Below are 56105 nucleotides of genomic sequence, written 5' to 3'. Positions count from 1 at the left end.
GGTCCGATCCGAAAGGAATCGCCGGTGTCGACCTCGGTCAGCGGGTCGATGCCCAACACGGCCATTCCGAGTCCGGCGACCGTCAGGCACACCACCTGCACCGACAACTGGCCTTCGCGCGACCAGTACACATCTTCGAGGCGAAGGATGAGCGCGAACTCGTCGAGCACCAGCGATGTCCCGATCCCGATGGCCACGGCACTGATCTCCGCACCCGGGGATGCGCCGTCGGCGGCGACGGACGCGAACGCACCCACGACGGTGAGGATGATCCCCGGCACCGCGTGGTGGATGTGGACTCCACCGCGCACGTTGTTGCGGAACGGGCCACGGCCGGCGCGGATCAGCCGGGTGATGGTCCGGGTGACGAGGAAGGTCAGCGAGAACGCCAGGAACAGCAAGAACAGCGGAAGGTGACTACCGCTGGCCGCGCCCGCGATATCGAGATGCACGATGGTCGGCGCGGGCGATCAGGAAGTCGCGGGTACCAGACCGGTACGGCGCTGTTCGATGATGAGGCAGCGGTCCTCGACGTAGAGCAGTCCGGCGTGTTCGGCGATGGCACGTGCTTCTGCGGACGCGATACCGAGTTGCAGCCAGAGGGCGGTGGCGCCGGCCGCGACTGCCTGGCGGGCGACCTCGGGGGCGTCCTGCGACGGCCGGAACACATCGACCAGACCCACCTGTTCCGGGACATCGGCGAGAGTGCGGTACACCTTCTCGCCCACGATCTCGTCCGCGTGCGGATTCACCGGGATGATGCGCCAGCCGTGTTGCTGCATGTACGCCGGCACCTCGTTGGCGGCCTTCGCCGGATTGGCGCTGGCGCCGACCACGGTGATGGTGTCGTAGCGACTCAGAATCTGTTCGACTACCTCATCGGTTGTGCTCATACGTCGAGCTTAGTGGTGCCCAGGACCCGCGCAGGGCGATCGTGCGGGTATCGGGCAGGCTCGAGGTGTGACGACATGGGAACTGCTCGCCGTGCTGCTCGCCGGTGTCGGCGCGGGCGCCATCAACGCGGTGGTCGGCAGCGGCACGCTGATCACCTTCCCCACCCTCGTCGCTTTCGGCGTGCCACCGGTCACCGCCACGATGTCCAATGCGGTCGGACTCGTCGCCGGCGGGGTGTCCGGGACGTGGGGGTATCGCCGGGAGCTGGAGGGCCAGTGGAGCCAGTTGCGGTGGCAGATCCCGGCATCGTTCACCGGCGCGATTCTGGGCTGTTGGCTGCTGCTGCACTTGCCCGAGACGGTCTTCGAGTCGGTCGTCCCCGTGCTTCTCGTCGCCGCCCTGATCCTCGTGGTGGCCCAGCCATGGATTCAGAAGTGGGTCGGTCGACGTTCGGTCGGCCCCGCCGATCATCCGGCCCCGTTGAGTGGCCCACGCATCGCGACCATGGCGATCGCCACCTTCGCCGTCGGTGTGTATGGCGGCTACTTCACTGCAGCGCAAGGCATTCTGCTGATGGGCGTGCTGGGTGTGGTGGTTCCCGACCACCTACAGCGGATGAACGCCGCCAAGAACCTGCTGTCACTGGTGGTGAATATCGTTGCCGGCGTGGTCTACAGTCTCGTCGCGTTCGATCGAATCAATTGGGCGGCAGCCGCTGTCATCGCCATCGGATCGCTGATCGGTGGATTCATCGGCGCCCGTTACGGTCGACGCCTGTCCCCGCCCGTGCTGCGCGGCGTGATCGTCGTCGTCGGCCTCGTCGGCCTCTGGAGACTGCTCGCGTGAGCCGCAGGTGCCCCTGTGCGCACCTACCCCTAGCCCCTGAGGAGTGACCGAGCTTGCGAGGCCGCGTCACGAAGGGTCCACCCACGCAACCACACTCACCCACGAAAAGTTGTCACACCCCACCGCTATCCTGAACCCAACACCTCACCGAACAAGTCCATCCACACCCCACTTGCAGCGCCGCAAAGTTGTCAGACCCACCCGATAGTCTGTTAGCAGTTCGATTCCCCACCAGCGCTTCCCGAACACTAGAGAATCGGAGAGGACGCACTAGCCATGAATCACGAAGAGTGCAGCGACGAACAAGCGATGCCCCCTGATCCCTGAGGAGCGTCCGAGCCTGCGAGGCCGCGTCACGAAGGGTCCACCCACGCAACCACACTCATCCACGAAAAGCTGTCACACCCCACCGCTATCCTGAACCCAACACGTCGCCGAACAAGTCCATCCACAGCCCACTTGCAGCGCACCAAAGTTGTCAGACCCACCCGATAGTCTGATAGCAGTTCGATCCCCCGCCAACCCATCCCGACCTCAGAGACTGTCTTCGCTGGAAAGGAGCGTCTTGTGTTCACCTTCACCGACCGTGCCGCCGACGACGCTCTGCTGGCCTCCAGTAGTCTCGATGAGTTGGCGCAGCATGGTCGCGATTTGTTGCGGTTGAGTAATCAAGCTCAAGCCATCGCGATGCAGATCGCCCGCCAGATCGGGCAATCCACCTACAACGAGCGCCTGGCCGGGTACAACGATTTCGTTCCGAACCGAGTGCGCAACGCCGCCGACAAGGCCGCGAAAGGCGAAATCTCGCTGCAGTTGGGTATTTCTCGACGTCAAGCCGGCGAATGGGTCGGTCTCGACGAATTACTCGACGAACACCCCAAGATCCGTGACGCCTTCCGCGCCGGCGATTTGAGACCTCACCGGCTGGGTGTGGCCATCCGCGGCGCCGCCACCGGCCCCACCGGCGACCTGCGAGCACGACTCGGCGAACTCGCCGACAACGCCGAAACCACCGACGAACCCGACACCGAGAGCAAGGATGTCGACGAGGAACTCACCCTCGACCTCGACGACCCCGAATCTGACCTCGACGCCGGCACCGATGGTGAGCGCACCGACGGCGACGGCACTGATGATGGCGGCTCCGATGATGCTGCGTCCGAGACCGACCCTGCCGCCACCGACGATCCCGCCGCCGACGATGCCGACGAGGATGAGCCGTGGGATTTCGATGATGTGGTGCTCGATCTGGCCAGCCGACCCACCACCGACACCGCCCTGCGAGATGATCTCGACGCCATCATCATCAGCCTCGACCCCGATCGAGCCGCCCAGACGCGCGATGACATCACCGACTTGTTTGGGAATGTGACGATCGGTAACGAAGCGTTCGGGCACATGACCGTCGATGCCTGCATCCCCGCCGAACACGGCGTACACCTGCGCGACCGCATCAGCGCCCTCATCGGACGACGGGTGTGTCGCCGTGATGGGCGCAGCATCAAAGCCCAACGCGTCGCCGCGTTCGCCGAAATCATCAAAGCCCCCGGCGCGAAACTACGCTGCCACTGCGGCGACGACACCTGCCCCGCCCGCCAGACTCGTACCAGCAGCCGGGGGCAGGCCACGGATTCCACCTCGAGTTCGGTCACCGACAGTGAGCGCACCGACAGTGAGCGCGACTCGTCGGTCGACACCAGCACGGCTGACGAGGCCAGCGCATCCGGCCAGACCGCCGACGAACCCGAGACGGGTGGGCCTGACGCGGCAGAAGAACAGCCGATCACCCTCGCCGACCTCGACGACGACACTGCCGTCGACAGCGACAGCGACTCGAACATCGACAACAACGGCGAGAGTAGCCAATCCGGCACCGGAACCCATGCCGATGACACCACTCAGGATGCCGCGCCCTCCCCGAAACCGCGACGAGAGTTCATCACCGCACCACCAGCCGAACACGACACCGACGTCGCCGATGCGGAACCGGCCGACGACTCCGCCGAAACCGACAGCGACTCCGACTCGGACGCGGACGCCGATCCCGGCCTCGTCGTCCCTGGCCTGACCCTGCTCCATGACCCGACCGGTCTCGACCCGACCCGCCTGATGGGCTACGGCGCCATCGACCCCGCCCATGCCGCACGAATCGCACCACACGCCACCACCATCACCGCCCGACCGAGTGAAACCCGTACCGCCAGCGGACTGATCATCTTCGGCAACCGCACACCAGCCCCACCGATCGACCCGACCGGGCACGGCGGATTCGCCACCCCACCACCGGGGGCACTGACCTACAGGCCGTCAGCCGCGTTGCGGGCGGAGATCATCCAACTCGACCGGCGCTGCCGCTACCCGTACTGCGGCCGACCATCCGAGGAGTGCGAACTCGACCACCTGCACAAGTTCTGCCATGCCGACCCGTTGGCCGGTGGCTGGACCGTGGCGTTCAACCTCGCACCCCTATGCCGGCCCGACCACGACCGCAAACATGACGGGCCGTGGATACCGACCATGCACACCGACCGCACCATCACCTGGCGCAACGCCCGCACCGGCCAGATCATCGTCACCTACCCGCGCTGACCGGGCAGGGGCCCATCAAGCCTCAGCCTCCCGGTGGCCGCCCGAGCAGCGACCACCAGAATTCCTCGGAGATCTCCTCTCCCGCGCGGAGAACTTTCGCGAGTCCGTATGCCATCAGAATCCCCAACAGACCCAGCCATAGACCGGCCGATGAGATGAGCACCCAGGCGACCATCACCGCGCCGGGCCACGCGTCGAGGATCAGCAATGCCGGCGCGAACAAGAAGCCGACAGCGATGTACCAGTACGAACCCCAACGGTCACAACGCATCACGATCGTCAGCCAGCGCGGGCTCGACGGTGTCGGCGCGTGGGCGGGAACAGGAACCGACCTCTGGGACATCGCGGGAACCTCCTAGCTACCGGATGCCTCCATCCTCCGCTCACCGAGGGCTGAAAACCACTACCTCAGAGGTAATCGCCGAGCAGCACCTCACCGATAGGGCTGCCGAGCGGTCTCCGGGTCCCCGAACGTGATCGCCCGTTCCCGACGCGAGTCGGTCAACAGCGTCGCACTCCAACTCATCACTGTGCCAAGGCGGTTGCGCATCCCGGCGAGGAACGCGATGTGGATGACGCCCCAGGCCACCCAACCCAGATAGCCGTACAGGTTCAGCTTCCCGGTCTCCACCACCGCATGTCTGCGGGCGATATACGCTGCACTGCCGAAATCGCGGTACTTGAACGGCTCCCGTTCGGTACCTCCCGCCGCCACATGCGCTATCACGGCCCCCGCATGACGTCCACCCTGCATCGCGACCTCCGCCACCCCGGGTAGCTTGTCGCGAGAACTCATGTCCCCCACCACGAATACCTCCGGATGACCGGCGACGGACAGATCGGCCTGGACCGGGATACGCCCGCCACGGTCCTGCTCGACGTCGAGGGCTCGAGCTACCACACCGGCGAACGGAACCGCCTCGACGCCGGCGGTCCACAGCGTCGTGCGAGTCGGGTAGCGCACCACCTCGTGGGGTTCGGCCTTGCTGGTGGTCTCGACGTCCTCGGCGGTCACGTCGGTCACGTGCACGCCCAGAACCGTCTCCACCCCGAGTTCATCCAGAGTGCGCTGGGCACGCTCCGACAGCTTCGGACTGAACGACGGCAACACGCGATCACCCCCGTGCAGCAACAACACTCGCGCCTCGGTGGGATCGATGGTCCGAAACTCGTCCTCCAACGCCAGGGTGGCCAGCTCACGGATCTGGCCGGCGATCTCGACACCGGTCGGCCCGCCACCGGCAACCGCGAACGTGAGCCACGGCCGGCGTTGCGCTGCGTCGGGCAACGTCTCGGCGACCTCGAACGCACCGATGATCCGCCGCCGGATCGCCAGCGCGTCATCAAGAGTCTTCATCCCCGGCGCGAACTGCGCGAACGAGTCATTGCCGTGATAGGCCGTGCGCATACCCACCGCGACCACGAGGTAGTCGTAGTCGATCGTCATCGTCGACTCATCCGGTCGACACACCGAAATCGTGCGAGCCTGCGCATCGACGGCATCGGCTTCGCCCAGGACGACGCTCGCGTTTCGTTGCCGCCGCAGCAGATGCCGGATCGGACTCGATATCGCACCCTCGGACAGCAGACCGGTGGCGCACTGATACAGCAACGGCTGGAACAGATGACTGGTGCCGCGGTCCACCACGGTGACCTGGACATCGGCCCGTTTGAGCCGGCGCGCCGCCTGCAGGCCGCCCAGCCCCGCACCGACAATCACCACATGAGGCTTACTGGTCGCGTTCGTCTGCCGAGACACGCTTACCGATTGTTCCAGACAGCACGCGACGATATCGCCCAACCGGGCCGCCAGTGCGTGTCACCAGCGCAGCCGACCCGGTCCAATCACGACTCCCGGGTCGCGACGTAGGCGACTCCGGCAGTCGCGGCAGCCACCGCCACCACAGACGGCCATGCCCCGATCTTCTTCGCCAGCGGATGCGAGGCGCCGAACGCGCCCAGGTACGTGCCCAGCAGGCCTGCCGTCACCACCGGCCCCTGCTGGCTCCACTCCCGCGCGCACCATGCGCCCGTAGCGGCGAGGACGACGCCGCCGAGCTCACGCCGTCCGGTGAATCGAGCGGCCGCATAGCCGCCGATCAAACCGAGGGAAGAGACCGGAACTGTGGGGTTGAGGCGCATGACGGCCACAATAGGCTCACAATTGGCACATGAGCTCTACGGGTACCGCCGATCCGATCGATGACGACGACCTCACCAACCCCAAACGTATCGCCACGATGTACCTCAAGGAACGGGTCTACGCCAGCTTCACCGGACTGGCCATCGTGCTGGTTCTCTACAACGGCGCCGGGCACCACAGCGCCGCATACGCCTTCGAGATCCTGGCGCTGGGCGTCCTGGCTGTGGTGCTGGCCGGTTTCGCCTCCGACGGCATCGCCCACCTCGCCGTGCACCGGCAATTCCCGCACGGCAGGGACTTCCGCACCCTGGTCCGGATCTCGACGAACGCGCTGGGCACACTGACGATCCCTCTCGGGCTCATCGTGGCCGCCTGGATCGGGATTCTGGAACTCGACACCGCACTGCTCATCGCGGGCTTCGTCTACATCGGTGTACTCGGCCTGGTCGGCTGGCTGGCGGTACGCCGGGCCCAGATCACCTGGCTACAGAAGCTCGCCGCCCTGATCACCCTCGTCCTGATCGGTCTCATCGTGCTCGGCATCCAGGTACTCGCACACAGTCACTGAGCCGTCGGTGCGTCAGACACCGGCGGCCACGCCAGCCCGATCGGTCGCCTTCGCGAACCGCAGATTGTCGTCGGCCACATCACCACGCAACAGCCGACGATCGGCGTAGTAGCTCATCGACATCACCCACGGCGCCTGTGGCCCCTGCTTCGGCAGCGTGTCCAGAGCGCGCTGCACGTAGCCGGCGCCGAAATCGAGCAGCGGGCGCGTCGGCAGATCAGGATCGGCGACGGCCCAGACGCTGTCGTGGCCGTGCGCATCCATGTATCCGAGGAGCTTGCAGAAGTACTCACACAGCAAGCCGATCTTGAGAGTCCACGAGGCATTCGTGTAGCCGATCGCGAGCGCGAAATTGGGTACCCCCGACAGCATCATGCCGCGGTAGACCACCGTGTCCGGCAGCGCCACCGGCCTGCCGTCGACGCTGAGGTCGATCCCACCGATCACCTTGATGTTCAAGCCGGTCGCGGTCACGATGATGTCGGCCTCGAGCTCCTCACCACTCTCGAGCAGGATGCCGTTCTCGGTGAACGTGTCGATCCGGTCGGTGACGATCGACGCTTTGCCCTTGCGGATGGTGCGGAACAGATCGGCATCGGGCACCACGCACAGCCGCTGATCCCACGGGTTGTACGGCGGATTGAAGTGCTTGTCGACGTCGAAACCGTCAGGCAGCTGCGACTCGTTGATCCTTCGGATGACACGCCGGGCGGCCTTCGGAAATCGTTGACACAGTTCAAATATCAACCGCTGCTGGGCGACGTTCTTCTGCCGGGTCAGGGCGTAGCCGCGTTCGTCACCGAGCACCTTCTTGAGCGTGTTGGCCAGCGCATCCTCCCGCGGCAACGGGATGATGTAGGTCGGCGTGCGCTGCAGCATCGTGATGTGCTCGGCGTCGTCGGCCATGGCGGGTAGCAGGGTCACCGCAGTCGCCCCGCTGCCGATCACCACCACCCGCTTACCCGCGTAGTCGAGGTCCTCCGGCCAATGCTGCGGATGCACGATCTGGCCGGTGAAGCGTTCCCGCCCGGCGAAGTCCGGGCTGAACCCGTCGTCGTAGTCGTAATAGCCGGAACCGCAGAAGATCCAGCGCGCACTGATCTGTACCCGCTCGCCGGTGTCGGTGCGGTCGATGTCGACCAGCCAGCGCGCATCGGCCGACGACCATGCCGCGGCTATTACCTTGTGCCGGTACCGGATGAGGTCGGTGAGACCGTTCTCGTCGATGGTCTCGTGCAGGTAGTCCAGGATGTGCGGCGCATCGGCGATCGACTGTTTGTCACGCCACGGCTTGAACTCGTAGCCGAAGGTGTACAGATCGGAATCCGACCGGATACCCGGGTAACGGAACAGATCCCAGGTACCACCGGCGACATCCCGCGCCTCCACGATCGCGAAGGACTTCGCGGGATGCTCGGTGGTGAGGTAGCGCGCGGCGCCGACACCGGATATCCCGGCTCCGATGATGAGGACGTCGACGGTGTCGACGGCGGCGGCACCGTCGACGGGGCTCGATGTGGTCACCTGATGCTCCTGTACTCGTAGGCGTTGCTACCAGCATGCTCAGTCGACGACCACACCGCCAGGGTCAATCTGCAACTCCACAGGTCATTCAGTGGTGCAAAATGTTGCCATGTCCGAGTGGCCACACATATCGCCCCGCGTGCGTGAGTTGCTGCGCCGCGGCGCGGAGATCGCGTTGAACCCACCCGACTCGTGGGTTCGCGAGATGCACGACGCCGCACTTGGCGGCGTGCGGATGACCGCTGTCGCCGACGACCCGGTGCTCGCCGAAGCCACCCGCCGCACCAACATCGCCAACATGCTGCACTGGGCGGCGGCCAACGTGCGTGATCCCGGGCTACGGGTACCGGTCAATCTCGGTGGCGAGGTCCTCGACACTGCCCGCGACCTGGTGCGACGCGGTCTCGGCGAGTCATCGCTGGACTCCTACCGCACGGCGCAGAGCGTCGCGTGGCGACGCTGGATGGAGATCTGCTTCGACCTCACCGACGATCCCGCCGACCTCCGCGCGCTCCTCGACGTGTCGTCGTTGTCGATCTCGACATTCATCGACGACACTGTCGGCGCCATGTCGCAGCGGATGGCCGCCGAACGCGCCGACCTCACACGCGGCACCCACGCCGAGCGCCGACAGACCGTCGCGCTGCTGCTGGAGGGAGCGCCGATCCCACTGACCCGCGCCGAATCCCAGCTCGGGCACCGACTCGACGGACCGCAGGTGGCCGCGGTCATCTGGAGCGACCCGGGGGCCGCGGCCGCTCGTGACCTGGAAGCGGCGGCCGCCGCACTGACCAAGTCGAACCACAGCCGCGACCGCCTCACCGTCATGGCGAGCGCCTCGACCCTGTGGGTGTGGCTACCGCAATCGCGGACACCTGACCTGCGCGAACTGCCCGAGCACCCGGGAGTGCGGATCGCCGTCGGACTGCCGGGTCATTCCCTCGACGGCTTCCGCCGCAGCCACTTCCAGGCGCTGGCCACCCAACGCCTGATGGCCCGGTACCCCGACGGTCACCAGGTGGCGAACTACGACGACCTGCGGCTCGTGTCCTTGCTCACCACCGACGACGTCGCCACCGACGAGTTCCTTGCCGACACACTCGGCGAACTCGGCTCCGCCGACCGCGATACGGTCGATACGGTCCGCACCTGGATCGCCGAGCAATGCAACACCTCACGGACCGCGGCTCGTCTCTACACCCACCGCAACACGGTGATCCGCCGTATCGCACGGGCCGACACGCTGCTGCCTCGCCCGCTGGCGGAGAACCTGGTCGATGTGGCGGCAGCCCTGGAGATCCTACGGTGGCGCCCGGTCGAACATCGGTGATGTCACCGATGGACGAAGCGGGAGGTCGGCCTCAACCCGCGGCACCGAGAAGCTGATCGGGCCTGAAGTCGTGCGGTACCGCTGCGTTGATCACCGTCTGGGTGAGCGCTTCGCCGATGACCGGCGCGTGTTTGAACAGGTTGTGCCCGGCCATCACGACGACCGGACCGTCCCGCCAGATCGCCATCCCGTCATCGCCCCACGGCAACGTGGTCACCCAGCAGTGCACGATCTCACGCGGCGTGGGGTCCAACCCCGGCAACGCCGAACCTACGTACTCGACTGCCGCGTCCGCCAACTCACCGAGACGTGCACCGTCGACGATGGCGCCGTCGTCATTAGCGTCGACGTGATCGGACAATCCGAGACCGTATCCCGAACGGTCAGGATAGGCGGCCGCGTATACGCCGGTGGCTCCGAAGTGGCCGCTGCCGTCCTGCAGCGTCGGCAGTCGTGATGTCTCGCCTGGCACCGAGAACGACACGCGCACATGAGCTCCCAGACGTACGGGCACGGCGATCCCTGCTCCGCGCGCCAAGGCGGCGGTGCCGCGTCCCGCGCAGATCACCACAGACCCGTGACCACCCCGCGTCGTCGGCGTTCGCACGACAATCCCGTCGCCGTCTCGATGTGTCGCGATCACCTGCTCGCCGACGATGCTGTCGGCAACCCGGCTGGCCAACGCGGAGATGACGGCCCGAGTGTCGATCGAACCGCCACCCGGGTCGAACACCGCGGTGCCCTCGTACGCACCAAGCATCGGCAGCAGCTCGGCCACAGCATCGGCATCGATCGCCTCCGCCGCCACGCCGGCCTCACGGAGCAACGGCAGCCGACGTCCCGCCGTCTCGCCCAACGCCAACGCACCGTCGTCGGACACCGTGGTCACACCGAGGTCGTCGGACCACCCGTGCCACTGATCACGCGCCCGCACCGCTAGGCGGATCAACCGCGGATCGTCGTGGGCGTGGCGGAAGATGCGCGATTGCCCGGCGGATTGTCCGTATCCGGGCCTACCCGCCTCATACACCGTGACCGAATACCCCTGGCGGGACAGCTGATAGGCCGTCGACAGGCCGATGATCCCGGCCCCGATGACGGCAACGTCGGACGTGACGGACATGACCTGAGGCTACCCGCGCCACCCCGCCTGCGTGGTTTGCGCGCTCGTCCACCCGGGTACCCGATGCCGCAGACCATTTCGACCATCGTCGAGAAAGGAACCGACATGCCCGAGGAACTCGCCGGTACCACCATCGCCTTCCTGGTCGCACCCGAGGGTGCCGAGCAGGTGGAGCTGACCGAGCCGTGGAAGACGGTCGAGGCGGTGAGCGGCAACCCCACACTGGTGTCGACCTCCGACGGCGAGGTGCAGGCGTTCAATCACCTCGACCGTGGCGACACCTTCACCGTCGACGCCACCACCGACACCGCCCGCGTCGACGATTTCGACGCGCTCGTCTTGCCCGGCGGCGTGGCCAATCCCGATTTCCTGCGTACCGATGCGAGCGCGGTCGCGTTCGTGAAAGCGTTCTTCGACGCCGGGAAACCCGTGGCGGCGATCTGCCACGCCCCATGGACCCTCATCGAGGCCGGTGTGGTGAGCGGTCGCACGATGACCTCCTATCCCAGCCTGCAGACCGATCTCCGCAATGCCGGAGCCACCTGGCAGGACGAGGAAGTTGTGGTGTGCCGATCGGGGCCGAACACGCTGATCACCAGCCGCAATCCCGACGACCTCCCGGCGTTCAACGCAAAACTCACCATCGAGTTCGCCAAGACACCTGCCTGAGGTTCAGCCGTCCTGGGCGTCGAGACGCTCGGCGACATCGGCCGGGAAGCCGCCGGTGGCGATCGGCCCCCAGCGGGTCGGCCGGATCCGGATCAGCGACTTGCCCTGGGTCCGCATCGCGGCCCGATACTCGTCCCAATCCGGATGCTCTCCGGAGATGCATCGGAAGTAGTCGACGAGGCCGTCTTCGGCATCAGGCATGTCGAGTACCTCGGCGTGCCCGTCCACCTGTACCCACGCCCCGTTGAACTCGTCGGACAGCACGCACACACTGGCCACCGGGTTGTTACGGATATTGACCGCCTTCGCCCGGCCCGGGTAGGTGGAGATGACGATGCGACCGTCCTGGTCGACGCCGCCGGTGACCGGCGAGAGTTGCGGGGTCCCGTCGGCACGAACGGTGCTCAGGATCATCTGGTGACGTGACCGCAGAAACTCCAGGAGTTCGGTGCGGTCGACGGCATCGGCTTTCGCAACTGTTCTGGCCATGGCGTCAACCATACGCGCGAGTTCAGCGCTTGAACCGACCCGCGAAGCCCCGCAACGGCAAATCGGCGCTGGTGAGGATGCCCGGCCGGGCCGCTACCACCGAGCTGATGGCGTTCAGCGCAGGCATACCCGTCACCGTCATGCCGATCGATGCGAATGACGACGGGTCCGACAGGTCCACACCGGCTTTCGGGAAGATCATGTGCTTGGAGTAGACCGACGGATCGCCGGCGATGTGGGTGATGTAGCAGCCCTTGATGTCCCACGCCGGATCGGTGAAGGGCGTCATCTGCCATTCGAGGTGGGTCTCCACGCGCGCCACGCCGTCGACCATGCCCTGATACTTGATGTAGTTGGCTCCCAGCGATCCCGCCGGCAGGAAGTACCACCCCAGATCGACATCCTTGGTGCAGGCGCCGAGCTCGTAGCTGAAGGCGACCTCGTCGAGTTCGAGGTCGAAACAGTCCGCCATCAGGTACACCGAGTCGGCGAACACCTCGGTGTAGCGGCGCAAAGAGTCCGGGATGGTGGGGTCGTCGACCCGACGGCCGTAGCCGACCGCCTGCCAGGTCTCCGCCGAGTGGTGACACGACACGTCCACCGACTCGGTGACCGTGACATTCTCGATATCGGCGACATCCATTGATTGCGCCACCGCGATCACCTGCGCGGCACCCGGATTCATACCGGTGCCGTAGAAGGTGGAACCACCTTTCTCGCAGGCCTCCGCGAGGATCTCGGTGGTCTTGCGGCCGCTCGGATGCGGGTGATTGGTGTTGCGGTGGAAGCCGGTGATCCAGTCCGCGGTGGTCACGATGTTGATGCCGGCCTCCAGCACCTGCACATACAGCTCCTCGTCGGGGAAGACGCCGTGGAAGGTCAGCACGTCGGGCGCCGCCGCGATGATCTCGGCCACGGTTCCCGTCGCGATGACGCCGATCGGGTCGGCGCCCACGATCTCACCGGCATCGCGTCCGATCTTGTCCGGTGAATAACAGTGCAGGCCCACCAATTCCAGGTCAGGGTGGCCGGCGATCCGGCCGATCATCTCGGTACCGACGTTGCCGGTGGCCACCTGGAACACGCGGATTCTCGGTGCGGGAGCCGTCATCACATCGCCTTTCGGTCATCGGAGCCGACGGGTGCCGTCGGACCGTCCGGATAGAACTGGGTAGCCCAGGCGCGCAGTGCCGTGAAGCCCTGATATTCCTTGCGAGACAACGCTGGCGGGTCGGAATACCGCTGATGCGCCCAGATCTCGATGTCGGCCTCGAACTGCTCAATGACAAAGTCGGCCATCGTCTTGCCGTAGTCGGTGATGGGACCGGATTCCTCACCAGGCTTGCGTCCGATCCACACCGTGAACCGCACATCGGAGGTGTGGTCGTCGACGGGGGTGACCGCGGGCATCGTCCGGTTGTCGACCATTCCCCAACTCTTGGTGACCGAACAGCCTAGGCCGGCATTGATGGATTCGACCCCGCTGGTGGCATTTTCGAGGGTTGCTCCCTCATCGAAGGCGATCGTGAAGTCGACATAGGACACCGGACCGCTGAAGTCGTGCCGGGTGAATTCCGGCATGAACGGCGTCTTGTGCACGAACTTGAAGTGCGCGAAATCGACGCCGTTCTCCATGATGTACTGCGGATGGATCTCGAGGCCCTCGCGAAAGAGCGTGGCCGCCGCGATCGGCGGATAGTAATCATCAGCCGTTCGGTCGTCGTCGAAGTCGCCGAAGATGTCCGGGACGTCGAACGTCGGCGGTCGCCCCTCGACGTCGTACCAGATCCAGACCGCCTCGTTGCGTTCGACAACCGGATAGCTGCGGATGCGACGCCCCTTGTTGGGATGCTTCTCGTACGGGATGCAGACGTTGCGACCATCACGGTTCCACTCCCACCCGTGGAACGGGCAGACGAGGTTCTCCCCGTCCACCGTAACCGAGATGCGCGCCGAGATGTTCACAGTAAGCATCAAATACGGCCACAACTCCCGACGCCGAGCGCCACGCGACCATCTCCCGGCCGAAGTACTTCATCTTGCGCACCGCGCCGACCCGGATCTCGGCCGACCACGCGACCTGAAACCACCCGGTCGGCTCCATCGACAACGGGGTCCTGGCCATCGGTTCTCCTTCCGGACGCGCACCCTCCGAGAAAGAACCATAGTGGGTTCTACGTAACTATGATAGGGGGTTCTGCGAAACCGGCGCCGACGCCGTGATCACCTGCCTGCGTGCGAGCAGCAGACCCAGACCGCCATACCCGAGGATGGTCTGCACGACGGCACCCCACAGCCCGACACCGGGGATGGCGCCGAGCGGCAACGCCCACACCAGCCAGCTCTGCGCGAACAGCGTCTGCCAGCGAAGCGCACCGGTCCATCGGTCCGCGATCGCGACCCGAATGCCGATGATCAGCATCCCGAGCATCGACAACGGCCAGCAGATGTCGAAGATCATCCAGACGACCGACCCATGGACCAGCCAGAACATGTCGAGGATCGTCGACACCAGCGCACCACCGAGCACCACCACCTCGACGCGGTAGCCCACGCGGGCCACCCGGCCCGCGCCCATCGCGTGGCTACGCTGCTGCACCGACAGCAGCGCGAGCACAGATAGCTGGAAGGCGAGGGCGGCGAGACCGCCGAACACCGAGGCTGCGCCGAAGCCTTCGTGGTCGCCGACTGCGGCGACGCTGATCGCCCAGATCGGGGCGCTGCAGGCGAGCGCGATACCGGCAGCCGTGGTCGGCACTCGACGGGCGGGAACGGGAATGGTGGACGGGTCGGCGACAGTCATGGGTTCTCCTCGGTGGTGTGTGCCGAGAAACATCGCGCACCCCACTTGGAGTTGACTTGATACCGAAGTGGGCCGGTGCCCAGTCGCTCAGTCCTGCTGGTGCGGCCAGTTTCCCTGGGTTGTCAGCTCTTCGAAGTGCCGGATGAGGTTGGGGTTGAGCTCCTCCTCGACCGCCTTCTGAAAGTTGCTGTCCCACTTCGCGAGCCACGCTTCGTCGCGATCACGCAGGTAGATCGGCCAGCCGTGGGTGATGTCGAGTTCGTCGGAGTACAGATCGGTGGACCCGTCCTCGCGCATGTACCAGTGCTTGCGGCCCGATTCCCAGAACGCCTTCAGCTCGTCGGCCGTGACGTAGTATTCGCCGTCAGATTCCCTCATACCCTTGATCGTACGGACCAAGACCGCGACGGTATCCCCGTTAGGATCAGGCGTCATGACCACCGACGCCGACACCTCCGGACGGCGTACCAACCGTCGGGGACGATCCACCCGCGAGGCGATGCTCGACGCGGCGGTGACCGCGCTGGCCTCGGGCGAGCCGGGTTCGGTGTCGGCCAATCGGATCGCCAAGGAGATCGGCGCCACCTGGGGCACGGTGAAGTATCAGTTCGGTGACGTCGACGGCCTGTGGGCAGCAGTGTTGCGCCGTACCGCCGAGCATCGCGGAGAGCTGCCCTACCGCGAGAACAACACCGCGCCGCTGCCCGACCGGGTGGCCGAGATCGTCGACACCCTGTTCGCGGGGCTGACCTCCACCGAAGCCCGGGCCATCGAGGCGCTGCGTGCCGCGTTGCCGCGGGATCCCGCCGAACTCGAACGACTCTTTCCGCACACCGCAGCCGAACTCGCCTCGTGGAAGGACAGCTGGGCCCGCGCCTGCCAGAAGGCATTCGCCGACCTCGAGGTCGATCCGGCACGGGTGCGCGAAGTCGCCGCATTCATCCCGGGCGCCATGCGTGGGCTCGTGTCGGAGGCGCAGTTGGGCACCTATTCCGACCTGGACGAGGCGCGCCGCGGCCTGACCAATGCCATCGTCGCCTATCTCGGGTCCTGACAGAAGCGGTAGCGCCGATTCCATCGAAGCCCGCCACGCCGCGCCACACGTGCCCTAACGTCAGCGGAGATCGTTTCGTCCCTCAACTTTCAGGAGCCAGACAGCCATGTCGCCCGTTATCGTCGTCGCCACCATCTCCCCCAAGCCCGGCGAGGAAGCTGCCGTCAAGGAGGCCGTCCTCACCGCCATCCCGAAGGTGCATGCCGAACCGGGCTGCCTCAAGTACGCACTGCACGAGGCCACCGGCGACTCGACCGACCTGGTGATGATCGAGAAGTGGGAATCGATGGAAGCGCTCGGCACGCATGGCCAGGCCGAGGCGCTCGCCGAACTCGGCAAGGCCATCGGCAATCTGCTTGCCGGCCCGCTCGACGTCAAGACCTTCACCGCGACGCCTGCCGGCGAAGCGGACCAGGGCGCCATCTAGCAACGTTCGCCCCCGAACCCGCCGATCTGTTGATCCGGCGGGTTCCGGCGTGCTAGACAGGTAGAACGAGCGTTAGATCGGGGTGCACTCAGGCAATGTCACCTGCCGATTCGACTCACCATCACACCTGGGAGGACCCACATGCCCGAAGCCGTCATCGTCGACGTCGCCCGTCTCGCCTCCGGTAAGGGCAAGCCCGGCGGCGCGCTGTCGGAAACCCAGCCCGTCGAGCTTCTCGCGCATGTGCTGCGCACCCTGGTCGAGCGCAATGACATCGACCCCGCCCTCGTCGACGACGTCATCGGCGGCTGCGTCGGCCAGGCCGGCGAGCAGGCACTCAACATCTCCCGCACCGCGCTGCTGTCGGCCGGATTCCCCGAGTCCGTGCCCGCCACCACCGTCGACCGGCAGTGTGGATCGAGCCAGCAGGCCGCCCACTTCGCCGCGCAGGGTGTGATCGCCGGCGCTTACGACGTGGTCATCGCCGCCGGTGTGGAATCTATGAGCCGTGTGCCGATGGGGTTCACCACGGTGGGTCGCAGTCCGTACGGACCGAGTATCGCTGCCCGCTATCCCGACGGACTCGTCGGTCAGGGCATCTCGGCCGAACTGATCTCCGCCAAATGGAAATTCGACCGTGAGACCCTCGACAACTTCGCCGCCGAGTCGCATCGCCGAGCCACGCAGGCCGCGGCCGAGGGCTTCTTCGACCGCGAGATCATCCCGATCGACGTCACCAACGCCGACGGCCAGACGATCACGCACTCCGTCGACGAAACGGTGCGGGCCTCGACCACCGCCGAGGGGCTATCCGGCCTGAAGCCGTCGTTCTACTCCGAGGAGTACTCGAAGCGTTACCCGGAGATCAACTGGCACATCACCCCCGGCAACTCCTCGCCGCTCACCGACGGTGCGTCGGGTGCGCTGATCATGAGCGACACCATGGCCGCCAAGCTCGGCCTCACCCCGCGCGCCCGGTTCCATTCGTTCTCGCTGGCGGGCGACGATCCGGTGTTCATGCTCACCGCTCCGATCCCGGCGACCCGCAAGATCCTCGAACGCTCAGGTCTGACCATCGACGACATCGACGCCTACGAGGTCAACGAGGCCTTCGCGCCCGTTCCGTTGGCCTGGGCCCACGAGTTCGGTGCCGACCCGGCCAAGCTGAACCCGCGCGGTGGTGCCATCGCACTGGGCCACGCGCTCGGTTCGTCGGGCACCCGTCTGCTGAGCACGCTGGTCACCCACCTCGAAGCGACCGGTGGCCGTTACGGCCTGCAGACGATGTGTGAGGGCGCCGGCATGGCGAATGCCACGATCATCGAGCGTGTCTGAGACCGTGTCGACGGCGGCGACCGGTGAGCCCGGTGCGGCGACCTCCGCACCGGGTGACTGGCGCAAGCTGGAACCCCTGCATCTGCCGATCACCCTCGTCGCCGCCAAGGACGCGTTCCACGAACGCGGCTTCCACGGCACGTCGATCCGTGACATCGCCTCGCGTGCAGGCGTTTCCCTCCCCACGCTGTACTACCACCACGACAACAAGCAAGGCATCCTGGTCGCGCTGCTCGAGGCGGGCATGTCGTCGGTCCTCACCCGGGTGCACGCGGCCATCGCCGACGGCGACACGCCGTCCGAACAGCTGTCCAACGCGATCGAGACCATCGTGCTGCACATGACGGCCGATCTTCAGCTCGCCAGTGTCGGACGCGAATTGCGCTATCTCGACACCGACAACCCGCATCGTCAGCACTACGTGGGGATGCGCACCGAGATGGAGGACTTGCTGGCGGATGTTTTGGAGCGCGGCATCGCCTCCGGTGATTTCCAGATACCGGGCGATGCTCGGGAAGTGTTGCGTTATCTGCTCGGCGCCTGTCAGGAGATCACCACTTGGTACCGGCCCGACGGGCCACGAACCCCGGAACAGGTCGCGGTCTCCTACGCCGCGACATCGCTGCGGGCGGTGGGATCGCGCCCGGCGACCTGACCAAACCGATCGTCATCAGACCCGAATCACGAAGGAGTTCACCACATGAAGCGCACAGTCTTCGAATCAGAACACGAACAACTTCGGCAGAGCGCCCGCGAGTTCCTGGCCCGCGAGTGCGCGCCCAACGTCGAGAAGTGGGAAGCCGCAGGCCAGGTCGACCGTGAGGCATACGCCAAGGCGGGCGAGGCCGGCTTGCTCGGTTTCAACATCCCCGAGGAGTTCGGTGGCGGCGGCGTCTCCGACGACTTCCGCTTCAACGCGGTCGTCGTCGAGGAGTTCGCGCGCTTCGGCAGTGCGGCACCGGGACTGAGCCTGCAGAACGACGTCCTGGTCCCCTACTTCCTGCATCTGGCCAACGATGAGCAGAAGAAGCGCTGGATGCCCGGTATGGCCACCGGTGAGACGATCCTCGCGGTCGCGATGACCGAGCCCGGCGCCGGTAGCGACCTCGCCGGTATCAAGACGTCGGCCAAGCTCGACGGTGACCACTACATCCTCAGCGGCAGCAAGACCTTCATCTCGGCCGGCATCAACTCCGATCTGGTCGTGGTGGTGTGCCGCACAAATCCCGACCCGGCCGCCGGCCACAAGGCGTTCTCGCTGCTCGTCGTCGAGCGCGACATGGAGGGCTTCGAGCGCGGACGCAAGCTGGACAAGATGGGTCTCAAGTCCGCCGACACCGCCGAACTGCACTTCAACGACGTGCGCGTCCCGCGGGAGAACCTCCTCGGCGAGGAGAACAAGGGCTTCTACCACCTGATGCAGAACCTGCCGTCGGAGCGGCTGTCGATCGCCGTCGGCGCCATCGCCGGCGCCCGCGCCGTGTACGAGGAGACGCTGCAGTACGTCAAGGACCGCAAGGCCTTCGGCAAGCCGATCGGCACCTTCCAGCACAACCGGTTCGTCGTCGCCGAGATGTCGACCGAACTCGACATCGCCGAGCAGTACATCGATCGCTGCCTGCAGGCCGTCGTCGACGGCGAGCTCACCGCGGTGGACGCCTCCAAGGCCAAGTGGTGGTGCACCGAGTTGGCCAAACGCGTTATCGACCAGTGCGTGCAGCTGCACGGCGGCTACGGCTACATGAACGAGTACCGGGTTGCCCGCGCCTACACCGATTCTCGTATCCAGACGATCTTCGGTGGCACCACCGAGATCATGAAGGACATCATCGGCCGGGATCTGGGTCTGTAGATCGCGGTCGCACCGCAGCCTGACCACGCAACTCGCGTCGCAACAACTTTCCGGTCGCCGAACGCGGCAGCGCACCCACCAGCTCGATCTCCCGCGGATACTTGTAGGCCGCAAGCCGGACGCGACAGTGCTCGACGAGATCGGCTTCGGTCGTCGGTGAGCCCGCGCGCAACACCACATACGCCTTCGCCGACTCACCGCGATAGTCGTCCGGGATGCCGACGACCGCCGCTTCCGCGACATCGGGATGCTTGGCCAGAACCGCTTCCACCTCGTGCGGCCAGATCTTGTAGCCCGCCGCGTTGATCACATCGGTCCTGCGGTCGACGACATAGAACCAGCCGGCATCGTCCATGAAACCGATATCGCCGGTACGCAATTCGCCGCCGGTCAGTGCGGCCGCAGTGGCCGTCGGGTCGTCCCAGTAGCCGTCGATGACCTGCGGTCCGCTCGTCACCAATTCGCCGATCTCACCGACCGGAAGATCGCGGCCGTCGTCGTCGACCACCCGCACCACCGTGCTCGACACCGGCACCCCGACCGACAGCACCCCGGTCTCCTCGTCGACCGGCGAACGCAGTTCCGGTGGCACGATGTGCGACGGTGACGTCGTCTCGGTCTGTCCGTAGATGTTGTGCACGTATCCGCCGAGGGCCTCCTCGAGCCGCTCCGCCACCGCAGGTTCGATCGGCGCGCCGCCCGAGTAACGCAAACGCAGCGAGGACATTTCCGCCGGCGTGATGTCGGACTCGTCGGCAAGACCTATGTAGGCGGTGATCGCGGCGACCGCGAACACCGGCCGCCACTCGCGGATCGCGTCGGCCATCACGGCCGGCAGGATGCGATGGGTCACCACGACCGGCGACCGGAGCAGCATCGCCAGGGTCACCGCTCCCACGAGACCGGTGACGTGAAAGACCGGCGCCAGCGCCAGAATCGGCTCCCCGACGTCGACTCCGGTCCATTCGCGGTAGATCTGGGTGTTGAACGTCAGATTGGCATGACTGATCCGGGCGCCTTTGGGAAAGCCGGTCGTGCCCGACGTCGGCAACAGCGCGGCGACATCGGCCGGACCCACGGGTCGCCGCCGCGGTGCCGGACCATCGAACCCGGCGACGAGTGCCGCGAGGTCGATCGTGTCCGGGGGCCGATGGCGACGCCGACCCGCGAACAGCCGCGGATCGTCGCGCGTCTGTCCGTCCAACCCACTGACCGTCACCACCACCGGAACCGCGATGCCCGGGTCATCGGCAATCGCGGGCCGGACGACCTCGAGGTACAGATCATCGAGCGCCAGCAACGCCGCCGGCCGGTAACGCTGCAGGAACCAGGTGAACTCGTCCACCTTGCTCATCGGACTGATCGCGGTCGGGACACCACCCACCTTCCACGCCGCCACCAGACCGATCACGAACGCCGGATCGTTCTGGACGAACAGGGCATACCGGTCGCCCGGACCGAATCCACGGGCCAGCAGCAACGCAGCCAACGCGTCCGATGCGTGATCGAGGCCGGACCACGTGAGCGTGGAGTCGAAGTAGTGCACGGCCGGGGCATCCGGGGCTGCCGCGACCGCGGCGTCGAACATGTCCATCGCGGTACCGAACTCCACCCGCAGATGTGCGGGCCGTCCGCCGTAATGGGCGAGCCACGGCCGGTCATCGTAGGCACTCACCCGACCGTCACCTTTCCGTCCCCCCGAGGAGTCGACATCGTCGGGTGAAGTCTACGGTGACCGGCACACAGCGCTACCGTGTTACACAGCGCTACCGTGTTCAGCATGGCTGAACAGAACCTGACCGGACCGGCGGTCCGCCAGGCGCGTGTGCAGTCCGGCCTGACCCTGCGCGCCCTGGCCGCCGACATCGGGGTCAGCGTCGGGACGATGAGCGCCATCGAGAACGGCAAGGTCGCGCTCACGATCGATCGCCTGCACCAGATCGCCCGGCGCCTCGACGTCTCGCCCGGCCACCTGGTGAGTCCGCCACCCGCCCGCCAGTCCGACACCCTCGGGGCCACACCCACCTCCGACTGGCGCCGATTCAGCGATCTCGATCTCGACCCGGCGCTACGTGCCGCGGTCGAGGTGTTCACCGACGTCGGCTATCACGGTGCGACGATGCGCCTGGTGGCGACCGCCGCCGACAGCAGCGTGGCCGGCATCTACCACTATCACCGGAGCAAGCAGCATCTCTTGGTGACGCTCATGACCCAGACGATGGCCGACATCGAATGGCGCGTGCTGGCAGCGGATGCCGAGGGCGAGCGGCCTGCTGAGCGCTTTGCGCTGATGGTCGAGGCGCTGGCGCTCTGCCATGCGGTACGCCGGGACTTGGCGTTCATCACGGCCACCGAGATGCGTAGCCTCGAGGAACCCGACCGCAGCGTCATCCTCGACGCCCGCCGACGCCTGCAGGCCCGCCTCGACGATGCGGCCGTCGCCGCGGCCGCCGACGGTTCCTTCGCATCGCCGGATCCGCGTGGCACCGCGCGGGTCGTCGCCACCATGTGCATGGCCCTGCCCTACTGGTTCTCCACCGCCGGACCGAAGACGCCTGCCGAGGTCGCCCACGACTACGCCGATCACGCCCTGGCGATGATGCTTGTTCAGCCCCGCTGAACCGAAATCCGCCTGTCCGACATCCCTTTTCGACTTCGGCGAAACCCCTTGACGGACGCCCCGAATCCTGTGATCCTCATCTCACCTGAACTTTCCGAACGTTCGCTCGAATCGTTCAAGTCCACTCACATCGACCCACTGGAGAGGCGTCCCATGACTGCACCCGATCTCACCGAACTGCTCGCCGACTCCCCCTCCAACTGGGGCAAATGGGGCGCCGACGACGAGGTCGGCAGCCTCAACTACCTCACCGCCGAGCAGGTCCTCGCCGGCGTCGGCCTGATCAAGAAGGGCGAACTGTTCACGCTGCAGCGACTCATCGGCGACCCCGAGGGCGATCCGGTGTGGCCCGGCCGCAGCCCGGCGACCCGCGAGATGATCTTCGACGAGTCCAACTGGGATGAGGGCGGCGACGGCCCAGCCTTCCCGGGCGGTCTGCACTACGCCGACGACAAGATCGACGCCTTCCTGCAGGGGTCCACGCAGTACGACGCACTCGGCCACGTCTGGTACGACGGCCAGATCTACAACGGGTATGACGCCCGCACCACCGTGGGCGGCCTGGACAAGGCCAGCGTCGAGCCGATCGCACAACGTGGCGTCGCCGGTCGCGCGGTCCTGCTGGACATGGCCCGCTTCAGGGGGGTGGATTGCCTCGGGCCGCGCGAGACCTTCGACCACACCGACCTCGAGAAGTGCGCCGCGGCACAGGGTATCGAGATCAAACCGCGCGACATCCTGCTCATCCGCACCAATCACCTCCAACTGTTCTTCCAGCAGGGCGACAAGTTCTACGACGACTTCTGCGAACCCGGCTTGGTGCATTCCGCAGAACTGGTGAAGTGGTTCCAGGACAAGGAGATCCCGAATCTGGTCACCGACACCATCGCCAACGAGGTCACCACCGACCCGCACAACGGGGTCGCGTTGGTTCTGCACAATGCGCTGATGCGCAACCTGGGCATCGCCTTCACCGAGATCTGCGACCTGGAGAAACTCGCCGCGGATTGTGCCGCCGACGGGGTCTACGAGTTCTTCTATGTGGCTGCGCCGTTGAAGATCCACCGGGCCACCGGCGCACCCGTGAACCCGGTGGTGATCAAGTGAGTTACGCCGATCGGCCGTGGCTGACCCGCTATCCGGCGGGCAGCCCGGCCGACATCGAGGCCGAGTACACCACCGCCCTCGACGTGTTCGATGCTGCGGTGGCGGCCGAGCCGGACAGCCCTTTTCTCTACTACTTCGACGCGACGCTGACCTTCGCCGACGTGGATCGGGCCGCGACGGCGCTGGCGTCCGCACTCGTCGGCGATGGATTCTCGGCCGGTGATCGTCTCGCGGTCTACGTTCAGAACAATCCGGCCTTCATCATCGGGATCGTGGCGGCATGGAAGGCCGGCGGTATCGCCGTCGCGATCAATCCGATGAACAAGCAGCGCGAACTCACCTACATGCTGGTCGATTCCGGCGCAACGGCGTTGCTCACCCTCGACGACCTCTACGACGATGTGGCCGCGCCGGTCATCGCCACCGGGAAGACGGCGGTCCGAACGGTCTTCACGACGTCTCCGCTCGACTTTCAGACGCGCGATGATCCTCGGCTGTTCGCCGGCGTCGAGCGCCGCCGCAATCCCGGCACCCGCGATCTGGTCGAGACGATCGACGGCTTCGACGGATCGTCGTTGCCGGCGCCGACCCTCACCGCCGACGATGTCGCCGTCCTCACCTACACCAGCGGTACCACCGGAGAACCCAAGGGCGCCATGAACACTCATGGAAACCTGGCGTTCAACGCGCAGACCTACCGCGACTGGACGGGTCTGAAACCGGGCGAGGGGGTGCTCGGCGTCGCGCCGTTGTTCCACATCACCGGACTCGTGGGACATGTGATGATCGCGGTGCTGGTGCGGGCACCGCTGACGCTGACACACCGGTTTGCCCCGGACGTCACGCTCGACGCGATCCGCGAACGCCGGCCGGTGTTCACCGTCGCGGCGATCACCGCGTTCAACGCGTTGTCCGCCGCCCCCGGTGCCACACCGGCCGACTTCGAGAGTCTGCGTATTCTCTACTCCGGTGGCGCGCCGATCGCACCGGCGATGGCCGACCGGCTCGAGCAGGTCTTCGGCGCCTACATCCACAACATCTACGGGCTGACGGAGACGTCGTCGCCGTCACACGGTGTCCCGCTCGGTGTTCGGGCGCCCGTCGACGCGACCTCGGGTGCACTGTCGGTGGGAGTGCCGGTGTTCAACACGGTCGTCCGGGTGGTCGGGGAGGATGGCGAAGACCTTCCCGTCGGCGAAGTCGGCGAGTTCGTCACATCCGGTCCGCAGGTGGTCAAGGGCTACTGGAACAAGCCGGACAAGACGGCCGAATCGATTCCCGGCGGTGCACTGAAGACCGGCGACGTCGGATTCATGGACAGCGACGGCTGGTTCTACGTGGTCGATCGCAAGAAGGACATGATCAACGCGTCGGGCTACAAGGTGTGGCCACGCGAGGTGGAGGACGTGCTGTACACCCATCCCGCGGTGCGGGAGGCTGCCGTGATCGGGGTGCCCGACGAGTATCGCGGCGAGACCGTCAAGGCCTATGTGTCACTGCAGGACGGCGCGACGGTCGACACCGCCGAGCTCGTCGAGTTCTGTAAGGAGCAGATGGCCGCCTACAAGTATCCGCGCGAGGTCGAGATCGTCGGCGAGCTCCCGAAGACGGTCACCGGCAAGATCCTGCGCCGCGAGTTGCGCGACGCAGGGTGAGTCGGCGGTTGCGGTTTGTGCCGGCAACCGGCGCAAACCGCAACCGGGCCGCCGGAACATGTTCTACGGTCGGCCGAGGGGGCGACACCGCGGTCGTCCGGCAAGGAGTCCGACATGTCCGAGACGCCCGACGTCCACGGTCACATCGATCCGAAGTTCGAGCGGGTGCGCGATGAGCTTGCCGCCCAACTCGACTCAGGCAACGAACTCGGTGCGGCCATCGCCGTCGACGTCGACGGCGAACTGATGGTCGATCTCTGGGGCGGGTTCCGCGACGCCGCCCGAACACTTCCGTGGGAGCGCGACACCATCGTCAACGTGTGGTCGACCACCAAGGAGGTCACCGCGCTCGCGGTCCTCATGCTGGCCGACCGAGGACTCGTCGACCTACACGCACCGGTCGCAACCTACTGGCCGGAGTTCGCCCAGAACGGCAAAGACGATATTGAGGTCCGCCACATCATGGCGCACACCTCGGGGGTCTCGGGGTGGGATCAGCCGTTCGAGCTCACCGACATGTACAACTGGGACACCTCGGTCGAACACCTCGCTCGCCAGGCCCCGTGGTGGGAACCCGGCACCGCGTCGGGTTATCACGCGCAGAACCAGGGCCACCTCCTGGGCGAAATCGTCCGCCGGGTAACCGGCAAACATCTCACACAGTTCGTCGCCGACGAGATCGCCGGTCCGCTGGGAGTCGATCTACAGATCGGTGCAGGGCCGGACGACGACGCACGGATCGCCGAGGTGATCCCACCCCCACCGCTGCCGATCGACATCGCGGCACTGCCCACCGATTCGCCGATGTTCAAGACCTTCACCGGGCCAGTGGCGTCAGCCGCCGCCGCAAACACCATCGAGTGGCGTCGTGCCGACATGGGGGCACTGAACGGCCACACCAACGCCCGCGCCCTCGTACGAACGATGTCGGTGATCTCCCGCGGCGGGACCGTCGACGGCGTGCAGCTGCTGACGGAGAAGACGATCGATCAGATCTTCGACGAACAGACACGCGGCGACGACCTCGTTCTGGGCGTGCCGCTGCGCTGGGGAATCGGATTCGGTCTTCCCGAACCCGCGACCGTGCCCTCACTCCCCGACGAACGGATCTGCTTCTGGGGTGGATGGGGAGGGTCGATCACTGTGATGTTCCCGCTGCAGAAGATGACCATCTCCTACGTCATGAACAAGATGGCACCGGGCATCATCGGATCCGACCGCTCCGAGGCCTACACGCGGGCCATCCTGGCTGCCGCCGGCTGAGCCTCCCGTAGGATCGCACCCCGTGTCCCAACGAGACCGGAAGGTGCCCATGCTCGACGGTGTCCGTACCCTTTACCGCCTGACGCGCGGTGAACGCGTGGCCGATGACCAGCCCACCTCGCACGTCACCCTTTCCGAGGGGCGGCATCGGACGCTACGCCGCTACGGAACCACCGCCGACGTCGATGCGGCACGCAGTGCAGGACGCCCACCGGTCCTGCTGGTCCCGCCGCTCGCAGTCCCCGCCCGCTGCTACGACCTCGCGCCGGACATGTCGGTGGTCGCAGCACTGCTGGCGACCGGACGCATCCCGTACGTGGTCGACTTCGGCGAGATGGGTTATGCCGACCGCCATCTCGGTTTCGAGGACTTCTGCGACGTCATCGTCCCCGCCGCCATCGGACACGTGCTCGCCGACTACGGCGACCCTTCGAGCACAGTAGACCTCGCCGCATGGAGCCTGGGCGGCACCGTCGCGTTCCTCACCGCCGCAGCACATCCCGACCTGCCCGTCCGGTCGATCACCGCGATCGGCACACCGCTCAATTACTCTCTGGTACAGCCGTATCCGTTGGTGAAGACGCTCATCCGGCCGATCGGTCCCGCTCCGGTGACGTACGCGCTGAAAGCGATGGGCGGCATCCCGGCGCCGCTGGTGCGCCTCGGGTACCGCGCGACGGCGTGGGAACGCGAGTTCAAGAAGCCCGGCTACATCCTCCGCAACGCGGACAACACGGAGGCGTTGGCGCGGATGCAGGTCATCGACTGGTTCCAGGAGGCGCTGCCCGGATATCCCGGCAAGCTGGCCGAGCAGATGTGGGAAAATCTTGTTTTCCGCGACGAAATCGCCGGCGGCGTACTGCGATTCGGTGATCGCAGCATCGACCTCACATCCATCGCGCTCCCGATCCAGCTGTTCGGCAGCCATCGCGACGCGATCGTCAGCTGGGGTGCAGCGCGACACGGCGTGGAGATCTTCGCCGACTCGCCCGAGGTGCACTTCACCACCGTCGAGACCAGCCATCTGGGTCTGATCGCAGGCAGCGAGGCGACCGCGCAGACGTGGCCGCGGGTCGACGAGTTCTTGGCCGGCCTGGACCGCGTGGACATCTGACCCGCTCAGACCGTCGCGGGGGGCGGCAGGCCCCCGCCCAACGTGCGGCCGACTCCCTGCGCCGCCACCTGCGCCGCGGCCACCAAGGACGCGCGGTTGCGCCCGAGCGACGGCACCACCACCCCGAGCGCGGCAACCACCTCCTCGCCCCGGCGGATCGGCACCGCGACCGAGCAGGCGCCCAGCGTCATCTCCTCGGTGGTGGTCGCGTAGCCCTGCTGCCGGATCTGGCGGAGTTGTCGGTCCAACACCCCGGGCGCGACGATCGTGTGCGGCGTCATCGGGCGCAGGTCACTCATCGCCTCACGCCGTATCCCGTCGGGTGCATGCGCGAGCAGGACCTTGCCGACTCCGGTGCAGTGCAACGGGAGTCGGCTGCCGACCCGGCTCACCACGGGGACGGACGCCCGGCCCGAGAGTCGATCCAGATACAGCACCTGGGTCCCCTCTCGGACGGCGAGATGCACCGTGGCGAACGTCGCGGCGTACAAGTCTTGCAGAAAGGGCGCGGCGACCTCACGGATGCCCGATTGGATCGGGGCCAGTAAGCCCAAATCCCAGAGCCGCCGTCCGATGACGTAGCGGGTGTCGGGCCGGCGGGTCAACGCGCCCCATGACTCGAGCTCGCGGGCCAAGCGGTGCGTCGTCGGCACCGGCAGGTCGGCGCGCTCGGCGATCTCGGTGAGGGTCAACGCGCGGTGGGTGCGGTCGAAGGCGGCGAGCACCGCCAGCGTGCGCGCGGCCACCGATTGGCCCGGGGCGCCCGTGTTACCTGCCATCGTCGCCTTTCACTCAGTGGAATCGAGTGTAGCGAGCTCGAGCCCTGTCAGGTCACGGTCAGCGGCAATGTGCGCAGTCGACGCACCAGCAGGCTTCGTTCCCACTGGGGGTTCGCGCCATGGACGGTGAAGTCGTTGGTGGCATCGAGTAGGTGGTTGACCGCCACCCGCGCCTCGAGTCGCGCCAGCGCCGCTCCGACACACAGATGTAGCCCTTTCCCGAACGCCATGTGTGGTCGCCGCACGGCCGGATCCAGGTTCACCCGGTCCGGCTCATCAAAATGCTCGGCGTCGCGATTGGCAGCGCCCCACATCAGATAGAGGTGGGAGTTGGCGGGCAATGCCACGTCCCCCAGTGTGGTGTCGTGCACGACGTGGCGGTAGTGACCGCGAAACGGCGATTCGACGCGCAGCGCCTCCTCGACGAAGAGGCGCACGAGATCACGATTGTCCCGCAGTTGTCCGACCAGTTCCGGCTGCTCGCCGAGCAGCCACACGGCGTTGCCGAGGAGGCTGACGGTGGATTCCGCCCCGGCCGCGACGAGTTGAATGAGCATGATGATCGCTGTCGACTCATCGAGGTCGCCTCGGTTCACCAGGGTCGCGAGGTCGCCCATGACGCCGCCGCCCGGATCGTCGCGGGTCGCAGTGAAGGATTCAGCGATGTGGCCGCCGAGTTCGGTCGCTGCCTGAGTGGCCGCCGTCAACTGTTCGGCGGTCACCACTCCGTCGAGCAGCACGGTGGTCGCGAACGACCAGCGGATCAGGTCGTCGATGTCGTAGGTCGGGAATCCCAGGAGTTCGGCGACGACGGCCATGGGCACCCGGTGCGCGACCGCCGTCATCCAGTCGATCCGGTTGCCGTCGATTCCGTTGCTGTCGATTCCGCTGTCCCACAGTCGCTTCACGGTGTGATCGATGAACGGTTCGAGTTGACCGATACGTTTGGCGACCAGAGACGGCATCACCATCCTGCGATGGTCCCGGTGCGCCGGGTCGTCGGCGGTGGCGAGCGCGTGGATGGGTGAATCCAGTTCCGCGATCGGGTACGTGGTCACGGTGCCATCGGCGTTCCACACCATCGTCGCGGTGAGATTTGACGAGAAGTGATCGGGCCGGGCCACGGCCTCGGCAATCAGATCCCAGCTCGTCACCACGTAGAACGGGGAGTCGGCGAGCCGGGCCACCGGCGTGTCGGTCCGCAACGTCTCGTAGTACGGATAGGGGTTGTCCAGATCATGCACCTGACCAGCGTCGACTCCATCGCGCGTACAGAGCAACAGGTTGCGGGAAAGTCGACACATCGGATGTCTGGTCGTGGTGCGCGCCGTCTCATGCCGTGTGCCCGACCTCGACAAACGGGTGAAACATCTCAGCCAGATGTCTCACACTGAGAACATGACAGATGACTGGCTGGTGAATGGCGACCGCAACCAAACGGCCCGCGATCGCCTCTACGCACTCGCGACAGAGATGATCGGCGGCGCCGGCCTCGACCGGTTCGACCTCAACGACCTCGCACGTCGAGCCCACTGTTCGCGGGCGACCGTCTACCGTCACGTCGGCGGCAAGAAGCAGTTGCTCGAGGCGGTGTGGGCGTTCTCCTCGGCGGCCGTGGTCACCGAGGTCGAGAAGTCGGTCGCCGGTCTCGAAGGGCGAGAGCGGGCGCTCCTTGCGATCACCGTGGCCGTGCGAGCGATTCGCGCCGACCCGGTGATCCGGCAGTTCGTCGAATCGCGTCGGGTCTACGCCGCGGCGGACACCGTCATCCACTCGCCGACGATCATCGCGACCGCAGCCGAGCTGATGGGCCTCGACGCGGCCGACGGCGTGCAGGTCCGCTTCGCGATCCGATCGATCCTGTCCATCGTGACGCTCCCCCCGCGGGACCCGACCGAGGAACGAGCGCTCGTCGAGATCCTGGTGTGCGCGATTCATCCGGAGTGATCGGTCTCCGGACCAAAACCCGAGTTGAACTGCGGAGACCATTCTTGTCGGTGCGATGGCATAAATTGGGTAACAGCGAAATCGAAGTGTTGATGTGATACCGGATCGGCCCACGGGGGTCGGTCACTTTCAGAGCTATGTGGGACGTGTGGTTTCGCCGTGTCCATTCTCTGAAAGGTGCTGGCGGTGTCGAGTCGCGATTGGGCGTTGTCGTCCTGGTGGGGTGAACCCTCGCCGTGGCCGGATCTTGCGCCCCGCTTCACCGGCCGTCTCCATGGCGATGACGTCGCAGACGCAGACACCAATGGCCTGCTCGGGTCGATGGCCTCGTCCCAACGCGGACGAGCGTATCTGGCCTGGCACGACTATCAGCTCGCCGCCGAGCTCCATCGCCGAATTGTCGGCGATGGGAAACGTCCGGAGGACATGTTGGTGGTCGACGGTTTCGCCGACTGCGCAGCTCGGATCGCGTTGGCACTGAGTGTTTCCCAGAATGCCGCCGAGCAGGTCCTGCGGGAGGCAGTCGCGTTGCGGGATCGCCTTCCCGAGGTCGCCGAGCGACTCCGCAACGGCCAGATCTCCCAGGCCCGGGTCTCGACGATCATTGCGCGGACCGATCTGCTCACCGGGCATGCCTGCATGGCCGATGTGGATGCCGAGATCGCGGCCGAGTTGGACCTGCATCGTGGCGCGTGGTCCGCCGAGCGATTGCGAGACATGATCGACCGCGTTGTCTTCCGCCACGACCCGGACGCGGTCCGAGAAGCACGCAGACGCGCGCTGGCCGATCGGCGGATGTCAACCAAGCCGCAGCCAGATGGGATGGCCGAGATTTCTGCCACGATGGCGGCGGAGAACGTCCGTATCGCCGCGGCCGCCGTCAAGTCTCTGGCGGCCGCGGTGTGCGCTCATGACGAACGCACGAAGGCGCAGCGCGCCTCGGATGCGATGTTCGCATTGCTATCGGGCACGCGGTTCGAATGTCTGTGCGGCCGAGAGGACTGTGCCGCAGAGATTCCTGAGCCGGCCACGGTGCCGCCGGTGGATGCCAAGGTGGTCATTCACGTCGTCTGCGACGAGGGAACCCTCGCAGGCACTGCCGAGAACGCCGGGTTCGTCGACGGGCACGGAGTGATCTCGGACGAACACGTGCGAGACCTGGCAGCGCGACCGGACGCCATCGTCAAGAGGTTGGTCCCGAAAGGCACTCCGCAGAATCCGGATGGCACCTTCACCCTGCCCGCGCATCTGCCCTCCGACCCCTACCGCCCCTCGGCCGCGCTGGACACCTATGTACGGGTGCGCGATGGACACAGCGTGGTGCCCGGCGATGCGACTCCCGCGTTCGAGGGCGATGTCGAACATGTCCACGAGTACAACCACGCCCACCCGGCGGCAGGTGGGCAGACCGCGCCGGAGAACCTGAACATCAAGGGCCGGTTCTTCCACATCCTGAAAACCTTCGGCCGCTGGGTCGACGACATGTACCGCGACCGCAGCGGCCGCCTTCGCACCGAATTCAAAACTCCGGAAGGTCTGGTGATCGAGGGCGACCCCGACAATCTCGAGAGCATGTTCCCCGGACTGCTCCGCATCCGGTTCGCGTCACCAGACCCACCCGCGCCGCCCGACGACACCGAACCACCCCGGAACGCGAAGCCTCCACCACCCACCCGATCCATGACCCGGGTAGAAGCCAAACACGCCCGCCGACAACAAGAACGGGAGCGCAATCGCCGCAGACGGGAGGCCGACGAGACCGACTAGTCAGAGCATGCGGTCACTGAGCCGCGTCGATCTCCGCGAACACCCCGTTCGCGATCCGGAACGCCGTGTTCGCGTCGGGCACACCGCAATAGATCGCCGACTGCAGCAGCACTTCGGTGATCTCGTCGCGAGTCAGCCCGTTACGCAACGCGGCGCGCAGATGCATGGCCAGTTCTTCGTGGTGCCCGCGGGCGATCAGTGCCGTCAACGTGATCATCGAACGGCTGCGACGATCCAGGCCGGGTCGCGTCCAGATGCTGCCCCACGCGTATTCGGTGATGAGTTCCTGGAAGTCGCGGGTGAGGTCGGTGATGGTGTCGGTCGCCCGGTCGACGTGCGCGTCGCCGAGGACCTCGCGTCGCACCGCCATGCCGTCGTCGTATCGGCTCATCATCGGTCTCCTGTCCTGGTCATGGTGTCCTGGTCATGGTGCGTAGGCGCTCGAGTTGCGCGTCGATGTAGAAGTCTGGGGCGCCAAGGTACTGACCGGCCGGGGTGTGGCCGGCGATCTCGGCCATGGTCGTCTGCTCCGAGGTGACGGCGTCGCCAGCCTCGGCAAGGCGGTGCGCCATGCGGTCGGTGTGGACCCGCAGTTCGTCGACGAGCCGCGTGGTCTGACGGGCTGCGACCAGGGTGCGGCGCAACAGGGTCCGCAGCGTGTCCCATTCGACGTGCCAACCCCCGGGTGTGCGTTCGTCGACAGTGTCCACCGCGGCCAGGTGCAGACTCGATGCCAAGGGCGGCGCGGCGAGCGCTGCCCGCCGGATGAGTACCGACAGCACCGGGTTGGATTTGTGCGGCATCGTCGACGACCCGCCGCCGGCTCCCTCGGTCAGCTCACCGATTTCCGGTCGTGACAGCGCGAGCACATCGTTGCCGATATGCGCCCAACTGTCGGTGCAGGTGACGGCGGCGTCACCGATGCGGGTCACGGCGCTGCGTGCACCGTGCCACGGCGTGGTGGCCTCCAGACCCAGTTCACGGGCCACGATCGTCGATGTCTCGGCCGCCACTCGGGCAGGGCCACCGCCGGCGAGTTCGACGACCGCCGCCGACGTCCCGCCCGCACCGCCGAGCTGCACCGCAAAGGACACTTCTGCGACCTGCTCGCGCGCGTCGAGCACGCCACGCAGCCACATCGCCGCCTTGAGACCGAAGGTCGTCGGCACCGCATGCTGGGTCAGGGTGCGCGCCACCATCGGGGTGTGCCGGTGTTCGTCGGAGCGATCGGCCAGGATCCGGGCCTGGCGCTCCAGCTCGACGGCGACCGCCTCGGATGCGTCAGCGGCACAGCGCATGACCGCGGTGTCCACGACGTCCTGGCTGGTGAGCCCCCGGTGCAGCCATCTGCCCACGGCTACCGTGTCCACCCGGCCGCGAAGCATCTTCACGAGCGGGATGACCGGGTTCCCGCCGGATTCCGCGTCGTCGGCGATGGCGGACAGATCTGCGTCACCGACCAGATCGCGCAACACGTCGTAGGTCACCGCCGCGTCGGGCGGCGCCACCCCGGCCTCGGTGAGAGCCACCGACCACGCCGCTTCCACCCGCAGCATGGCATCCAGAAACGCACTGTCGGTGAAGTAGTCACCGGCATGGTGATCACCCGGCCAGAGCAGATTACTCATCGGCCGCCGTGATCGAGGAACACCGTCTCAACCTCGCCTTGCAGATGGATGTCGAAGCGGTAGCCGTCGGCGTCCTTCTCGGCGATCAAGGTGGCGCGGCAATCGTCGGGCACCGAGTTCAACAGCGTATCCGCGGCGAGTGCCGGTGAACTGACCGGTAGGTAGGCGCGGGTGAACAGTCGGTCGAGCAACCCGCGTGCGAACACGCACACCGCGAAGAACGGTGCGCCGCCTTCGTTCGCCGCGCCGGGCGCCACCGTCGCGAACGTGTAGTGTCCGACGCGGTCGGTCTGCGCACGTCCGAAACCGGTGAAGGTGAAGCCGTCGCGGCGCAGGGAGCCCGTCGCCGAACTGACATTACCCGCACCGTCGGGCTGCCAGATCTCGATCAGGGCGTCGGGCACCGGATCTCCGGCACCGTCGAACACCGTGCCGTGCAGCCTGATCCGATCAGGGTGGCCGGCGGACACCAGTTCGGCACCACCCTCGAAGGGCAGCGCGTAGTGGAAGAACGGGCCGACGGTCTGGCCGGGGGTCGGCGTGAGGGTCACTGGTCCTCCTCCATCGGGGTCTGGCCGGCGCCGTTCAGAACGATGTCCCAACGGTATCCGGTGCACCACTCGTGTTGGGTCAGATCGTGGTCGTAGTCGGCGACCAGACGGTCGCGGGCCTGCTGATCGACGATGGCCTGATAGATCGGGTCGAACGCGAACAGCGGATCGCCAGGGAAGTACATCTGGGTGACGAGCCGTTGGGTGAACGCCGTGCCGAACACCGAGAAGTGGATATGCGCCGGTCGCCACGCATTGTGGTGGTTCTTCCACGGGTACGGCCCCGGCTTGATGGTGGTGAACTTGTACCAGCCGTCGTCATCGGTCAGGCAGCGCCCGACGCCGGTGAAGTTGGGGTCGATCGGCGCCGGATGCTGGTCGCGCTTGTGGATGTAGCGACCGGCCGCGTTGGCCTGCCACACCTCGACCAGCTGCCCGCGCACCGGCCGTCCCGCACTATCGAGCACTCGCCCGGTCACCACGAGGCGCTCCCCGATGGGGTCACCGCCGTGTTGGATCGTCAGGTCCGCCTCCAGCGGGTCGACGTCCCGGTGTCCGAACGCGGGCGAGAACAGTTCGATGCCCTCGGGGTCGGAGTGGCGGAAGTCCTTCGTGGGATGCCGCAGCAAGCTGGAGCGGTAGGGGGCATAGTCGAGCCGTGGGCGGGTCTCGGGGCTCGCACCGGCGGTCAATCCGTCGGCATATGCGGTTGCGATGTGGGCGATCTCGTCACTGATCTGTCGCTGTGTACCGGCTGCAGCATCCGACGACGCACCGCCGTGGTCGATGACGTCCGACTGTTCGTCGGCGCCGGACATCAATGGTGTGGCCATCCTGTGTACCCTTCCGCGAGATAGGTGGAGCCGGCCTCGGAGGAGACCAGCGTCTCCAGTTCACCGAGTTGGCGCTGTTCGTCGAATTCCGATGCGTCCGAACTGTTGTGAAGCATCGTCGTCATCCAGTACGAGAAGTGCTGGGCCTTCCACACCCGCGACAGGGCGCGCGCGGTGTAAGTGTCGAGTGCGTCGTCGTCGCTGTTGTTCAGCGCGCGTTCGATGACCTCGGCCAGCACCCGCACATCGGACAGCGCGAGGTTGAGTCCCTTGGCGCCGGTAGGCGGAACCGTATGTGCCGCATCACCGGCCAGCAACAGCCGGCCATGTCGCATCGGCGACTGCACGAAGCTGCGGAACGGCAGCACGGTCCGCTCGATGACGGGTCCGTCCTGGAGCCGGAATCCGTCGGACCCGGACAGCCGGGTGTGCAGTTGTTCCCAGATCCGATCGTCGGACCAGGCCTCGGGGTCCTCGGTGGGGTCGCACTGGAAGTACATGCGTTGCACGGTGTCGGTGCGCTGACTGATCAGCGCGAAACCCTGCGGCGAGCGGTTGTAGATCAATTCGGGTGCGCTCGGTGGCGCCTGCACCATCACACCGAACCAGGCGAACGGGTACTCCCGGAAGTACATGTGCGGGTCGGCGACGAGCTTGCGGCAGATGCTGCGGGAACCGTCCGCGCCGACGACGAGGTCGGCGGTGATCGTGTGCCGGACACCGTCCGGATCGGTGTAGCGCACAGTCGGGGTGTCGAGGACGTCGACGACCTCTGTGTCGGTGATTCCGTAGCGCAGCTCACCACCGTCGCGGGTACGGGCGCGATGCAGGTCGATGAACACCTCGGTCTGCGGGTACAGCCAGCAGGACGCGCCCGCCAGCTTCTGGAAGTCGATGCGATGGCTCACCCCACCGAAGCGCAACGAGATGCCTTCGTGTTCGTGGCCGTCGGTGAGCACCCGGTCAGAGACGCCCGAGTCGACCAGCAGGCGCACGCTGTCGCGTTCGAGGATGCCGGCGCGGTGGGTCGTCTCGATCTGCTCGACAGTGCGGTTGTCGACGACGACGCTCTCGATGCCGGCGACGTACAGCAGATGCGACAACATGAGGCCGGCCGGACCGCCGCCGACGATGGCCACCCGGGTGCGGGTGGGGGCCATTGAACTCATGGGCGCTCTCCGATCCTGTGAGGTGATGCGATGGCATGACCATAGGAGTCGGCGATCACGGAAGTCGACGCATGGCTTTCACTGAGTGAAAGCCATGCGTCGTCGGGGGCCGCCTCAGAACCCGGCGCCCGGAATCCAGCTCGTGCCGGCCAGCGGCACCCGCGCCATGGCCGAGGCCTCGATGGTGATGGCCACCAGGTCTTCGGGCTCGAGGTGCTGCAGATGCGCCTTGCCGCAGGCGCGGGCGATGGTCTGTGCCTCCATGGTCATCACCCGAAGGAAGTTGGCGAGGCGACGGCCCCCCTCGACGGGATCGAACCGCGCCGACAGTTCCGGGTCCTGGGTGCTGATGCCCGCCGGGTCCTTGCCGTCCTGGAAGTCGTCGTAGTAACCGGCGGCCGAACCCAATGCCTCGTACTCGGCGGCGTAGCGGGGATCGTTGTCGCCCAACGCGATGAGGGCGGCAGTACCGATGGCGACCGCGTCGGCACCCAATGCCATCGCCTTGGCGACATCGGCACCGTTGCGGATGCCGCCCGAGACGATGAGCTGCACTTCTCGGTGAACTCCCAGCTCCTGCAACGCCTGCACTGCCTGCGGAATCGCGGCCAGCGTCGGGATACCGACGTGCTCGATGAACACGTCCTGGGTCGCGGCGGTGCCGCCCTGCATGCCGTCGACGACGACGACGTCGGCGCCCGAATGCACGGCCAGCTTCACGTCGTAGTAGGTGCGGGTGGCGCCGACCTTGACGTAGATCGGCTTCTCCCAGTCGGTGATCTCGCGCAACTCGTTGATCTTGATGGCGAGGTCGTCGGGTCCGGTCCAGTCCGGGTGCCGGCACGCACTGCGCTGATCGATGCCCTGCGGCAGGGTACGCATCGATGCGACGCGCTCGGAGATCTTCTGGCCCAGCAGCATTCCACCACCGCCGGGCTTCGCGCCCTGACCCAGCACGATCTCGATCGCATCGGCGCGACGCAGGTCGTCGGGGTTCATGCCGTAGCGCGACGGCAGGTACTGGTAGACGAGGTTCTTCGACTGCCCCCGCTCCTCCGGCGTCATGCCACCGTCACCGGTGGTGGTGGACGTCCCGACCTCCGATGCACCGCGCCCCAACGCTTCCTTGGCCCCGGCCGACAGCGCACCGAAGCTCATTCCGGCGATCGTGACCGGTGTGTCGAGATGCAATGGGTACTTGGCATTTCGGCTACCGAGGACGACATCGGTGTCGCAGCGCTCGCGGTAGCCCTCCAGCGGGTAACGCGACATCGAAGCGCCCAGGAACAGCAGATCATCGAAGTGCGGCAGCTTGCGTTTGGCGCCCCAGCCGCGGATGTCGTAGATGCCGGTGTCGGCGGCCCGCTGGATGGCGGCGATCGTGGTGCGGTCGAAGGTGGCGGACTCGCGCAGCCCGCGCTGTTCGATCGATCGGGTGTCGGTCATGGTGTTCTCCGAAATGCTCAGTACGCTGACGTGTTGTCGGCGTGGAAGTGGTAGAGCTCGCGGGCCGAGCCGTAACGGGTGTAGTCCTTGGGATCGTCATCCTTGAAGCCGGCGGCCTTCAGCAGACCCGCCAATTCGTCGAGGTGCTCGGCACGCATCGGCTTGGCGACGCAATCCGCGCCGAGCGAGCCGACCTCGCCGCGGACGTAGATGCGGGTCTCGTAGATCGAATCTCCCAGTCCGTCACCGGCATCGCCGCGAACCACCATCCGGCCGGCCTGCGCCATGAAAGCGCTGTTGTGGCCTACGTTGCCGCCGACGACGATGTCGACGCCCTTCATCGAGATGCCGCAGCGCGCCGCCGCGTCACCTTCGACCACCAGGAGGCCGCCGTGCGCGGTGGCACCGGCCGACTGCGACGCGTTGCCCTTGACGACCACGGTGCCGCTCATCATGTTCTCGGCCACACCGGTTCCCGCGTTGCCGTTGATGGTGATCTCGGCCTGCTGGTTCATGCCTGCGGCGTAGTAGCCGACGTGTCCGTTGACGGTGATCTTGACGGGCGCATTCACGCCCGCGGCGACACTGTGCGCACCGGAGGGATGGTCGATGACGATCTCGCCGCACACGTCATCGTTGTGAAGGGCGGCGTTGACCTCGCGGAGCGGTGTGGTGGCGAGATCAAATGTGTTGGAATTCAGCGTGTCCATGCGTAGACCACCTCAGGCTCGGGTTCCCAGATACGTGCATTCTCGACGCCGGGCAGGTTCGCCAGCGCGCGGTACTCGCTGGCCATGGCGACCCAGTCGTCGGTTTCGGCGATGACTGCCGGTTTGCAGGCGATGGCGTCGCGCACCACGGCGAAGGAATCGTGGTTGGACACCAGCAGGGTGTAGAAGCCGTCGAAGGTGGTGCACACCTCCTTCAGTGCGGTCTCCACGTCCTTGCCCTGTGCGAGCTGGTGGGCGACGAAGCGGGCGCCGACTTCGGTGTCGTTCTCGCTGTCGAAGGACACCCCTTCGGCACGTAGCTCGCGACGGATGGTGGCGTGGTTGGAGAACGATCCGTTGTGCACCAGGCACTGCTCGGGCCCGACGGCGAACGGATGCGCACCCGACGGGGTCACCGCCGACTCGGTCGCCATGCGCGTGTGGCCGACACCTTGCCAACCGCTCGCGCTCGGAAGTCCCCAGGACTGCACCAGATCACGCGGTGCGCCGACACCCTTGAGCACGGTGAGGTCGGCACCGAAACCGGCGACCAGGGCGGTGGGGTAGACGGCGGTTGCGGCGGTGAGCAGCGTTTCCGAGTCGACGGCGGCTGCGGCGAGGACTAGGGTGTCGTCGACGAGCTGTGCAGTGACCTCGCTACCCAGCTCCGCGCCGACGGCCGCGGTGGCCGCATCCAGGTCGGCTGCATCCACACCGGTTTCCAGCAGCGACACACATCCGTGGCCGGCCGGCGACCACGTCGGGTCGCCGTAGATGGCGATGCCGGCCGAGTCCGCGCCGCGGTCCTGCATCTCGCCGAGCATCTGGCCGAGGAGCTCGCCGAGGCGTGGATGGAGTTCGGGGTTGCGCAGATGCAACCCGACGATTCCGCACATGGTGATTTCCTTGTCTTTCTCAAACGTTTCTGGCTGGGACCTGCCGGTGAGGGTTCTAGAAGGCGGTCAGGTAGTTGTCGATCTCCCACGGGGACACCGCGGAATGCCACGCGAAGAACTCTTCGCGCTTGAGGCGGGAGAAGTATTCCGAGACCGGACCACTCGCGCCGTCCTCGATGTCGGGTACGGCGGCGTTGAGCACACCGGTGATCACCGGGTCAGTGTCGAGCGCCTCGACAGCATGCAGCAAGGTCAGCGGCAATGCGTCGATGTGCTCGGGGCAGCTACCGATCTCGCCCGGGTCGAGGCTGCGCTTGACGCCGTCGAGTCCGGCGCCGAGCGCGGCCGCGATGGCCAGGTACGGGTTGGCCGAGCCGTCACCCCCGCGCAACTCAACACGCTGTTCGTCGGGGACCCGCACAAAGTGGGTTCGGTCGTTGCCGCCGTAGGTGGCGCGACGCGGCGCCCAGGATGCGCCTGACCGGGTGGCCGTAGCCCCGGTTCGCTTGTAGGAGTTGACCGTCGGAGCCATCAGCGCCTGCAGCGCGCATGCGTGTTCCAGCACGCCGCCCACGAAACCGTAGGCGGTGGGCGACAATCCGAGTCCGCGATCATCCTCGCCGGCCGAGTCGGGAAACACCGGCGCACCGCCGGAGGTCAGCGACAGATGGAAGTGCAGACCGGAACCGGTACGTTCGGCGAACGGCTTGGGCATAAAGGTGGCGACCATGCCACGCTCGGCCGCCATGGTCGACAACAGATAGCGCAGGGTGATCACCCGGTCGGCCGTGGTCAATGCCTCGGCGTACTTGAACTTCTGCTCGAATTGACCGTTGCCGTCTTCGTGATCGTTGGCGTAGTTGCTCCAGCCGAGTTGATTCATCGCGGTGGACACCGCGGTCAGGTGGTCGTACATGCGGGTGAGGCCACGGACGTCGTAGCAGGGCTGGTTCGAGTCGTCGGCGTCATCGGCGGTAACGAGCTCGCCGTCGGCGTTCCGCTTGAGCAGGAAGTACTCGACCTCGGCACCCACCCACGGCTCGAAGCCGGCGTCGGCAGCCTGCGCGATCAGCGACTTGAGAATGTTGCGCGGAGCGAACGGCCACCGCTTGCCCTCGACATGCGGGTCACAGTGCACGACGGCAAGACCCTCTTTGATGAACGGGATCGGGGTGAACGAGGCCGGATCGGGAATCGCGATCAGATCGGGGTCCTTGGGTTCCTGTCCGATGGCGCCCACCGCGTAGCCCGCGAAGCCGACTCCGTCGGTGGCCAGTTCGTCGACGGCCTCTACCGGGACGAGCTTGGCACACGGCTTGCCGCGGAGGTCGACGAACAGAGCCAGGATGAACTTCGTCCCCGAGGCCTCGCACAGGTCGGCGAGTTCGTTGCGGTCGGTCATGGTGATTCTCCGTCGTGTGGATGTCGAGTTCAGTATGTCCCCTGTTGGGAAACTTTGTCTACACCGAGTAGACATCTCGATTGTTTCCGCCCGATTACGGAGTCGTGAGTGATGTGTGTCGATACCGTTCAGTCGTCGATCCGTTGCGCCGCACGGAGGCATTCGACGAACCCGTCGACCGCGGGGTTCGCATCATCGGCCGGCCGCGCGATGAGCAGCGCCGTCATCGGCGCGTCGGCGATGGGCCTGATCACCACGTCGGCTGGACGGAACCGCTCTACCGACGCGGGCAGGATCGAGATGCCCACTCCGGCCGATACCAGCCCGACGACGGTCTCGTGGTGTATTGCCTCCTGCACCACCAGCGGCTCGGACCCGATGGTGCCGAACAGAGCCCAGATCTGCGCCACATATGCCGGCATCAGGTCACTGGGAAACAGAATCAGCCGCTCGTCGACGAGCTCATCGACGTCGATGAGCTCGCGCGAGCACAGAGCGTGCTCCGCCGGGAGCACCGCGACCATGGGTTCGGCGAACAGTGATTCGACGGTCAGTCCCGGGTCTGCTCCTCCGGATCGAATGAGTCCGACGTCGAGGGAGCCCGCCGCGAGCGCATCGAGTTGCTCGCGAGTTGTCAACGGGGAGAGATCTACCCGGACGTCAGGGTGGATCTCACGGAAGATCCGCAGCCCCGGCGGCAGCACGGTCCCGCTCGCCGAACTGACGAAGCCGACCCGAATACGCCCCCGACGACCCGCCGCATGGTCGCGCACCTCGGTGACCGCATCGTCGAGGTCGGCGAGCAGCAGCTCGACCCGTTCGGCGAACACCGCACCGGCTCCCGTCAACTCCACCCGCCGCGTCGTCCGATCGAAGAGGCGGGCACCGACCTCGCGTTCGAGGTCCTTGATGTGCGCCGTCAGCGGCGGCTGGGAAATGTGCAAACGGGCCGCGGCCCGTCCGAAGTGCAGTTCATCGGCCAGGACACGGAAGTACCGAAGATGACGCAGCTCCATCCAATTATTCTGTCCAGCGGATAAGTCTTCGTCAAATACGTATTGGAGTTTTGTCAATGACCGCCGTCTACTGGGGATATGACGATCGTGCGCGCGGCAGACCTTGTCGCCACTCCATGGCGCAATTGCCTCGGCGTCACCCGACGGATCTCCACCGGCGGACCTCCCGACACCCCGGACTGGACCCTCAGCATCGCCGACATCGCTGTCCCCGGCCGGTTCTCACGGTTCCCCGGCCTGGATCGAACGGCCGTCGTCGTGGGCGATGAGCCACTCGACCTCACCATCAACGGGGCCGCTCGCACGATCGCATTGCTCGATCGCGTGAGCTTCGCCGGAGAGGACGTCGTGGACGCCACCCCCACTCGCCGGCCGACGCGTCTGCTCAATCTGATGACCAGGCGCGGCAGGTGCCTCGGGGAACTGTCCCTGCGCCACATCCGGGGCAGCGTCAGCCCCGGGCCGGACGACGGGATCGCGTGGATGGTACTCGCCGGCCGACTCGTCGTCGGCGAGCACGACCTACGACGCTGGGACACCGTGTTTCTCGCCGATATCCGTCATGAGATCCGGGGCGCCGCAACTGTCGCCGCCGTCCGACTGCAACCCGAGGAGAACCCATGACCGAGTCCATTGCCCGCACGACTGTCGCCCGCACGACCTCGGTGAGCGGCTTGCTGGCCGAGATCGCCGACATCGGCACCGACAGCGCCCGTGGCGGTTACAGCCGTCCGGTGTACTCCGCTGCCGAGCTCGAGCTTCGAGAATGGTTCATCGCAGCCGCCCGGGCACGATCACTGGACATCGAGCAGGACCGCAACGGCATCATCTGGGCGTGGTGGAACCCTGGCAGGCTCCCGCTGGCCGACGCGGTGGTCACCGGTAGCCACCTCGATTCGGTTCCCGGTGGCGGCGCCTTCGACGGCCCGCTCGGTGTCGCGTCCGCGCTCGCCGCCATCGACTCCCTGCAGGCCGGTTCGGTGGTGCCCGAGCGTCCCCTCGCGCTGGCGGTCTTCCCCGAGGAGGAGGGCTCACGCTACGGATTGGCCTGCCTGGGTTCGCAGTTGATGACCGGCGCGGTCACCCCCCAACGGGCTGCCGCGCTCACCGACGCCGACGGCACCACCTTCGCCGACCTCGCGGCCCGCAACGGACTCGATCCCGCCGGCATGGGCCGCGACGACGAGCGGCTGTCGCAGATCGGATGCTTCGTGGAACTGCATGTCGAGCAGGGACGCGGTCTGATCGACCAGGGCCGGGCCATCGCGATCGGGTCGTCGATTCTCGGCCACGGACGGTGGCGACTGTCGTTCGGCGGCCAGGGAAACCACGCCGGCACCACCCTGATGGACGGGCGTCGCGACCCCATGCTCGCTGCCGCCGCAACGGTTCTGGACGTCCGACGACTCGGCCGGACCGTCGACGGTGCGCGCGCCACCGTCGGCAAACTCGATCCGATTCCGGGAGGCAGCAACGTGATCGCGTCGCGGGTCGACGTCTGGCTCGACGTCCGTCATTCCGACGACGCCGTGGTGGCCGCGCTGGTTGCCGACATCGCTGCGGTCGCCCGCGAGCATGCTGGGGCCGAGGGCTGTTCGATGACGCTGACCGAGGCGTCGATGAGTCCGCGGGTGGACTTTCATCCCGGTCTGCGCGGCCGGCTCTCCGACATCCTGCCCGACGCCCCGATCCTGCCGACCGGCGCCGGTCACGATGCCGGCGTTCTCAAAGAAGAGATCCCTACGGCGATGCTGTTCGTCCGCAATCCCACCGGCATCTCACACTCCCCCGAAGAGTACGTGGAAGACCCCGACGCCGATGCCGGCGGCCACGCCCTCGCCACCGTCCTCGCCAACCTCCTGACCCAGTCCTGAAACCACGGAAAGTGAACTCTCCCATGACCTCCACCACCACCCGTTTCCTCATCGTCGGCGGCGGCCTCGAAGGCCTCGCCATCGCCTGGTCGCTGGCCGATCAGGGCGAGACCGATGTCCTCGTCGTCGAGCGCGACACGCTGTGCTCCGGGATGACCGGCAAGTCCAGCGGTGTCGTCCGCTGCCACTACGGCAACCCGTCGCTGGCCGCGATGAGCTGGTACGGCGTCGACATCTTCACCCGCGCCACCGAACTGTTCGGCGACGACATGGCCTTCCAACAATGCGGCTATGTCGTCGGCGTCGGCGAGAACAACCTCGCGCCACTGCACGCCAACGTCGAGATGATGCAGGGCCTCGGCATCGATGTGTCGCTCATCGGCCACGACACTATGGCCGAGCTGTGGCCGGGCCTGCACCTCGACGACTTCGCCGCCTTCGCCTATGAGCCGCTCGGCGGGCGTGGTGAGGCATACATGGCCGGCATGGCGTTCGCTGCCGCGGCCCGCAAGCTCGGAGTGAAGGTACGTCAGTCCACCACGGTGACCGAACTCCTCCAGGGCGAGAACGGCCGCGTCGTCGGCGCCGCACTTGCCAACGGGGACACCATTCACGCCGACACGGTGATAGTCGCGGCCGGCCCGTGGACCCCCGCGCTCACCGCACCCGTCGGTGTGCCGGTCGACGTCCGCGCGCAACGGGCACAGCTGGTGCTGGTCGATCAGGGTGAGCCGACGCCGGTCGTGCCGGTGCTGTCCGACCTGGCAGGCCTGTCCTACATCTGTCGCGAACCCAACGGCGAACTGCTGATGGGGAACTCGGATCACTCTGCGCCGCAGTACATCGATCCGGACAACTACATCAACCGCGCCGACGAATCCACCGTCGACAAGATCATCATGAAGGCCGGTCACCGCCTGCCCGACATGCCCGATCCGCGCATCACCAGCAGCTACGTCGGTGCCTACGATGTGACGCCGGACTACAACCCGATCATCGGCCCCGCGCCGGTCGACGGACTCTTCTTGGCCACCGGATTCTCCGGTCACGGCTTCAAGATCTCGCCCGCCGTCGGCAAGCTCGTCGCCGATCTGCTGCTCAGCGGTTCGACGACGCTGAAGAACGTCGACCCGCACGACTTCCGGTACTCGCGATTCGCCGAGGGCGATCTGCTGCTGAGCCTCAATCCATATGAGGGGGCCGGCGAGATGCGATGAGACGGGTCGGGCCGATGTCTCGGCGTCGGCCTGACCTCACCCGTCACTGCAGGTGCATTCACAGATCGAGCACGAGCACGACATCGAACGGCACATTGGGCAGAGATGGACCTGCCGGTCGTCAGCCGTGCGGATCTCGCCAGGATCAACCGCTGGGCGGGAAACTTCTTTCCCGATCTGAACCCGGGAGCCGGTGCGGTACTCGATGCTGACCGCGTTGTCCGGCAAGGGCTTCAAGTTCTGCCCGGCGTTCGGGGTACTGGCGGCCGACCTGGTCACCGGGAAAAGCAACAATTTCTACAACGCGGGCTTCTCGTTGGGGGCGCAGAGCCGATGATGGAATACCGGGGGCCCAGGTAGCACATGAAGTGCTACTATTGCTTTCATGACGACCATCGGTATCCGCGAGCTTCGCCAGCATGCCTCTCGCTACCTCGCGCAGGTCGAAGCGGGCGAAGAGATCTCGATCACCAATCGCGGCAAGACGGTGGCACGACTCGTGCCTGTCTCTACCGAGACCTCCGGACGCGAGGCCTTGATCAGGGCCGGTGTCCTCACGCCCGCGCGGAGCCCCGGCTCTCTGCACGCCATCAAGGTCGAGGATCTGCCCGTCGGAGACCTGACGTCGGAGCTCGACAGCGTGCGCGACGAACGATGATCTACGCGGATACCTCTGCCATCGTCAAACTCGTCGTGTCCGAGGCCGAGACACCTGCCCTCATCGCCTGGCTACAGCAGCACGACGACGAGAACCTCGTGACCAGCGCATTGACTCGAGTCGAACTGATGCGCACGGCAGTTCGGGACGGAAGCAGCGGACTGATGGATCGCGCCAGCAGAGCGCTCGCCGGCATCGACATCATCCCCATCACCGAGGCGGTCATTGCGCGCGCCGAGACAATCGGCCCTTCGACCCTGCGTTCGCTGGACGCCATCCACCTCGCGTCGGCCGCCCACATCGGCGAGCAACTCACCGGTGTGCTCGCTTACGACCGCCGGCTTCTGGAGGGATGCGCCCGCCTCGGCTACGTCACACGGTCACCCACAGAGTGATCCACGGGTCACGCAGGCGCTGACCGCTACGGTGTCACGACCCTATCGTCGGCGGCATGCCGTCCGATATGGATCTCGTCGTCGTCGTCGATCTCGGTCCTGGGTACGGCTGGCTCCCGCGACCCACGAGAGATGACCATCCTGGTCCAATCCGCCGCTCGCGGTCTCACCTACGCGCTTCGGACGATGAACTCCCCACCGCCGATCAGTCCACGACCACCGCGCTCGCGACCCGCGGCACCGTCCGTTACACGAGGGCCCCAGGCCAGTCTCGCTTCCCGGATGAGTTCAAAGCCGGTCTCCAGGTTTCACGCACCACGACCTCCGCAGTGCTCAGTCCGGAGCGCGACAGATCCCTGAAAAAGTCGGCGAAAGGCACGTTTGCGCCGAGCCAGGACCGTGATTCCGCGCTTCGGCGAGAAAGATCTACCGGAGATGCGGGCGCAGTCGTCACCACTGCATCGTTGTCAGAGTGGCTGATCACTGACTCCTCCGGGCCGACGGTTTCGGCACCGCGGCGCCAGGCCACGGCTCCTGATTCAGGTGGCCACGACTCAGTGAGTGCTGCCGGTCTCGACCAGCAGCACCCCGCCGATGATCAGAGCGATACCCGCACCCATCATGAGGGTCAAGGGTTCTCGGAAGATGAACTTGCTCAGCACGGCGATCAGCGCGACCCCGGTGGCCGACCAGATGCCGTAGGCCACGCCCAACGGCATCCCGTGAGCCAGGGTCAGCGACAAGAAGACAAACGACACAAGGTAACCGATCACTACGACGGCGTACCACCGGCGGGTTCCGGTCACGGCCGCTCGCAAGCTCATCGTCGCGGCCACTTCACAGAGAATTGCACAGACCAAGAAGATCGAGGCGGTCACGCGACCGCCTCGATCTTCTTGTCGCGCTCGGCCTGCGCTCGTTGCGACCCGAACTCGACCAGCAGCACACCGGCCATGATCAGCACCAGCCCCACCATCATTGTCGCGGTGAGCGGCTCGTCGAAGATCAGAAAGCTGAACACCGCCGTCAACGCCACCCCCAGTGCGCCCCAGATGCCGTAGGCGACGCCGATTCCCATACCGGCCCGCATCGCTGCGGTCAGAAAGCCGAATGCCGCCACGTATCCGATCGTGACAACCAGGTACCACGCCGGGTTGTCCAGCGCGGCTTTCAACGACAGGGAGCCGGCGACCTCACAGAGGATGGCCGACACCAGCATGATCCACCGGGTCACGGGACGACGACTCCTGACTGTGCGCTCGTCATGATCGCTGACGCTAGCAAAGCGGGGGTTCGCCGTGATCGGCGAACCCCCGCTGGATGGACTGACCGGTTCAGCTCGACGTCGGCACCCGCTCCACCGGTCCGTTGAGACCGTTCCGCAGCGGCACACCGGCTCCCAACCCCGGCGCATGCCCCACTCCCGCCGCCGGTATCTCGTACGCGGTCTCGGCGTGGATGGTCGAATCCAGGCCGGTCACCTCGGTCTCCTCGTCGACGCGCAGCGTCATGACCTTGTCCAGTCCCTTGGCGATCAGCCAGGTCATCACGAACGAATAGGTGCAGGTGATGACGATTCCAGCCAGCTCTTTCCACAGGATGCTGATGTCGCCGCCGAACAGGATGCCGGTCACGCCGGCCGGCGCCGACTCCGATGCGAACAGCACGATGCACAGGGTGCCGACGATGCCGCCGACACCGTGCACGGCGAACGCGTCGAGGGTGTCATCGACCTTCATGCGGCTCTTGAAACTGAGCAGGAAGGCCACCACACCGGCGGCGAGCAAGCCCACCGCGAGCGCGCCGAGCGGGGTCATCGTGTTGGCGGCGGGGGTGATTCCGACCAGGCCGGCCACCGCACCGGTGATGGCGCCCAGTGACGTCACGTGGCCTTCACGCCACTTCTCGATGACTGCGAAGCCGAGAATGCCCGCGCTGCCGGCCAGCAGGGTGTTGAGGATGACCACCTGGGTGAGGAAACTGGCGCCGAGTGCGCAGCTGCCGTTGAACCCGAACCAGCCGAACCAGAGGATGCCACCGCCGAGCAGCGCCATCGGCACATTATGGGGTCGCTCCATGCGCTTGCGCCGCGCGCCGAGTACCAGCGCGAGCGCCAAGGCCGCGACACCGGAGTTCATGTGCACCGCGGTACCACCGGCGTAGTCGTGCACACCGATGTCGTTCAGCAGGAAACCGCCACTGATGCCGTCGCCATCGGCAGCGAACACCCAGTGCGCCACCGGGAAGTACACCAGCGTCAGCCAGATCGGGGCGAACACCATCCACGCCGAGAACTTCATCCGGCCCGCTGCACCGCTGGCGACAATCGCGACAGTGATCGCGGCGAACAGGATGAACCACGCGGCGAAGTACAGCACCTGGGTGCTGCCGGAGCCGTCGTCGGCCATGTTCGCACCGAGACCGATGTAGTCCAGCGGGTTACCGATCAGTCCCCAATCGTTGACCGACGGTCCCGACACCAACCCGTATCCGTAGAGAACATAAAGCACGCTGGTGATGCCCAGAGTGACCATCACCATGGTCATCATGTTCAAGACATTGCGCGCTCCCATCATGCCGCCGTAGTAGAGGGCGAGCCCGGGGAACATCAGGAGGACAAAGACGAAGGCCGCGAGCATCCACGCCAGATCGGCGTTCGCGGCGAGTATGGGTTCCACAGCAGAATCCTTGGGTCTTTTAGGTGGACAGATGATGCGAAGATTTGATCGACGGTGGATCTACTCTTCGCGTAGGTAGGCGACGACGTCGTCGCGGTACTCCAGAAATCCCTTGTAGGAGGCGATCGGCTCGCTGAGCGTCTCGATGACGGTGGCCAGTTGGGCCGCCCAGGCGGGAATCCGCTTGATCTCTGCCAGCGAGGCCATGAAGGTGCGGATGTTGAAGGTCACCGCACCGGTCATCGGGAGCCGAATGAAGTGCTCGAGTTCGATACGTAGACGCGCACGTCCGAAACCTCTGTCGCGCAGCATCTGTGGGATGTCGTCCGCCCACTCCGGCAATTCCTCGAGACTGACGTCGAGCTTGGGAGAATCCGATGCGGACAGCGTCCAGTTCAGTCGACGGTAGACCTGGTCGGCAGGCAGTCGGCGCAGGAACTGTTCGGCGCGGGAGACGATACCCTGGCGGGTCAATCCCGGTACCGGGGCGTGGATCTCGTACATGTCCATACCGACGTCGAAGGACACCGACCACGCGGCGGCGAAGGTCACCGCACCGGCATCGAAGTAGAGGTGTCCGTCGCGTTCGATCACCAAGAGCAGGTCGTCGGGCACCTCGCGGGCCAGGAACTCCAACGGACCGCCCGGCAGGGATGCGTCGTCGCCGAGCACGAAGTACTGGTCGGTTCCCAGAAGCTCATTGCGCCAATGGAATCGATGCTCCGGGTGTTCGGTCAGGTGCATCACCGACGGATAGCTCAGGGACAGATCACGCAGGTAGTAGAGCAACAGATCCCAGCAGGCCGGTTCCATTCCCGGACGCACCTTGACGCGGTGGGGGTCGCTGTCGAGGATGCGTCGGCGGTCGGCCATGATAGCCGGGTATTCGGTACCGCCGAGGTCGACTATGTGTCGACCCCACTCACCACCGCGGGTGACGCGCGGTACGCGGGCGGGTTCCACGTTGACGCTGTACCGGAACTGCTCGAGGTCGTCGGGGAACGGCCACGGCAGGTTCGCGAGGTGATCCGTGCCTTCGGAAATCGGCAAGTCTGCGGCGGATCGTGATTCGATGGTCACAGATTCACCTCGATGTTCTGGCCGCGGGAGACGCAGCACAGCATGCTGTCGGCAGCGGCACGTTCGTCGTCGGTCAGTACGAAGTCACGATGCTCGATGACGCCGGACCGGACCCCGATCCGGCATTCCCCGCACACGCCTTGCCGGCACAGGTTCGGCACCGGCACGCCGTGATCGAGCAGGCCCTGTAGCAGCGACATGCCGGCGGGGATGTCGATCCGGGCGCCGGTCGAGCGCACTGTCGCGGTGAACGGATCACCGGGATCCTGTTCGGGCGCGGCGAAGCGTTCGAGGTGGACTCGGGAGGTGGGCCACCCCGCGGCACTGGCGAGTTCGAGGTAGGTCTCCAACATCGGCGCCGGACCGCAGGCGTAGGCGTGGGTGCCGAGCGGTTGTTGGGCCAACCGCTCGGCAAGCAGCCAACGGGTGTCGTCGGCGCCGGAGACCTCGTACAGACCGATGTCGGGATGGGTGGCCAGGTCTCGCAGCTCATCGAGGTGGGCGCCACCGGCGCGCCGATAGGAGTAGATCACCTCGGCCGAGGTTCCACGTCGCAGCGCCGAGCGCAGATGCGACAGGACCGGGGTGATGCCGATCCCTCCGGCGACGAGCAGTGCGTGACGCTGATTCCAGACGGGTGCGAACATCGACCGCGGCCCTTCGACGTCGAGCACCGTTCCTTCGGACACGTTGCGGTGCATCCAGTCCGAGCCACCACGATCCGAGTCATCGCTACCGTTCCGGCGCAACACCGAGATGCCGTAACTTGTGGGCAGGAAGCCGTCATCGACCAGGGAATAGGCGTTGCGGTGGGCGCCGGCCGTGACGATGAGGTGACTGCCCGGCACGAACGGTGTCAGCGGTGCCCCGTCGGCCGGGACCAACCGAAAGTGGCTGATGGCGTCGGCGAGTCGGGTGATCGCCACCACGCGCATGGGTCGGATCGAGGTGGTGTTGCCAGGGTGCAGGTGACCGGCCGGCGCCTCGGCGGCGATCGTCATGAGACGGCTCCGGGCTCGGCCGAGGAGGCGAGGAATCCGCCGCGGACGGCGGAGTGGTGTTGGTGGACCTCCAACGTCCGAGCACATCCGGGACAGGCAGCGGCCTCGCCGGGCGCGCCGACGACGCGGAAGGTGTCCCGGCATTGCGCGCAGTAGACGGGGAGGTCGCGGGTGTGCACGACGAACGCGGACAGTTCCGCTGCCACGGCGCCGGATTCGCGGGCCACCGCAAGCGCGGTCAGCACGTCGTACTGCCCGCCGACCAGGTGGATGCGGACACCGGTGGTCGCCCGCTCGAGCGCCGACTGCAGGGCGGCACGGTCCTCGTTCTCGCTCAATGCGTCGAGGACGACTAGTCGGGTGGGGCCGATCGGTTCGGCCGCGGTGACCCAGCCGCCTGCCACCTCGCCGGTCTTCGGGTCATCGCCAACGGCGACGATGAGGAATGACGCCGCACCCGGATCGACGGGATCGGGCACTGCGGGCCACTGGGGCAGCCCTTCGCCGGGACGCTCGTCGATCTCCGGCGCTGCCGGAGCAACCTGCGCGGCGCGCAACCATTCCGCAGCACGACTGCGGTACTTGATGATGCCCTTGTAGTCGGCCATGTCGTCGGGGAGCTCGGCGACGACCTCGGCGGTCCGCCGCCGCCAAGGTTCCACGGCGGCCAGGGTTTCCAGCGGCAGCATGTAGGTGCGGATGAGGAACATCACGGCGCCGGAGTCGGGCAGCCGGATCAGGTGCTGCACCTCGACCCGCAGGTGGACGAGTCGACCGAAGGTCTCGTCGTCGACGTGCTGGATCATCTCCCGGTCCGGTCCCCACTCCGGGTAACGCTCGGTGGAGACATCCAGGCGGCGTCCGATCGTCAGGGTCCAATTGGTGCGGCGATACGGCCGATGCGGCTGGAGACGTTTGATGAACTCGTGGGCACGGGTGATCACCCCTTCCTCACGCACCCGTGGCACCGGTCCGTGGATCTCCAGAAAGGCCATACCCACGTCGAATGCGAAGCTCCAGTCCGCGGCGAAGGTGACCACCCCGGCGTCGGCGAAGAGTTGGCCGTCGCGCTGGTCGAGGAGGACGACGTCTTCTTGGATCTGTCCGCAAATGTAGCTCAGCGGATCGCTGGGGAGTGTGGTGTCGTCGCCATAGGAGAAGGTGTCGGCGACCCCGAGCTTGTGGTTCTCCCACTGCCAGTGGTCGCCTGCGGTGCGCAGCACGAACTCGTCCGGATACGCGGTCGCCAACTCACGCATGATGGTCACCATCGCGTCCCAGGCGGCCGGACGCATGTGGGGAAGCAGGGCCGAACGCGAGGGATCGACCGCGAGAATTGCTGCGCGTTCGTCGATCTCGGCCTGGTACTCGGAGTCGACGTCAATGACGACATCGCCCCACTGGCCGGCGGCAGTCGTCACGGTGTGGTCGGCGGGCTCGACGTTGGTGCTGTAGCGGTAGTGGTCGTCGACGAACGGGAACGGGAAACCGGTCACCAGAGCGGAATCGGTGGGCGACTCGGTCGGCGCGGTGGTCACAGTGGTACCTCCAGAATGGTGCCTTCGGCGGCGCGGGAGACGCACGGCATGAACGCGTCCCCGGCGCTCTTCTCCGCATCGGTCAGGTACAGATCTCGGTGTAGTGCGGCTCCCCCCGACAGCGGCAGGCGGCATTCGCCGCACACCCCCTGCCGGCAGCGATTGGGGATGTCACGACCGGTGGCCTCGAGTGCTTCGAGAACCGAGGTGCCCGAGGGAATGTCGACTGTGGTGTCGGACTCGGTGAGGTGCACGGTGAACGGGTCGCCTGCGTCGAGCGCATCGGTGCCGAAGCGTTCGAAATGGATGCGTGATGCAGGCCAGCCGAGTCGGGCCGCGGCGTCGACGACGTGGTCGATCATCCCCGCCGGTCCGCACACGTACACGTGTGTCCCGATCGGCTGATCGATCAGGGTCTCGGCAAGTCGTTCGACGAAGGCCGGCTGATCGGTGAACAGCTCCGCGCGCGAACCGGCCAGTGCGACGATGTCGTCGACGTGCGCGGCCCGGCCTTCGCGAAACGAGTACAGCACCTGGACATCACGTCCCCATCGTCGCGCCGCACGCAGATGCGACAGGATCGGGGTGATCCCGATACCACCGGCGATGAGCAGATGTTTGGCGGCGCGCGCCTCGGGTGCGAAGGCACTGCGCGGGATCTCGACATCGACCACGTCGCCCACCGACACCGCATCGTGCATCCAACGTGATCCGCCCAGACCGTCGTGCAGACGCAGCACCGAGATCGAGTAACGCCTCGGCGCCACTCCGTCGCCGGTGAGGCTGTAGGCGTTGGTGCGTTCACCCGCGGTGATCACGAGATGGCTGCCCGCGACGAAGCCGGGAAGCTCGGCCCCGTCGGGGGCGGCGAGGGTGAAGCTCCGAATACCCGGTGCCGCATCCTCGATGGCGCTGACCACGAGGCGCAACGTCGACGATTCGGCACGCGCCGTACCCGTCGACGTTCCGGAGATGGCGATGGTCACTGCTTCACTCCTTCTGCAACCGAAGCGGTCTCGGCGTCGACCATGAAGCCGAGGTAGTGCCCGGACCGGCGTGAGACGTGGTGGTAGATCAGCAGGTGGCGGCCGCACCCCGCACAGTCGATGACGTCGTCGACCCCGAGGTCGGTGCGGGTCAGCGCCGTGCAATGCGAACAGAACACCTCGATCGCGTCGACGCCGACCACGGTCACGCCGATCTCGTCATCCATGAGACCGGCGGTGGTGGCAACCCCGCGCAGTGCAAGCGCCGCGCCGCGCGGGGCGAGGATCACCACCCGCACCCCGACCCGCGCCCGGAGAAGTTCGTGACGAAGCGTGGCTGTCGCCTGGTCGACGTCCTCGAATGTCAGAGCGCAACAGAGGTTGTCGCTCCCGACGGTCGTGGCCCAGCGGTGCACCGGTTCGGTCGCGGCGGGTCCCACACCGACGATGATGTACGAACGACCCGAGAGGTCGAACGGCACATCATCGGTCGGTGCGGCGGGGCGAGCCCACGCCGGGATGCTGGAATAGGCGATCTGCGACATGGAGCCTCAGAGCAGGTCGGCGTCGCGGTGGCCGGCGTAGAACGCCAGCGCGTAACTCGGGGTGCTGAAGTAGATCTTGGAACCCTTCGGGAAGAAAATGGCGTCCTTTGCCTTCGCGACCTGAGTCTGACCCGTCTCCTTGTTCTCCAACAGGAACTCACCCTCGAGGACGACCTTCATCTCGTCGTACTCGTACTCGTAGTAGAGCGGTTCGTCGGTATGGCGCAGTTCGAAGTATCCCGAGCACATGACGCTGCCCTGCGGGTTCTCGTAGACGTCGCCGATGAACCCCTGGGTGCCGGGATACTCCGATTCCGGCATCTTGGGCAGGTTCTGCCACGCGCCGCTGGTCACCAGGAACGGTGCCGCAGTGGTCTCGGTGCTGTCGACGCTCATAGGTCCTCCTCGATCGATATTTCGTGACCACTGACGCACATGGCTAACATCAGTGGACTTTGTTCGACCTCATGAAACCCAGTTCGTGTTACATGGGGATGACAGGACCGTTTAGTGATGTAAAACATGGTCCACTATCGGTAGACCGCTGTTCGGCGAGGTGTGTGGCGGGTCCAGAGGGTCCGTCTGTGGTCGGTTTCACGTGGCGCGGGCCGCGCGCTTCGGGTGGGCTGGAGATGCCCGACGAGTCCAACAGTCGGCGAAGGCCAGACGCTCGACCACCGACCACGACTGGAGTCGACGAGATGACCACCACCCACGCGCCGCCCACGTCACAGACGCGCAAGGAACTCCTGGGCCCCTTCTACGACAGCCGCGAGATGCTCCTGGCCGCGGTACTGGCGGGACTGGCCGGCGCGACCGGCGCCGCCGCCTGGTTGTACTCCTCCGGCTGGTATGTCACCTTCATGACGGGCAACACCGAACGGATGGTCCTCGAACACATCCAAGGCGCCCACGTCCTCGGTTTCACCGCGCTGGTCACCGTACTCACCTTCGTGCTCGGCGTGATCGTTGCGACGCTCGCACGAATCCATCTCTGGCGCAAAGCCCGCCACGGCGCAACCGTGCTGACGGCCGCCTCGACCGTGGCCGCGTCGATCTCCGACGCCACCCTGAACTCACCCAAGGACGAGTTCGGCATAGCGCCGGTGCTGTGCCTCGCGTTCGGGCTCGGCGCTCTCAACACCTCCATCAGCCGCAAAGGCGAGGTCGTGATGCCGCTGTCGTACGTCACCGGGACGCTGGTCAAGATCGGACAGGGCATCGGTTTGCATCTCGCCGGCCGGAAGCGATGGGGGTGGGTGGCGCACGCCAGCACCTACGCGGGCTTCCTGACCGGCGCGATCGTGGGCGGAATCTTGTTCAACGCCTTCGACGAACGCAATTCACTGCTCACGCTCGCCGCGGTCGCGGTGGTCGTGGCGGTGCTGACCTGGCGGTTGGACCATCCGAAGTTCCTCGAGAGCGACGGGCACTGAGGATACTGGCCCTTATGAACTCGCCCGTCGACGTCGCGGTGGTCGGCACGCTCAACGTCGACGTGATCATCCAGGTGGACCGGATGCCCGAGGTGGGCGAGACGATCCTGGGGCGATCGGTGTCGCAGCGCCTCGGCGGCAAGGGCGCCAACCAGGCGCTCGCGGCAGCTCGGCATGCACCGACCGCCCTGATCGGGACCGTCGGTGATGATGAGGACGGTGAGCGACTCCTGACAGCTCAACGTGGCGGAGGCGTCGACGTGTCCCATGTGCTCCGTGCCCACGAGGCCAGCGGGAGGGCGTTCATCGAGGTCGATGACGACGGCGACAACCGGATCATCGTGCTGGCCGGTGCCAACCGGGAGCTGACGGCGGAGCACGCACTCCACGCTCTCGACGCCACGTTCCCAGGAGTCGTTCTCACCCAACTCGAATCGCCGCCCGAGGTCACCGAGGCCGTTGCGGACTGGTGCTCGCGGCACGACCGACGGTTTCTGCTGAACCCGAGCCCGGTCGCCGATCTGCCCGCACACGTGCTCGCCGCTGCGGATCCGCTGGTGGTCAACGAGCACGAGGCGAGGTTCTACGCACCGGATGTCGACGACGATCCTGTCGCGCCGGCGCGTTCGTTGCTGAGGGTCGCGCGCTCTGCGGTGATGACTCTCGGCGCCCACGGTGTCGTCGTGGCCGAGGGCTCGGCGATGCGCCGCATCGACGTCGAGCAGGTCCGCGCGGTGGACACCACTGGCGCGGGTGATGTGTTCGCCGGGATCCTGGGGGCTCATCTGGCGTCGGGTCGCGAGCTCGTTGCGGCTGCCGAACTCGCTGCCGCGGCCGCCACCGAGTTCGTTGCGCGTCCGCGGCAGGGGTAGGCGTGGTGGTGTCACTGGTCTCGATACGTCCTCGGCTAGCGCCTCGGACTACTCGACCAGCTGTTACCGAGAGCGCGCCCTACCGCTGATCGAGTAGCGGCGAACGGAGTGAGTGGCGTATCGAGATCCTTGGATCGAGTAGCGGCGAACGGAGTGAGTGGCGTATCGAGATCCTCGGATCGAGTAGCGGCGAACGGAGTGAGTGGCGTATCGAGATCCTTGGATCGAGTAGCGGCGAACGGAGTGAGTGGCGTATCGAGATCCTCGGATCGAGTA

Annotated in this window: 58 protein-coding genes and 1 pseudogene (1 of these 59 running past the window's edge); 25 read left to right on the top strand and 34 right to left on the bottom strand. The window is 66.2% G+C overall.

Translation table 11 applies throughout. The features are described from left to right. On the bottom strand, positions 1-452 hold the 5' portion of the coding sequence (locus tag ACIGKQ_RS18890) for a hypothetical protein (protein ID WP_396574670.1). The gene continues 418 nt to the left of window position 1, outside the view; the window shows 452 of its 870 coding nt (coding positions 1-452); its start codon is at positions 450-452; its stop codon lies beyond the left edge, outside the window. Between the two features lie 18 nt (positions 453-470). Beyond that, positions 471-893, bottom strand: coding sequence for a CoA-binding protein (locus ACIGKQ_RS18885; protein ID WP_396574669.1), 423 nt, complete (start codon positions 891-893; stop codon positions 471-473). Between the two features lie 67 nt (positions 894-960). Between ACIGKQ_RS18885 and ACIGKQ_RS18880 the strand changes: the two genes are divergently transcribed. After that, positions 961-1740: a sulfite exporter TauE/SafE family protein gene (locus ACIGKQ_RS18880; RefSeq protein ID WP_266060642.1), complete on the top strand. Its 780-nt coding sequence runs from the start codon at positions 961-963 to the stop codon at positions 1738-1740. A 567-nt stretch (positions 1741-2307) separates the two neighbouring features. Next, positions 2308-4329, top strand: coding sequence for an HNH endonuclease signature motif containing protein (locus ACIGKQ_RS18875; RefSeq protein WP_396574668.1), 2022 nt, complete (start codon positions 2308-2310; stop codon positions 4327-4329). Positions 4330-4351: 22 nt separating this feature from the next. Here the strand turns inward: ACIGKQ_RS18875 and ACIGKQ_RS18870 are convergent, their stop codons facing one another. From ACIGKQ_RS18870 to ACIGKQ_RS18860, 3 genes are all read right to left on the bottom strand, one after another. After that, positions 4352-4672 carry a hypothetical protein gene (locus ACIGKQ_RS18870; RefSeq protein WP_396574667.1) on the bottom strand — a complete coding sequence of 107 codons (321 nt, stop codon included), beginning with the start codon at positions 4670-4672 and terminating at the stop codon, positions 4352-4354. A gap of 90 nt (positions 4673-4762) precedes the next feature. Then, the gene (locus ACIGKQ_RS18865) at positions 4763-6088 is read right to left on the bottom strand and encodes an NAD(P)/FAD-dependent oxidoreductase (RefSeq protein WP_396574666.1); all 1326 of its coding nucleotides are present in this window, start codon (positions 6086-6088) and stop codon (positions 4763-4765) included. Between the two features lie 86 nt (positions 6089-6174). After that, positions 6175-6471, bottom strand: a complete 297-nt coding sequence (locus ACIGKQ_RS18860) for a hypothetical protein (RefSeq protein ID WP_235722941.1) — start codon at positions 6469-6471, stop codon at positions 6175-6177. A gap of 29 nt (positions 6472-6500) precedes the next feature. Between ACIGKQ_RS18860 and ACIGKQ_RS18855 the strand changes: the two genes are divergently transcribed. Next, positions 6501-7040 (top strand): hypothetical protein, encoded by a 540-nt coding sequence (locus ACIGKQ_RS18855; RefSeq protein WP_235722942.1) that lies wholly within the window; start codon positions 6501-6503, stop codon positions 7038-7040. Positions 7041-7052: 12 nt separating this feature from the next. On the opposite strand, the gene ACIGKQ_RS18850 is transcribed toward ACIGKQ_RS18855, so the two are convergent. Continuing rightward, positions 7053-8564: an NAD(P)/FAD-dependent oxidoreductase gene (locus ACIGKQ_RS18850; protein WP_235722943.1), complete on the bottom strand. Its 1512-nt coding sequence runs from the start codon at positions 8562-8564 to the stop codon at positions 7053-7055. A gap of 109 nt (positions 8565-8673) precedes the next feature. Here ACIGKQ_RS18850 and ACIGKQ_RS18845 point away from each other — a divergent pair, with 109 nt between their 5' ends. Next, entirely contained in the window at positions 8674-9894 is a 1221-nt protein-coding gene (locus tag ACIGKQ_RS18845; protein WP_396574665.1) for a PucR family transcriptional regulator, read from the top strand. Between the two features lie 31 nt (positions 9895-9925). Here ACIGKQ_RS18845 and ACIGKQ_RS18840 read toward each other — a convergent pair whose 3' ends face one another. After that, positions 9926-11017 (bottom strand): FAD-binding oxidoreductase, encoded by a 1092-nt coding sequence (locus tag ACIGKQ_RS18840; RefSeq protein ID WP_266060633.1) that lies wholly within the window; start codon positions 11015-11017, stop codon positions 9926-9928. A 105-nt stretch (positions 11018-11122) separates the two neighbouring features. Between ACIGKQ_RS18840 and ACIGKQ_RS18835 the strand changes: the two genes are divergently transcribed. After that, entirely contained in the window at positions 11123-11686 is a 564-nt protein-coding gene (locus ACIGKQ_RS18835; protein ID WP_235723048.1) for a type 1 glutamine amidotransferase domain-containing protein, read from the top strand. A 3-nt stretch (positions 11687-11689) separates the two neighbouring features. Here the strand turns inward: ACIGKQ_RS18835 and ACIGKQ_RS18830 are convergent, their stop codons facing one another. The 5 genes and pseudogenes from ACIGKQ_RS18830 to ACIGKQ_RS18810 form a co-directional block, all read right to left on the bottom strand. Next, complete coding sequence (locus tag ACIGKQ_RS18830) at positions 11690-12175, bottom strand: PPOX class F420-dependent oxidoreductase (RefSeq protein ID WP_235722946.1); 486 nt, start codon at positions 12173-12175, stop codon at positions 11690-11692. 22 nt (positions 12176-12197) lie between these two features. Next, positions 12198-13286, bottom strand: a complete 1089-nt coding sequence (locus ACIGKQ_RS18825; protein WP_396574664.1) for a dihydrodipicolinate reductase — start codon at positions 13284-13286, stop codon at positions 12198-12200. Further along, a pseudogene (locus ACIGKQ_RS18820) lies at positions 13286-14300 on the bottom strand (Rieske 2Fe-2S domain-containing protein). Before ACIGKQ_RS18820 ends, ACIGKQ_RS18825 begins: the two are co-directional and overlap by 1 nt. A 57-nt stretch (positions 14301-14357) precedes the next feature. Continuing rightward, positions 14358-14978 (bottom strand): hypothetical protein, encoded by a 621-nt coding sequence (locus ACIGKQ_RS18815; RefSeq protein WP_235722949.1) that lies wholly within the window; start codon positions 14976-14978, stop codon positions 14358-14360. A gap of 87 nt (positions 14979-15065) precedes the next feature. Further along, complete coding sequence (locus ACIGKQ_RS18810) at positions 15066-15356, bottom strand: hypothetical protein (protein WP_396574663.1); 291 nt, start codon at positions 15354-15356, stop codon at positions 15066-15068. Positions 15357-15411: 55 nt separating this feature from the next. Between ACIGKQ_RS18810 and ACIGKQ_RS18805 the strand changes: the two genes are divergently transcribed. The 5 genes from ACIGKQ_RS18805 (at position 15412) to ACIGKQ_RS18785 (ending at position 19646) form a co-directional block, all read left to right on the top strand. Next, positions 15412-16032 carry a TetR/AcrR family transcriptional regulator gene (locus ACIGKQ_RS18805; protein ID WP_266060626.1) on the top strand — a complete coding sequence of 207 codons (621 nt, stop codon included), beginning with the start codon at positions 15412-15414 and terminating at the stop codon, positions 16030-16032. Between the two features lie 106 nt (positions 16033-16138). Continuing rightward, complete coding sequence (locus ACIGKQ_RS18800; RefSeq protein WP_235722952.1) at positions 16139-16459, top strand: putative quinol monooxygenase; 321 nt, start codon at positions 16139-16141, stop codon at positions 16457-16459. 141 nt (positions 16460-16600) lie between these two features. Then, positions 16601-17794 (top strand): thiolase family protein, encoded by a 1194-nt coding sequence (locus ACIGKQ_RS18795; RefSeq protein WP_396574662.1) that lies wholly within the window; start codon positions 16601-16603, stop codon positions 17792-17794. Further along, positions 17787-18449: a TetR/AcrR family transcriptional regulator gene (locus tag ACIGKQ_RS18790; protein WP_372512336.1), complete on the top strand. Its 663-nt coding sequence runs from the start codon at positions 17787-17789 to the stop codon at positions 18447-18449. Before ACIGKQ_RS18795 ends, ACIGKQ_RS18790 begins: the two co-directional genes overlap by 8 nt. Before the next feature lie 45 nt (positions 18450-18494). After that, positions 18495-19646: an acyl-CoA dehydrogenase family protein gene (locus tag ACIGKQ_RS18785; protein ID WP_396574661.1), complete on the top strand. Its 1152-nt coding sequence runs from the start codon at positions 18495-18497 to the stop codon at positions 19644-19646. On the opposite strand, the gene ACIGKQ_RS18780 is transcribed toward ACIGKQ_RS18785, so the two are convergent. Then, a complete protein-coding gene (locus ACIGKQ_RS18780; protein ID WP_396574660.1) occupies positions 19621-21321 on the bottom strand; it encodes a class I adenylate-forming enzyme family protein in 1701 nt (566 codons plus the stop codon). The two genes, ACIGKQ_RS18785 and ACIGKQ_RS18780, sit on opposite strands and share 26 nt — an antisense overlap. Before the next feature lie 105 nt (positions 21322-21426). Here ACIGKQ_RS18780 and ACIGKQ_RS18775 point away from each other — a divergent pair, with 105 nt between their 5' ends. The 5 genes from ACIGKQ_RS18775 (at position 21427) to ACIGKQ_RS18755 (ending at position 27405) form a co-directional block, all read left to right on the top strand. Continuing rightward, on the top strand, positions 21427-22266 hold the full coding sequence (locus ACIGKQ_RS18775) for a TetR family transcriptional regulator (protein ID WP_235722956.1): 840 nt from the start codon (positions 21427-21429) through the stop codon (positions 22264-22266). A gap of 153 nt (positions 22267-22419) precedes the next feature. Next, the gene (locus ACIGKQ_RS18770; RefSeq protein ID WP_235722957.1) at positions 22420-23373 is read left to right on the top strand and encodes a cyclase family protein; all 954 of its coding nucleotides are present in this window, start codon (positions 22420-22422) and stop codon (positions 23371-23373) included. Continuing rightward, positions 23370-25028: a class I adenylate-forming enzyme family protein gene (locus ACIGKQ_RS18765; protein ID WP_396574659.1), complete on the top strand. Its 1659-nt coding sequence runs from the start codon at positions 23370-23372 to the stop codon at positions 25026-25028. The genes ACIGKQ_RS18770 and ACIGKQ_RS18765 overlap by 4 nt, the downstream gene beginning before the upstream one ends. Positions 25029-25142: 114 nt before the next feature. After that, positions 25143-26291 carry a serine hydrolase domain-containing protein gene (locus tag ACIGKQ_RS18760; RefSeq protein ID WP_396574658.1) on the top strand — a complete coding sequence of 383 codons (1149 nt, stop codon included), beginning with the start codon at positions 25143-25145 and terminating at the stop codon, positions 26289-26291. A gap of 49 nt (positions 26292-26340) precedes the next feature. After that, positions 26341-27405, top strand: coding sequence for an alpha/beta hydrolase (locus tag ACIGKQ_RS18755; protein ID WP_396574676.1), 1065 nt, complete (start codon positions 26341-26343; stop codon positions 27403-27405). A gap of 5 nt (positions 27406-27410) precedes the next feature. On the opposite strand, the gene ACIGKQ_RS18750 is transcribed toward ACIGKQ_RS18755, so the two are convergent. Together ACIGKQ_RS18750 and ACIGKQ_RS18745 are read right to left on the bottom strand one after the other, a co-directional pair. Further along, entirely contained in the window at positions 27411-28184 is a 774-nt protein-coding gene (locus ACIGKQ_RS18750) for an IclR family transcriptional regulator (protein WP_396574657.1), read from the bottom strand. Between the two features lie 47 nt (positions 28185-28231). Beyond that, positions 28232-29428: a cytochrome P450 gene (locus ACIGKQ_RS18745; protein ID WP_396574656.1), complete on the bottom strand. Its 1197-nt coding sequence runs from the start codon at positions 29426-29428 to the stop codon at positions 28232-28234. A gap of 154 nt (positions 29429-29582) precedes the next feature. Between ACIGKQ_RS18745 and ACIGKQ_RS18740 the strand changes: the two genes are divergently transcribed. Further along, positions 29583-30131: a TetR/AcrR family transcriptional regulator gene (locus ACIGKQ_RS18740; protein WP_235722962.1), complete on the top strand. Its 549-nt coding sequence runs from the start codon at positions 29583-29585 to the stop codon at positions 30129-30131. A 186-nt stretch (positions 30132-30317) separates the two neighbouring features. Continuing rightward, positions 30318-31898 carry a DUF222 domain-containing protein gene (locus ACIGKQ_RS18735; protein WP_287015839.1) on the top strand — a complete coding sequence of 527 codons (1581 nt, stop codon included), beginning with the start codon at positions 30318-30320 and terminating at the stop codon, positions 31896-31898. Positions 31899-31911: 13 nt separating this feature from the next. On the opposite strand, the gene pcaC is transcribed toward ACIGKQ_RS18735, so the two are convergent. The 10 genes from pcaC to ACIGKQ_RS18685 form a co-directional block, all read right to left on the bottom strand. Then, positions 31912-32289 (bottom strand): 4-carboxymuconolactone decarboxylase, encoded by a 378-nt coding sequence (pcaC, locus tag ACIGKQ_RS18730; protein WP_235722964.1) that lies wholly within the window; start codon positions 32287-32289, stop codon positions 31912-31914. 19 nt (positions 32290-32308) lie between these two features. Continuing rightward, positions 32309-33526, bottom strand: a complete 1218-nt coding sequence (locus tag ACIGKQ_RS18725; protein ID WP_328715538.1) for a lyase family protein — start codon at positions 33524-33526, stop codon at positions 32309-32311. Continuing rightward, positions 33523-34077, bottom strand: coding sequence for a protocatechuate 3,4-dioxygenase subunit alpha (gene pcaG / locus ACIGKQ_RS18720; RefSeq protein ID WP_287015842.1), 555 nt, complete (start codon positions 34075-34077; stop codon positions 33523-33525). The genes ACIGKQ_RS18725 and pcaG overlap by 4 nt, the downstream gene beginning before the upstream one ends. Continuing rightward, positions 34074-34910, bottom strand: a complete 837-nt coding sequence (pcaH, locus tag ACIGKQ_RS18715) for a protocatechuate 3,4-dioxygenase subunit beta (RefSeq protein WP_372512335.1) — start codon at positions 34908-34910, stop codon at positions 34074-34076. The genes pcaG and pcaH overlap by 4 nt, the downstream gene beginning before the upstream one ends. Next, positions 34895-36070: a 4-hydroxybenzoate 3-monooxygenase gene (locus ACIGKQ_RS18710; protein WP_396574675.1), complete on the bottom strand. Its 1176-nt coding sequence runs from the start codon at positions 36068-36070 to the stop codon at positions 34895-34897. Before ACIGKQ_RS18710 ends, pcaH begins: the two co-directional genes overlap by 16 nt. 123 nt (positions 36071-36193) lie before the next feature. Then, positions 36194-37525 (bottom strand): FMN-binding glutamate synthase family protein, encoded by a 1332-nt coding sequence (locus ACIGKQ_RS18705; RefSeq protein WP_235722968.1) that lies wholly within the window; start codon positions 37523-37525, stop codon positions 36194-36196. A gap of 17 nt (positions 37526-37542) precedes the next feature. Continuing rightward, entirely contained in the window at positions 37543-38235 is a 693-nt protein-coding gene (locus ACIGKQ_RS18700) for a protein glxC (protein WP_235722969.1), read from the bottom strand. Next, the gene (locus ACIGKQ_RS18695; RefSeq protein WP_235722970.1) at positions 38223-39131 is read right to left on the bottom strand and encodes a glutamine amidotransferase; all 909 of its coding nucleotides are present in this window, start codon (positions 39129-39131) and stop codon (positions 38223-38225) included. The genes ACIGKQ_RS18700 and ACIGKQ_RS18695 overlap by 13 nt, the downstream gene beginning before the upstream one ends. 55 nt (positions 39132-39186) lie before the next feature. Next, positions 39187-40533, bottom strand: coding sequence for a type III glutamate--ammonia ligase (glnT, locus tag ACIGKQ_RS18690; protein ID WP_396574655.1), 1347 nt, complete (start codon positions 40531-40533; stop codon positions 39187-39189). Positions 40534-40661: 128 nt separating this feature from the next. Further along, positions 40662-41549 carry a LysR substrate-binding domain-containing protein gene (locus ACIGKQ_RS18685; protein WP_287015845.1) on the bottom strand — a complete coding sequence of 296 codons (888 nt, stop codon included), beginning with the start codon at positions 41547-41549 and terminating at the stop codon, positions 40662-40664. A 78-nt stretch (positions 41550-41627) separates the two neighbouring features. Here ACIGKQ_RS18685 and ACIGKQ_RS18680 point away from each other — a divergent pair, with 78 nt between their 5' ends. The 6 genes from ACIGKQ_RS18680 to ACIGKQ_RS18655 all read left to right on the top strand — a co-directional run bounded on the left by ACIGKQ_RS18680 (position 41628) and on the right by ACIGKQ_RS18655 (position 45693). Continuing rightward, positions 41628-42173 carry a HutD family protein gene (locus ACIGKQ_RS18680; protein ID WP_235722973.1) on the top strand — a complete coding sequence of 182 codons (546 nt, stop codon included), beginning with the start codon at positions 41628-41630 and terminating at the stop codon, positions 42171-42173. Next, positions 42170-43423 (top strand): allantoate amidohydrolase, encoded by a 1254-nt coding sequence (locus ACIGKQ_RS18675; protein WP_396574654.1) that lies wholly within the window; start codon positions 42170-42172, stop codon positions 43421-43423. The genes ACIGKQ_RS18680 and ACIGKQ_RS18675 overlap by 4 nt, the downstream gene beginning before the upstream one ends. A gap of 23 nt (positions 43424-43446) precedes the next feature. Next, on the top strand, positions 43447-44640 hold the full coding sequence (locus ACIGKQ_RS18670) for an FAD-binding oxidoreductase (RefSeq protein ID WP_235722975.1): 1194 nt from the start codon (positions 43447-43449) through the stop codon (positions 44638-44640). Positions 44641-44833: 193 nt separating this feature from the next. Further along, positions 44834-44977, top strand: a complete 144-nt coding sequence (locus ACIGKQ_RS18665) for a hypothetical protein (RefSeq protein WP_235722976.1) — start codon at positions 44834-44836, stop codon at positions 44975-44977. Between the two features lie 48 nt (positions 44978-45025). Beyond that, the gene (locus ACIGKQ_RS18660; RefSeq protein ID WP_235722977.1) at positions 45026-45298 is read left to right on the top strand and encodes a type II toxin-antitoxin system prevent-host-death family antitoxin; all 273 of its coding nucleotides are present in this window, start codon (positions 45026-45028) and stop codon (positions 45296-45298) included. After that, on the top strand, positions 45295-45693 hold the full coding sequence (locus ACIGKQ_RS18655; protein ID WP_235722978.1) for a type II toxin-antitoxin system VapC family toxin: 399 nt from the start codon (positions 45295-45297) through the stop codon (positions 45691-45693). The genes ACIGKQ_RS18660 and ACIGKQ_RS18655 overlap by 4 nt, the downstream gene beginning before the upstream one ends. A gap of 554 nt (positions 45694-46247) precedes the next feature. Here ACIGKQ_RS18655 and ACIGKQ_RS18650 read toward each other — a convergent pair. The 9 genes from ACIGKQ_RS18650 to ACIGKQ_RS18610 form a co-directional block, all read right to left on the bottom strand. Further along, entirely contained in the window at positions 46248-46571 is a 324-nt protein-coding gene (locus tag ACIGKQ_RS18650; protein WP_266060593.1) for a multidrug efflux SMR transporter, read from the bottom strand. Further along, positions 46568-46912, bottom strand: coding sequence for an SMR family transporter (locus tag ACIGKQ_RS18645; RefSeq protein ID WP_277614949.1), 345 nt, complete (start codon positions 46910-46912; stop codon positions 46568-46570). Before ACIGKQ_RS18645 ends, ACIGKQ_RS18650 begins: the two co-directional genes overlap by 4 nt. Positions 46913-47027: 115 nt before the next feature. Next, complete coding sequence (locus tag ACIGKQ_RS18640; RefSeq protein ID WP_266060590.1) at positions 47028-48371, bottom strand: ammonium transporter; 1344 nt, start codon at positions 48369-48371, stop codon at positions 47028-47030. A gap of 60 nt (positions 48372-48431) precedes the next feature. Next, positions 48432-49451, bottom strand: a complete 1020-nt coding sequence (locus ACIGKQ_RS18635; protein WP_396574653.1) for a heme-dependent oxidative N-demethylase family protein — start codon at positions 49449-49451, stop codon at positions 48432-48434. Continuing rightward, positions 49448-50452: a PDR/VanB family oxidoreductase gene (locus ACIGKQ_RS18630; RefSeq protein ID WP_396574652.1), complete on the bottom strand. Its 1005-nt coding sequence runs from the start codon at positions 50450-50452 to the stop codon at positions 49448-49450. Before ACIGKQ_RS18630 ends, ACIGKQ_RS18635 begins: the two co-directional genes overlap by 4 nt. Next, on the bottom strand, positions 50449-51990 hold the full coding sequence (locus ACIGKQ_RS18625) for a DUF3445 domain-containing protein (RefSeq protein WP_328715541.1): 1542 nt from the start codon (positions 51988-51990) through the stop codon (positions 50449-50451). Before ACIGKQ_RS18625 ends, ACIGKQ_RS18630 begins: the two co-directional genes overlap by 4 nt. Further along, entirely contained in the window at positions 51987-52976 is a 990-nt protein-coding gene (locus ACIGKQ_RS18620; RefSeq protein ID WP_396574651.1) for a PDR/VanB family oxidoreductase, read from the bottom strand. The genes ACIGKQ_RS18625 and ACIGKQ_RS18620 overlap by 4 nt, the downstream gene beginning before the upstream one ends. After that, on the bottom strand, positions 52973-53521 hold the full coding sequence (locus ACIGKQ_RS18615) for a dimethylamine monooxygenase subunit DmmA family protein (protein ID WP_235722986.1): 549 nt from the start codon (positions 53519-53521) through the stop codon (positions 52973-52975). Before ACIGKQ_RS18615 ends, ACIGKQ_RS18620 begins: the two co-directional genes overlap by 4 nt. Positions 53522-53527: 6 nt before the next feature. Beyond that, positions 53528-53917, bottom strand: coding sequence for an ethanolamine utilization protein (locus ACIGKQ_RS18610; protein WP_235722987.1), 390 nt, complete (start codon positions 53915-53917; stop codon positions 53528-53530). Positions 53918-54222: 305 nt separating this feature from the next. On the opposite strand from ACIGKQ_RS18610, the gene ACIGKQ_RS18605 reads away from it, so the two are divergent. After that, positions 54223-54957 (top strand): YoaK family protein, encoded by a 735-nt coding sequence (locus ACIGKQ_RS18605; protein WP_266060586.1) that lies wholly within the window; start codon positions 54223-54225, stop codon positions 54955-54957. A 14-nt stretch (positions 54958-54971) separates the two neighbouring features. Continuing rightward, a complete protein-coding gene (locus ACIGKQ_RS18600) occupies positions 54972-55829 on the top strand; it encodes a ribokinase (protein WP_396574650.1) in 858 nt (285 codons plus the stop codon). The last annotated feature ends 276 nt before the right edge of the window (positions 55830-56105 follow it).

This window comes from Gordonia sp. NPDC062954 (genome assembly GCF_044543825.1).
In the GTDB taxonomy this organism is placed as follows: Bacteria; Actinomycetota; Actinomycetes; order Mycobacteriales; family Mycobacteriaceae; genus Gordonia; species Gordonia tangerina.
Note: the sequence above shows the minus strand (reverse complement) of the source record. Positions and strands in the feature narration are given on the sequence as shown.

Bases quoted from the DNA above. Each gene is read 5' to 3' on its own strand.
- ACIGKQ_RS18885 (WP_396574669.1), bottom strand. From the start codon at position 893: ATGAGCACAACCGATGAGGTAGTCGAACAGATTCTGAGTCGCTACGAC.
- ACIGKQ_RS18870 (WP_396574667.1), bottom strand. From the start codon at position 4,672: ATGTCCCAGAGGTCGGTTCCTGTTCCCGCCCACGCGCCGACACCGTCG.
- ACIGKQ_RS18860 (WP_235722941.1), bottom strand. From the start codon at position 6,471: ATGCGCCTCAACCCCACAGTTCCGGTCTCTTCCCTCGGTTTGATCGGC.
- ACIGKQ_RS18855 (WP_235722942.1), top strand. From the start codon at position 6,501: ATGAGCTCTACGGGTACCGCCGATCCGATCGATGACGACGACCTCACC.
- ACIGKQ_RS18845 (WP_396574665.1), top strand. From the start codon at position 8,674: ATGTCCGAGTGGCCACACATATCGCCCCGCGTGCGTGAGTTGCTGCGC.
- ACIGKQ_RS18840 (WP_266060633.1), bottom strand. From the start codon at position 11,017: ATGTCCGTCACGTCCGACGTTGCCGTCATCGGGGCCGGGATCATCGGC.
- ACIGKQ_RS18835 (WP_235723048.1), top strand. From the start codon at position 11,123: ATGCCCGAGGAACTCGCCGGTACCACCATCGCCTTCCTGGTCGCACCC.
- ACIGKQ_RS18830 (WP_235722946.1), bottom strand. From the start codon at position 12,175: ATGGCCAGAACAGTTGCGAAAGCCGATGCCGTCGACCGCACCGAACTC.
- ACIGKQ_RS18825 (WP_396574664.1), bottom strand. From the start codon at position 13,286: ATGACGGCTCCCGCACCGAGAATCCGCGTGTTCCAGGTGGCCACCGGC.
- ACIGKQ_RS18815 (WP_235722949.1), bottom strand. From the start codon at position 14,978: ATGACTGTCGCCGACCCGTCCACCATTCCCGTTCCCGCCCGTCGAGTG.
- ACIGKQ_RS18810 (WP_396574663.1), bottom strand. From the start codon at position 15,356: ATGAGGGAATCTGACGGCGAATACTACGTCACGGCCGACGAGCTGAAG.
- ACIGKQ_RS18805 (WP_266060626.1), top strand. From the start codon at position 15,412: ATGACCACCGACGCCGACACCTCCGGACGGCGTACCAACCGTCGGGGA.
- ACIGKQ_RS18800 (WP_235722952.1), top strand. From the start codon at position 16,139: ATGTCGCCCGTTATCGTCGTCGCCACCATCTCCCCCAAGCCCGGCGAG.
- ACIGKQ_RS18795 (WP_396574662.1), top strand. From the start codon at position 16,601: ATGCCCGAAGCCGTCATCGTCGACGTCGCCCGTCTCGCCTCCGGTAAG.
- ACIGKQ_RS18785 (WP_396574661.1), top strand. From the start codon at position 18,495: ATGAAGCGCACAGTCTTCGAATCAGAACACGAACAACTTCGGCAGAGC.
- ACIGKQ_RS18775 (WP_235722956.1), top strand. From the start codon at position 21,427: ATGGCTGAACAGAACCTGACCGGACCGGCGGTCCGCCAGGCGCGTGTG.
- ACIGKQ_RS18770 (WP_235722957.1), top strand. From the start codon at position 22,420: ATGACTGCACCCGATCTCACCGAACTGCTCGCCGACTCCCCCTCCAAC.
- ACIGKQ_RS18760 (WP_396574658.1), top strand. From the start codon at position 25,143: ATGTCCGAGACGCCCGACGTCCACGGTCACATCGATCCGAAGTTCGAG.
- ACIGKQ_RS18755 (WP_396574676.1), top strand. From the start codon at position 26,341: ATGCTCGACGGTGTCCGTACCCTTTACCGCCTGACGCGCGGTGAACGC.
- ACIGKQ_RS18750 (WP_396574657.1), bottom strand. From the start codon at position 28,184: ATGGCAGGTAACACGGGCGCCCCGGGCCAATCGGTGGCCGCGCGCACG.
- ACIGKQ_RS18740 (WP_235722962.1), top strand. From the start codon at position 29,583: ATGACAGATGACTGGCTGGTGAATGGCGACCGCAACCAAACGGCCCGC.
- pcaC (WP_235722964.1), bottom strand. From the start codon at position 32,289: ATGAGCCGATACGACGACGGCATGGCGGTGCGACGCGAGGTCCTCGGC.
- ACIGKQ_RS18725 (WP_328715538.1), bottom strand. From the start codon at position 33,526: ATGAGTAATCTGCTCTGGCCGGGTGATCACCATGCCGGTGACTACTTC.
- pcaH (WP_372512335.1), bottom strand. From the start codon at position 34,910: ATGGCCACACCATTGATGTCCGGCGCCGACGAACAGTCGGACGTCATC.
- ACIGKQ_RS18710 (WP_396574675.1), bottom strand. From the start codon at position 36,070: ATGGCCCCCACCCGCACCCGGGTGGCCATCGTCGGCGGCGGTCCGGCC.
- ACIGKQ_RS18705 (WP_235722968.1), bottom strand. From the start codon at position 37,525: ATGACCGACACCCGATCGATCGAACAGCGCGGGCTGCGCGAGTCCGCC.
- ACIGKQ_RS18700 (WP_235722969.1), bottom strand. From the start codon at position 38,235: ATGGACACGCTGAATTCCAACACATTTGATCTCGCCACCACACCGCTC.
- ACIGKQ_RS18695 (WP_235722970.1), bottom strand. From the start codon at position 39,131: ATGTGCGGAATCGTCGGGTTGCATCTGCGCAACCCCGAACTCCATCCA.
- glnT (WP_396574655.1), bottom strand. From the start codon at position 40,533: ATGACCGACCGCAACGAACTCGCCGACCTGTGCGAGGCCTCGGGGACG.
- ACIGKQ_RS18685 (WP_287015845.1), bottom strand. From the start codon at position 41,549: ATGGAGCTGCGTCATCTTCGGTACTTCCGTGTCCTGGCCGATGAACTG.
- ACIGKQ_RS18680 (WP_235722973.1), top strand. From the start codon at position 41,628: ATGACGATCGTGCGCGCGGCAGACCTTGTCGCCACTCCATGGCGCAAT.
- ACIGKQ_RS18675 (WP_396574654.1), top strand. From the start codon at position 42,170: ATGACCGAGTCCATTGCCCGCACGACTGTCGCCCGCACGACCTCGGTG.
- ACIGKQ_RS18670 (WP_235722975.1), top strand. From the start codon at position 43,447: ATGACCTCCACCACCACCCGTTTCCTCATCGTCGGCGGCGGCCTCGAA.
- ACIGKQ_RS18660 (WP_235722977.1), top strand. From the start codon at position 45,026: ATGACGACCATCGGTATCCGCGAGCTTCGCCAGCATGCCTCTCGCTAC.
- ACIGKQ_RS18655 (WP_235722978.1), top strand. From the start codon at position 45,295: ATGATCTACGCGGATACCTCTGCCATCGTCAAACTCGTCGTGTCCGAG.
- ACIGKQ_RS18645 (WP_277614949.1), bottom strand. From the start codon at position 46,912: ATGCTGGTGTCGGCCATCCTCTGTGAGGTCGCCGGCTCCCTGTCGTTG.
- ACIGKQ_RS18630 (WP_396574652.1), bottom strand. From the start codon at position 50,452: ATGACGATCGCCGCCGAGGCGCCGGCCGGTCACCTGCACCCTGGCAAC.
- ACIGKQ_RS18615 (WP_235722986.1), bottom strand. From the start codon at position 53,521: ATGTCGCAGATCGCCTATTCCAGCATCCCGGCGTGGGCTCGCCCCGCC.
- ACIGKQ_RS18610 (WP_235722987.1), bottom strand. From the start codon at position 53,917: ATGAGCGTCGACAGCACCGAGACCACTGCGGCACCGTTCCTGGTGACC.
- ACIGKQ_RS18605 (WP_266060586.1), top strand. From the start codon at position 54,223: ATGACCACCACCCACGCGCCGCCCACGTCACAGACGCGCAAGGAACTC.
- ACIGKQ_RS18600 (WP_396574650.1), top strand. From the start codon at position 54,972: ATGAACTCGCCCGTCGACGTCGCGGTGGTCGGCACGCTCAACGTCGAC.